Source organism: Paraburkholderia sp. (genome assembly GCF_024281035.1).
Lineage (GTDB): Bacteria > Pseudomonadota > Gammaproteobacteria > Burkholderiales > Burkholderiaceae > Paraburkholderia.
In genome coordinates this window covers 1-57,671 of sequence record NZ_JAMXLH010000049.1, presented here as the reverse complement: position 1 = coordinate 57,671, position 57,671 = coordinate 1, and the positions used below count along the sequence as shown (strand labels likewise).

The 57,671-nt window shown below is 65.2% G+C and carries 46 protein-coding genes and 4 pseudogenes; 18 read left to right on the top strand and 32 right to left on the bottom strand.

The window, feature by feature from the left end:
- Nucleotides 1-365: 365 nt before the first annotated feature.
- From Q0L30_RS15905 to Q0L30_RS15890, 4 genes are all read left to right on the top strand, one after another.
- Nucleotides 366-1,211: an IclR family transcriptional regulator gene (locus tag Q0L30_RS15905; protein WP_296658158.1), complete on the top strand. Its 846-nt coding sequence runs from the start codon at nt 366-368 to the stop codon at nt 1,209-1,211.
- A 333-nt stretch (nt 1,212-1,544) separates the two neighbouring features.
- Nucleotides 1,545-2,930 (top strand): MdtA/MuxA family multidrug efflux RND transporter periplasmic adaptor subunit, encoded by a 1,386-nt coding sequence (locus Q0L30_RS15900; protein ID WP_296658155.1) that lies wholly within the window; start codon nt 1,545-1,547, stop codon nt 2,928-2,930.
- A gap of 6 nt (nt 2,931-2,936) precedes the next feature.
- A complete protein-coding gene (locus tag Q0L30_RS15895) occupies nt 2,937-6,065 on the top strand; it encodes an MdtB/MuxB family multidrug efflux RND transporter permease subunit (RefSeq protein ID WP_296658152.1) in 3,129 nt (1,042 codons plus the stop codon).
- Nucleotides 6,066-6,069: 4 nt separating this feature from the next.
- Nucleotides 6,070-9,381 (top strand): efflux RND transporter permease subunit, encoded by a 3,312-nt coding sequence (locus Q0L30_RS15890; protein WP_296658150.1) that lies wholly within the window; start codon nt 6,070-6,072, stop codon nt 9,379-9,381.
- A 67-nt stretch (nt 9,382-9,448) separates the two neighbouring features.
- Here Q0L30_RS15890 and Q0L30_RS15885 read toward each other — a convergent pair whose 3' ends face one another.
- The 3 genes from Q0L30_RS15885 to Q0L30_RS15875 form a co-directional block, all read right to left on the bottom strand.
- Nucleotides 9,449-9,913, bottom strand: a complete 465-nt coding sequence (locus tag Q0L30_RS15885; RefSeq protein WP_296658147.1) for a hypothetical protein — start codon at nt 9,911-9,913, stop codon at nt 9,449-9,451.
- Between the two features lie 104 nt (nt 9,914-10,017).
- Nucleotides 10,018-10,581 (bottom strand): peroxiredoxin, encoded by a 564-nt coding sequence (locus Q0L30_RS15880; protein WP_296658145.1) that lies wholly within the window; start codon nt 10,579-10,581, stop codon nt 10,018-10,020.
- A 67-nt stretch (nt 10,582-10,648) separates the two neighbouring features.
- Nucleotides 10,649-10,822, bottom strand: coding sequence for a hypothetical protein (locus Q0L30_RS15875; RefSeq protein ID WP_296658142.1), 174 nt, complete (start codon nt 10,820-10,822; stop codon nt 10,649-10,651).
- Between the two features lie 269 nt (nt 10,823-11,091).
- Between Q0L30_RS15875 and Q0L30_RS15870 the strand changes: the two genes are divergently transcribed.
- Together Q0L30_RS15870 and Q0L30_RS15865 are read left to right on the top strand one after the other, a co-directional pair.
- Nucleotides 11,092-12,984 carry a bifunctional diguanylate cyclase/phosphodiesterase gene (locus Q0L30_RS15870; protein ID WP_296658140.1) on the top strand — a complete coding sequence of 631 codons (1,893 nt, stop codon included), beginning with the start codon at nt 11,092-11,094 and terminating at the stop codon, nt 12,982-12,984.
- A 48-nt stretch (nt 12,985-13,032) separates the two neighbouring features.
- Nucleotides 13,033-14,478 (top strand): HDOD domain-containing protein, encoded by a 1,446-nt coding sequence (locus Q0L30_RS15865; RefSeq protein ID WP_296658336.1) that lies wholly within the window; start codon nt 13,033-13,035, stop codon nt 14,476-14,478.
- Nucleotides 14,479-14,592: 114 nt separating this feature from the next.
- On the opposite strand, the gene Q0L30_RS15860 is transcribed toward Q0L30_RS15865, so the two are convergent.
- From Q0L30_RS15860 to hpnI, 15 genes and pseudogenes are all read right to left on the bottom strand, one after another.
- Nucleotides 14,593-15,882, bottom strand: coding sequence for an EAL domain-containing protein (locus Q0L30_RS15860; RefSeq protein WP_296658334.1), 1,290 nt, complete (start codon nt 15,880-15,882; stop codon nt 14,593-14,595).
- A gap of 670 nt (nt 15,883-16,552) precedes the next feature.
- Complete coding sequence (astE, locus tag Q0L30_RS15855) at nt 16,553-17,617, bottom strand: succinylglutamate desuccinylase (RefSeq protein WP_296658136.1); 1,065 nt, start codon at nt 17,615-17,617, stop codon at nt 16,553-16,555.
- On the bottom strand, nt 17,601-18,941 hold the full coding sequence (astB, locus tag Q0L30_RS15850) for an N-succinylarginine dihydrolase (RefSeq protein ID WP_296658133.1): 1,341 nt from the start codon (nt 18,939-18,941) through the stop codon (nt 17,601-17,603). Before astB ends, astE begins: the two co-directional genes overlap by 17 nt.
- A 9-nt stretch (nt 18,942-18,950) precedes the next feature.
- Entirely contained in the window at nt 18,951-20,414 is a 1,464-nt protein-coding gene (gene astD, locus Q0L30_RS15845; RefSeq protein WP_296658130.1) for a succinylglutamate-semialdehyde dehydrogenase, read from the bottom strand.
- Between the two features lie 71 nt (nt 20,415-20,485).
- Nucleotides 20,486-21,514, bottom strand: a complete 1,029-nt coding sequence (gene astA, locus Q0L30_RS15840) for an arginine N-succinyltransferase (RefSeq protein WP_296658127.1) — start codon at nt 21,512-21,514, stop codon at nt 20,486-20,488.
- Nucleotides 21,511-22,647 (bottom strand): arginine/ornithine succinyltransferase subunit alpha, encoded by a 1,137-nt coding sequence (aruF, locus tag Q0L30_RS15835; RefSeq protein WP_296658125.1) that lies wholly within the window; start codon nt 22,645-22,647, stop codon nt 21,511-21,513. The genes astA and aruF overlap by 4 nt, the downstream gene beginning before the upstream one ends.
- A gap of 33 nt (nt 22,648-22,680) precedes the next feature.
- On the bottom strand, nt 22,681-23,910 hold the full coding sequence (locus Q0L30_RS15830; protein ID WP_296658123.1) for an aspartate aminotransferase family protein: 1,230 nt from the start codon (nt 23,908-23,910) through the stop codon (nt 22,681-22,683).
- A gap of 224 nt (nt 23,911-24,134) precedes the next feature.
- Entirely contained in the window at nt 24,135-25,250 is a 1,116-nt protein-coding gene (locus tag Q0L30_RS15825; RefSeq protein WP_296658121.1) for a GlxA family transcriptional regulator, read from the bottom strand.
- A gap of 37 nt (nt 25,251-25,287) precedes the next feature.
- Nucleotides 25,288-25,494 (bottom strand): annotated as a pseudogene (locus Q0L30_RS15820) (histidine/lysine/arginine/ornithine ABC transporter ATP-binding protein); the annotation flags it as partial.
- A 117-nt stretch (nt 25,495-25,611) separates the two neighbouring features.
- Entirely contained in the window at nt 25,612-26,637 is a 1,026-nt protein-coding gene (locus Q0L30_RS15815; RefSeq protein ID WP_296658118.1) for a patatin-like phospholipase family protein, read from the bottom strand.
- A 24-nt stretch (nt 26,638-26,661) separates the two neighbouring features.
- Complete coding sequence (gene bamE / locus Q0L30_RS15810) at nt 26,662-27,231, bottom strand: outer membrane protein assembly factor BamE (protein ID WP_296658116.1); 570 nt, start codon at nt 27,229-27,231, stop codon at nt 26,662-26,664.
- Nucleotides 27,232-27,318: 87 nt separating this feature from the next.
- Nucleotides 27,319-28,398, bottom strand: coding sequence for a lysylphosphatidylglycerol synthase domain-containing protein (locus Q0L30_RS15805; protein WP_296658113.1), 1,080 nt, complete (start codon nt 28,396-28,398; stop codon nt 27,319-27,321).
- Nucleotides 28,395-29,282 carry a hopanoid biosynthesis-associated protein HpnK gene (gene hpnK / locus Q0L30_RS15800; RefSeq protein WP_296658111.1) on the bottom strand — a complete coding sequence of 296 codons (888 nt, stop codon included), beginning with the start codon at nt 29,280-29,282 and terminating at the stop codon, nt 28,395-28,397. The genes Q0L30_RS15805 and hpnK overlap by 4 nt, the downstream gene beginning before the upstream one ends.
- On the bottom strand, nt 29,282-30,703 hold the full coding sequence (gene hpnJ / locus Q0L30_RS15795; RefSeq protein ID WP_296658108.1) for a hopanoid biosynthesis associated radical SAM protein HpnJ: 1,422 nt from the start codon (nt 30,701-30,703) through the stop codon (nt 29,282-29,284). The genes hpnK and hpnJ overlap by 1 nt, the downstream gene beginning before the upstream one ends.
- A 107-nt stretch (nt 30,704-30,810) precedes the next feature.
- Nucleotides 30,811-32,082, bottom strand: coding sequence for a bacteriohopanetetrol glucosamine biosynthesis glycosyltransferase HpnI (hpnI, locus tag Q0L30_RS15790; RefSeq protein ID WP_296658105.1), 1,272 nt, complete (start codon nt 32,080-32,082; stop codon nt 30,811-30,813).
- Between the two features lie 727 nt (nt 32,083-32,809).
- On the opposite strand from hpnI, the gene Q0L30_RS15785 reads away from it, so the two are divergent.
- Complete coding sequence (locus Q0L30_RS15785; RefSeq protein ID WP_296658103.1) at nt 32,810-33,805, top strand: LLM class flavin-dependent oxidoreductase; 996 nt, start codon at nt 32,810-32,812, stop codon at nt 33,803-33,805.
- Here Q0L30_RS15785 and Q0L30_RS15780 read toward each other — a convergent pair.
- Nucleotides 33,765-33,968, bottom strand: a pseudogene (locus tag Q0L30_RS15780) (hypothetical protein); the annotation flags it as partial. The gene Q0L30_RS15785 and the pseudogene Q0L30_RS15780 sit on opposite strands and share 41 nt — an antisense overlap.
- 364 nt (nt 33,969-34,332) lie before the next feature.
- On the opposite strand from Q0L30_RS15780, the gene Q0L30_RS15775 reads away from it, so the two are divergent.
- Complete coding sequence (locus Q0L30_RS15775) at nt 34,333-34,821, top strand: hypothetical protein (RefSeq protein ID WP_296658101.1); 489 nt, start codon at nt 34,333-34,335, stop codon at nt 34,819-34,821.
- A gap of 442 nt (nt 34,822-35,263) precedes the next feature.
- On the opposite strand, the gene Q0L30_RS15770 is transcribed toward Q0L30_RS15775, so the two are convergent.
- From Q0L30_RS15770 to Q0L30_RS15755, 4 genes are all read right to left on the bottom strand, one after another.
- On the bottom strand, nt 35,264-35,458 hold the full coding sequence (locus Q0L30_RS15770; RefSeq protein ID WP_296658100.1) for a hypothetical protein: 195 nt from the start codon (nt 35,456-35,458) through the stop codon (nt 35,264-35,266).
- Nucleotides 35,459-35,928: 470 nt separating this feature from the next.
- Complete coding sequence (locus Q0L30_RS15765) at nt 35,929-36,651, bottom strand: SDR family NAD(P)-dependent oxidoreductase (RefSeq protein ID WP_296658098.1); 723 nt, start codon at nt 36,649-36,651, stop codon at nt 35,929-35,931.
- 149 nt (nt 36,652-36,800) lie between these two features.
- A complete protein-coding gene (locus Q0L30_RS15760) occupies nt 36,801-37,145 on the bottom strand; it encodes a hypothetical protein (protein ID WP_296658096.1) in 345 nt (114 codons plus the stop codon).
- 90 nt (nt 37,146-37,235) lie between these two features.
- On the bottom strand, nt 37,236-38,720 hold the full coding sequence (locus tag Q0L30_RS15755) for an HD domain-containing phosphohydrolase (RefSeq protein WP_296658095.1): 1,485 nt from the start codon (nt 38,718-38,720) through the stop codon (nt 37,236-37,238).
- A 262-nt stretch (nt 38,721-38,982) separates the two neighbouring features.
- Between Q0L30_RS15755 and Q0L30_RS15750 the strand changes: the two genes are divergently transcribed.
- Entirely contained in the window at nt 38,983-39,474 is a 492-nt protein-coding gene (locus tag Q0L30_RS15750) for a hypothetical protein (RefSeq protein WP_296658093.1), read from the top strand.
- On the opposite strand, the pseudogene Q0L30_RS15745 reads toward Q0L30_RS15750, so the two are convergent.
- Nucleotides 39,452-39,694, bottom strand: a pseudogene (locus tag Q0L30_RS15745) (short-chain dehydrogenase/reductase); the annotation flags it as partial. The gene Q0L30_RS15750 and the pseudogene Q0L30_RS15745 sit on opposite strands and share 23 nt — an antisense overlap.
- On the opposite strand from Q0L30_RS15745, the pseudogene Q0L30_RS15740 reads away from it, so the two are divergent.
- Nucleotides 39,679-40,236, top strand: a pseudogene (locus Q0L30_RS15740) (helix-turn-helix domain-containing protein); the annotation flags it as partial. The pseudogenes Q0L30_RS15745 and Q0L30_RS15740 sit on opposite strands and share 16 nt — an antisense overlap.
- 142 nt (nt 40,237-40,378) lie before the next feature.
- On the opposite strand, the gene Q0L30_RS15735 reads toward Q0L30_RS15740, so the two are convergent.
- The gene (locus tag Q0L30_RS15735; RefSeq protein WP_296658091.1) at nt 40,379-41,383 is read right to left on the bottom strand and encodes an aldo/keto reductase; all 1,005 of its coding nucleotides are present in this window, start codon (nt 41,381-41,383) and stop codon (nt 40,379-40,381) included.
- A 103-nt stretch (nt 41,384-41,486) separates the two neighbouring features.
- Between Q0L30_RS15735 and Q0L30_RS15730 the strand changes: the two genes are divergently transcribed.
- Nucleotides 41,487-42,407, top strand: coding sequence for a LysR family transcriptional regulator (locus Q0L30_RS15730; RefSeq protein WP_296658090.1), 921 nt, complete (start codon nt 41,487-41,489; stop codon nt 42,405-42,407).
- Nucleotides 42,408-42,826: 419 nt separating this feature from the next.
- Here Q0L30_RS15730 and Q0L30_RS15725 read toward each other — a convergent pair whose 3' ends face one another.
- Nucleotides 42,827-43,255 carry an SRPBCC family protein gene (locus Q0L30_RS15725; RefSeq protein WP_296658088.1) on the bottom strand — a complete coding sequence of 143 codons (429 nt, stop codon included), beginning with the start codon at nt 43,253-43,255 and terminating at the stop codon, nt 42,827-42,829.
- Between the two features lie 10 nt (nt 43,256-43,265).
- Nucleotides 43,266-44,285, bottom strand: a complete 1,020-nt coding sequence (locus tag Q0L30_RS15720; RefSeq protein WP_296658087.1) for an aldo/keto reductase — start codon at nt 44,283-44,285, stop codon at nt 43,266-43,268.
- A 100-nt stretch (nt 44,286-44,385) separates the two neighbouring features.
- Between Q0L30_RS15720 and Q0L30_RS15715 the strand changes: the two genes are divergently transcribed.
- The 3 genes from Q0L30_RS15715 to Q0L30_RS15705 all read left to right on the top strand — a co-directional run bounded on the left by Q0L30_RS15715 (nt 44,386) and on the right by Q0L30_RS15705 (nt 46,621).
- Nucleotides 44,386-45,291: a LysR substrate-binding domain-containing protein gene (locus Q0L30_RS15715; RefSeq protein ID WP_296658085.1), complete on the top strand. Its 906-nt coding sequence runs from the start codon at nt 44,386-44,388 to the stop codon at nt 45,289-45,291.
- A gap of 201 nt (nt 45,292-45,492) precedes the next feature.
- A complete protein-coding gene (locus tag Q0L30_RS15710; protein WP_296658084.1) occupies nt 45,493-45,996 on the top strand; it encodes a hypothetical protein in 504 nt (167 codons plus the stop codon).
- 268 nt (nt 45,997-46,264) lie between these two features.
- Nucleotides 46,265-46,621, top strand: coding sequence for a hypothetical protein (locus tag Q0L30_RS15705; RefSeq protein WP_296658077.1), 357 nt, complete (start codon nt 46,265-46,267; stop codon nt 46,619-46,621).
- 71 nt (nt 46,622-46,692) lie between these two features.
- Here Q0L30_RS15705 and Q0L30_RS15700 read toward each other — a convergent pair whose 3' ends face one another.
- The gene (locus Q0L30_RS15700) at nt 46,693-47,721 is read right to left on the bottom strand and encodes an alpha/beta hydrolase (RefSeq protein WP_296658075.1); all 1,029 of its coding nucleotides are present in this window, start codon (nt 47,719-47,721) and stop codon (nt 46,693-46,695) included.
- Between the two features lie 399 nt (nt 47,722-48,120).
- Between Q0L30_RS15700 and glgC the strand changes: the two genes are divergently transcribed.
- From glgC to Q0L30_RS15680, 4 genes are all read left to right on the top strand, one after another.
- The gene (gene glgC, locus Q0L30_RS15695; RefSeq protein WP_296658073.1) at nt 48,121-49,392 is read left to right on the top strand and encodes a glucose-1-phosphate adenylyltransferase; all 1,272 of its coding nucleotides are present in this window, start codon (nt 48,121-48,123) and stop codon (nt 49,390-49,392) included.
- Between the two features lie 180 nt (nt 49,393-49,572).
- Nucleotides 49,573-51,045 (top strand): glycogen synthase GlgA, encoded by a 1,473-nt coding sequence (gene glgA / locus Q0L30_RS15690; RefSeq protein ID WP_296658072.1) that lies wholly within the window; start codon nt 49,573-49,575, stop codon nt 51,043-51,045.
- Nucleotides 51,046-51,301: 256 nt separating this feature from the next.
- Nucleotides 51,302-52,165 carry a pyridoxal kinase PdxY gene (pdxY, locus tag Q0L30_RS15685; RefSeq protein WP_296658069.1) on the top strand — a complete coding sequence of 288 codons (864 nt, stop codon included), beginning with the start codon at nt 51,302-51,304 and terminating at the stop codon, nt 52,163-52,165.
- 184 nt (nt 52,166-52,349) lie between these two features.
- Complete coding sequence (locus tag Q0L30_RS15680; RefSeq protein ID WP_296658068.1) at nt 52,350-52,808, top strand: hypothetical protein; 459 nt, start codon at nt 52,350-52,352, stop codon at nt 52,806-52,808.
- A gap of 17 nt (nt 52,809-52,825) precedes the next feature.
- Here the strand turns inward: Q0L30_RS15680 and Q0L30_RS15675 are convergent, their stop codons facing one another.
- The 4 genes from Q0L30_RS15675 to hutC form a co-directional block, all read right to left on the bottom strand.
- A complete protein-coding gene (locus Q0L30_RS15675) occupies nt 52,826-54,781 on the bottom strand; it encodes a DUF3857 domain-containing transglutaminase family protein (protein ID WP_296658066.1) in 1,956 nt (651 codons plus the stop codon).
- Nucleotides 54,768-55,763, bottom strand: coding sequence for a helix-turn-helix transcriptional regulator (locus Q0L30_RS15670; RefSeq protein ID WP_296658064.1), 996 nt, complete (start codon nt 55,761-55,763; stop codon nt 54,768-54,770). The genes Q0L30_RS15675 and Q0L30_RS15670 overlap by 14 nt, the downstream gene beginning before the upstream one ends.
- A gap of 109 nt (nt 55,764-55,872) precedes the next feature.
- Nucleotides 55,873-56,529 carry a hypothetical protein gene (locus tag Q0L30_RS15665; protein ID WP_296658062.1) on the bottom strand — a complete coding sequence of 219 codons (657 nt, stop codon included), beginning with the start codon at nt 56,527-56,529 and terminating at the stop codon, nt 55,873-55,875.
- Between the two features lie 282 nt (nt 56,530-56,811).
- Nucleotides 56,812-57,507, bottom strand: a complete 696-nt coding sequence (gene hutC, locus Q0L30_RS15660; RefSeq protein ID WP_296658059.1) for a histidine utilization repressor — start codon at nt 57,505-57,507, stop codon at nt 56,812-56,814.
- Nucleotides 57,508-57,671 lie beyond the last annotated feature (164 nt).

Genomic DNA, 57,671 nt, shown 5'->3' with positions numbered 1-57,671 from the left:
AGGGCCGTGCTAGAACCTGAGAGACGATATTCGGCACCCTCCAGGCCATGCTTCGCTCGATGCACTCGTTCGACCCCGGCTCAATCGATGCGAAATGCATACTCTGCGGCCCATTAAAACCCCGCGTGTTGCGGGGCTTCGCCGAAATAATATTCCATTTTTTACTGATCGACTGACCAAGTCAAGCGGATTCTCACCTGATTGCACGATCTATGAAGCGCGATGAGCCCGTTACAATTACCTGACGAAATACCTCACAATATGACCCGCTTTTCATCGGCGCCCGCTGCCTCGCCCGCAGGCCCGACCGGGCAGCGAGATTGCAAATCGAAATGCCGTTTCAAAAAAACGCAGATTCACCTGGAATGACTTCCCATATCGACCCGCAAGCGCGCACCGAAACGATGCGCGACAAAGACAGTGCAGCCGACGAAGTCACAGCGCTTGCGCGCGGCCTCGCCGTAATGCGCTGCATCGCCGCCGCCGACGCACCGCTCAGCAACCGCGAGCTGACCGAGCTGACCGGCATCCCCAAACCCACGCTCTCGCGCCTCACCGGCACGCTGGTGAGCACCGGCTTTCTCGCGCGGCTGCCCGACAGCGAGCGCTTCGTGCTCGCCGCCGCCGTGCTTGAGCTGAGCAACGGTTTCCTGCGCAATTCCGACATCCGCAGCCGCGTGCGACCGTTCCTCACTCAATTCGCCGAACGCACCGCGCTATCCGTGCACCTCACCGTGCGCGACCGGCTCGACATGGTCGTCATCGACGCGGTCCGGCCGCGTTCCGCCGTGCTCGTCTCGCGGCTCGAAGTCGGCTCGCGCATCGACATGAGCCGCACCGCCGTTGGCCGCGCGTACCTCGCGTCGCTCGCCCCCCGCGAGCGCGACGGCCTGATCGCCGCGCTGCAGGCCGCAGCCGGCAACGACTGGGGATTCTTCGGCAGCCGTCTCGACGCGGCCGTCGCCGAAACGGCCGCACAGGGCTACAGCATCGCCATCGGCGAGTGGTACGAGGGCCTGAGCGCAATCGCGGGCACGTTCACGGGGCCGGACGGCGAGCGCTACGCGGTCAATTGCGTCGGCGCCTCGCAGCAGTGCCCGCGCGAGTGGCTCGTCACCCACGCCGTACCGGCGATGCAGGAGTGCATCGCACGCATCGTCGCCGAAATCGGCGGCTCGGCCTCCCCGGCATCCATCGAGGATCGAGCCTGACAAACCTCCCCTTACACCGCGGCTACAACGGGTGTAACCGCCGTAACGTCTTGAAAGATAGGCGACTGGACGCTGAAGGAGGCGCCGACTAGCATCATGCTTTTACAGCGCGGCCATCCGGGCCCGCACACCGCCCGCCCCCACCGCGGTTGCCCTTCGTCCGCCACGCGAGGCGCGCGCATCAATTGCGCTTCAAGCGCACGTCATCGCCGTCGTGCCTGACATTAACCTTGCGCGCATTTCGCGTAGCATCGGCACACTGCAGCGGCGCACGCACGTGCGGCGCCGCATAACACAACCGCTCAACCCGTCTGCACCGTACCGACCTGCCCGATGGATCACCAAGACAAGCACCCGGAACCGCCCCGTCGAGAAACGCCGTCCCCGTCAACTGCCGCCTCTCCCGCCCCCCGCAGCCGTCGCGGCAAGCTCATCGTGATCGCCGCCGCACTCGTCGTCGCCGCAATCGTGCTGGTGCGCTGGCAGCCGTGGAACAAGGCGCCCTCCGGCGCGGGCGGCCCGGGTGCGGCCAGCAGCGCGCGCACGCGCCACGGCGGACCGGGCGCGATGGCCAACATGGCGCAGCCCGTGAGCGTGGCGAGCGCCGCGAACGGCGATATGCCGATCGTCATCACGGCGCTCGGCACGGTCACGCCGCTCGCCGGCGTCACCGTGCGCACGCAGCTTTCCGGCACGCTGCAAGCCGTGAACTTCCAGGAAGGCCAGATGGTGAAACAGGGCGACGTGCTCGCCCAGATCGACCCGCGCCCGTATCAGATCTCGCTCGCGAACGCCGAAGGCCAGCTCGCGCGCGACCAGGCGCTGCTCGCCACCGCGCGCCTCGACCTGAAGCGCTATCAGACCCTGCTCGCGCAGGACTCGATCGCGAGCCAGCAGGTCGATACCCAGGCGTCGCTCGTGAAGCAGTACGAAGGCACCGTCAAGTCCGATCAGGCGAACATCGACACTTTCAAGCTCGATCTCACCTACGCGCGCATCACCGCGCCGACGTCGGGCCGCGTCGGTCTGCGTCAGGTCGATGCCGGCAACTATGTGACGCCCGGCGACGCGAACGGCCTCGTCGTTCTCACGCAGTTGCAGCCGATCAGCGTGATCTTCACGACCTCGGAAGACAACTTGCCGGCCATCCTCAAGCAGCTCCACGCGGGCAAGAAGATGCCGGTCACCGCCTACGACCGCAGCAACACGACGCAGCTCGAAAACGGCTATCTGCAAACCATCGACAACCAGATCGACACCACCACGGGCACGGTCAAGCTGCGCGCGAATTTCCAGAACCCGGACCAGATGCTGTTTCCGAACCAGTTCGTGAACGCGCGACTGCTCGTCGACACGATCCACAACGCGGTGATCGTGCCGACCTCGGCGGTGCTCAACGGCTCGCAGGGGCGCTACGTGTTCGTCGTGAAGCCCGATAACACCGTGACCGTGCGCGTCGTGAAGGTCGGCCCGGTCGACGGCGAGCGCACCAGCATCGCGTCGGGGCTCGCGGCGGGCGAGCGCGTCGTGACGGACGGCTCGGACCGCCTGCGCGAAGGCTCGAAGATCACGATCCCCGCCGAGCATCCGAAGCATGCCAGCGGTGCAACGGGCGCCAAGGGCACACCCGGCGCGTCCGGAGCAGCCGGAGCGGCCGCCGCCTCGGGCGCTCACCGTGGCTCCGGCGGCCACCACGCATCGCAGGCACAGGCGCAGTAAGCAAGCATGAATCCTTCCCGCGCCTTTATCCTGCGCCCGGTCGGCACCGCCCTCCTGATGGCGGCGATCATGCTGGTCGGCCTCGTCGCGCTGCGTTTTCTGCCGCTGTCCGCCCTGCCCGAAGTCGACTATCCGACGATCCAGGTGCAGACCTTCTACCCGGGCGCGAGTCCGGAAGTGATGACCTCGTCGGTGACCGCGCCGCTCGAGCGGCAATTCGGGCAGATGCCGTCGCTCAACCAGATGTCGTCGCAGAGTTCGGCGGGCTCGTCGGTGATCACGCTGCAGTTCAGCCTCGATCTGCCGCTCGACATCGCCGAGCAGGAAGTGCAGGCCGCCATCAACGCGGCCGGCAACCTGCTGCCCTCCGACCTGCCCGCGCCGCCGATCTACGCGAAAGTGAATCCCGCCGACGCGCCGATCCTCACGCTCGCGATCACCTCGAAAACGCTGCCGCTGACCGACATCCAGGATCTCGCCGATACGCGCCTCGCGCAGAAGATCTCGCAGGTGGCGGGCGTGGGTCTCGTGAGCCTCTCGGGCGGCCAGCGCCCGGCCGTGCGCATCCAGGCGAATCCGCGCGCGCTCGCGGCCTACGGCCTGAATCTCGACGATCTGCGCACGTCCGTCTCAAACCTGAACGTCAACACGCCGAAGGGCAACTTCGACGGTCCGACGCGCGCCTACACGATCAACGCGAACGACCAGCTCAGCGACGCCAACGCCTACCAGAACGCCGTCATCGCCTACCGCAACGGCCGCCCGGTCATGCTCACAGATGTGGCGAAGATCGTGCCGGGCGCGGAAAACACGAAGCTCGGCGCCTGGGTGAACAGCACGCCCGCGATCATCCTGAACGTGCAGCGTCAGCCGGGCGCGAACGTGATCCAGGTCGTGGACAACATCAAGGCGATCCTGCCGCAATTGCAGGAATCGCTGCCCTCGGCGCTCGACGTGCAGATCGTCACCGACCGCACGACGACCATTCGCGCCTCCGTGCGCGACGTACAGTTCGAGCTGCTGATGTCCGTCGTGCTGGTCGTGCTCGTGATGTACCTGTTCCTCGCGAACATTTACGCCACCGTGATTCCGAGCCTCTCGGTGCCGCTCTCGCTGATCGGCACGCTCGCCGTGATGTATCTGTTCGGCTTCTCGCTCGATAACCTGTCGCTGATGGCGCTCACCATCGCGACCGGCTTTGTCGTCGACGACGCAATCGTCATGATCGAGAACATCGCGCGCTACGTGGAGGAAGGCGACAGTCCGCTCGAAGCGGCGCTGAAGGGTTCGAAGCAGATCGGCTTCACGATCATCTCGCTGACGGTTTCGCTGATCGCGGTGCTGATCCCGCTGCTCTTCATGGGCGACGTCGTGGGCCGCCTCTTCCACGAATTCGCGATCACGCTCGCGGTGACCATCGTGATTTCGGCCATCGTGTCGCTCACGCTCGTGCCGATGATGTGCGCGAAGATGCTGCGCCACACGCCGCCTGGCGAAACCCGCCGCTTCGAAGCGGGCGTGCACCGTTTCTTCGACTACGTGATCGGCCGCTACGGCGTCGCGCTTCAATGGGTGCTGAACCACCAGCGCATGACGCTCGTGGTCGCCGTGTTCACGCTCGTGCTCACGGCGCTGCTCTACGTCGCCGTGCCAAAGGGCTTTTTCCCCGTGCAGGACACCGGCGTGATCCAGGCGATCACGCAGGCGCCGCAGTCGGTCTCGTACGCGTCGATGGCCGAGCGCCAGCAGGCGCTCGCCGCCGAGATCCTCAAAGACGACAACGTGGAGAGCCTCACCTCGTTCATCGGCGTGGACGGCACGAACATCACGCTCAACGGCGGACGCATGCTGATCAACCTGAAGCCGCGCGACGACCGCAGCGAGACGGCCAGCGAAATCATCCGCACGCTGCAGGCGCGCGTGGCGCACATTCCGGGCGCGACGCTCTACATGCAGCCGGTGCAGGACCTCACGATCGACTCGACGGTGAGCCCGACGCAGTATCAGTTCATGCTCACCACGCCGAATATCGGCGACTTCACGACGTGGGTGCCGAAGCTCGTGCGCCGCCTCCAGCAGGTGCCCGAACTCGCCGACGTCGCAACCGACCTGCAGGACCGGGGCCAGTCGGTATTCATCGAGATCGACCGGGCGAGCGCGGCGCGCTACGGCATTACGCCCGCCACCGTCGACAACGCGCTCTACGACGCGTTCGGCCAGCGCATCATTTCGACGATCTTCACGCAGTCGAACCAGTACCGCGTGATTCTCGAAGCCGATCCGCAATTGCAGCATTACACCGACGCGCTCAACGCGATCTATCTGCCGTCCTCGACGTCGACGACGGGCCAGGTGCCGCTCTCCGCCATCGCGAAGTTCCACGAGCGTTCCGCGCCGCTGCTCGTCACGCACCTCTCGCAGTTCCCGGCCACGACGATCTCGTTCAACCTCGCGCCCGGCGCTTCGCTCGGCGCCGCCGTGAAGGCGATCCAGCAGGCCGAGCAGGACATCGGCCTGCCGGCCTCGTTCCAGACGCGCTTCCAGGGCGCGGCGCTCGCCTTCCAGGCATCGCTGTCGAACGAACTGTTCCTGATTCTCGCGGCCATCGTGACGATGTACATCGTGCTCGGCGTGCTGTACGAGAGCTTCATCCATCCGATCACGATTCTCTCGACGCTGCCCTCGGCCGGCATCGGCGCGCTGCTCGCGCTGATCCTCACGGGTCACGATCTCGACATCATCGGGATCATCGGCATCGTGCTGCTGATCGGCATCGTGAAGAAGAACGCGATCATGATGATCGACTTCGCACTCGAAGCCGAACGCCAGGAAGGCAAGCCGCCGCGCGAGGCGATCTATCAGGCGTGTCTGTTGCGTTTTCGCCCGATCATGATGACGACGATGGCGGCGCTCCTCGGCGCGCTGCCGCTCATTGTCGGCAGCGGCGCGGGCTCGGAGCTGCGCCGGCCGCTCGGCATCGCCATCGCGGGCGGCCTGATCGTGAGCCAGGCGCTCACGCTCTTCACGACGCCCGTGATCTATCTCGCGTTCGACTCGATCGCGCGGCGCCTGAGGAACCGCTTCGGCGGATCGCCCGGTTCACCCTCAGCGCCTTCGTCGCCCGCGGAGCAATGACGCGATGAACCTGTCCCGCCCGTTCATCGCCCGCCCCGTCGCGACGACGCTGCTCGCGCTCGGCATCGCGCTCGCCGGCATCTTCGCGTTCACGAAGCTGCCGGTCGCGCCGTTGCCGCAGGTGGACTTCCCGACCATCTCCGTGCAGGCCGCGCTGCCTGGCGCGAGTCCCGAGACCGTGGCGACGAGCGTGGCGAGCCCGCTCGAGCGCCACCTCGGCAGCATCGCCGACGTCAGCGAAATGACCTCACAGAGTTCGGTCGGCACCACCCGCATCACGTTGCAGTTCGGCCTGAACCGCGACATCGACGGCGCCGCGCGCGACGTGCAGGCCGCCATCAACGCGGCGCGCGCGGACCTGCCCACGAGCCTGCGGCAGAACCCGACCTACCACAAGGTCAATCCCGCCGACGCGCCGATCCTGATCCTCGCGCTCACCTCGCCCACGCTCTCCGCGGGCCAGCTCTACGATTCGGCGGCGACAGTGCTGCAGCAGTCGCTCTCGCAGGTCGACGGCGTGGGCGAAGTCGACGTGAGCGGCTCGGCGAATCCGGCCGTGCGCGTCGAGCTGGAGCCGCACGCGCTGTTTCACTACGGCATCGGCCTCGAAGACGTGCGCGCGGCGCTCGCCTCGGCCAACGCGAACAGCCCGAAGGGCGACATCGAATTCGGCCCGCAGCGCTTCCAGCTTTATACGAACGATCAGGCGAGCAAGGCGGACCAGTACAAGGATCTCGTGATCGCCTATCGCAACGGCGCGGGCGTCAAGCTCGCGGACGTGGGCGAAGTGGTCGACTCCGTGGAAGACCTGCGCAACATCGGCCTCGCCAACGGCAAGCGCTCCGTGCTCGTGATCCTGTACCGCCAGCCCGGCGCGAACATCATCCAGACGGTGGACCGCGTGATCGCGCTGCTGCCGCGGCTGAAGGCGTCGCTGCCCGCCGATGTCGACGTGACGCCCACCTCGGACCGTTCGGTGACGATCCGCGCCTCGCTCAAGGACACGGAGCGCACGCTGATCATCGCGGTGGTGCTCGTCGTCATGGTCGTGTTCCTGTTCCTGCGCAACTGGCGCGCGACGCTCATTCCGAGCGTGGCCGTGCCGATCTCGATCATCGGCACCTTCGCGGCGATGTACCTCATGGGGTTCTCGCTCGACAACCTCTCGCTGATGGCGCTCACCATCGCGACCGGCTTCGTGGTCGACGACGCGATCGTTGTCCTCGAAAACATCTCGCGCCACATCGAGAACGGCGTGCCGCGCATGCAGGCCGCCCTGCTCGGCGCACGCGAAGTGGGCTTCACGGTGCTGTCGATCAGCGTTTCGCTCGTCGCCGTGTTCCTGCCGATTCTGCTCATGGGCGGTATCGTCGGGCGGCTCTTCCGGGAATTCGCGCTCACGCTGTCGCTCGCCATCGCCGTCTCGCTCGCGGTCTCGCTCACGCTCACGCCGATGATGTGCTCGCGCCTGCTCGAGCAGCCGCACGAAAGGCAGGCCGAAGGGCGCTTCGCGCAGTGGCTCGACCGCGGCTTCACGCGCATGCAGCGCGGGTACGAGCGCACGCTCGGCTGGGCGCTCGCGCATCCGTTCGTGATCCTGCTCACGCTGATCGCGACCATCGCGCTGAACGTCGCGCTCTACGTGATCGTGCCGAAGGGCTTTTTCCCGCAACAGGACACGGGGCGTCTGATTGGCGGCATCCAGGCCGATCAGTCCACGTCGTTCCAGGCGATGAAGGTGAAGTTCGCGGAAATGATGCGCATCGTGCAGGCCAATCCGGCCGTCGATGCGGTGGCGGGTTTTTCCGGCGGACGCGCCACCAACTCCGGCTTCATGTTCGTTTCGCTCAAGCCGAAGAGCGAGCGCAAGCTTTCCGCCGACCAGGTGATCGCACAACTACGCGTCCCGCTCTCGCACGTGGCCGGCGCGCGCACGTTCTTGCAGGCGGTGCAGGACATCCGCGTGGGCGGCCGGGCCTCGAACGCGCAATACCAGTTCACGCTGCTCTCCGACAATACGGCGGACCTCTACAAGTGGGGGCCGAAGCTCACCGAGGCGCTGCAGGCGCGCCCCGAACTCGCCGACGTCAATTCGGACCAGCAGCAAGGCGGCCTCGAATCGCAGGTGAACATCGACCGCGCGAGCGCCGCGCGCCTGAAGATTACGCCCTCGCAGATCGACAACACGCTCTACGACGCGTTCGGCCAGCGCCAGGTCTCGACGATCTACAACCCGCTCAACCAGTACCACGTCGTGATGGAAGTCGCGCCGAAGTACTGGCAGAGCCCGGACATGCTCAACGACATCTGGATCAGCACGGCGGGCGGCTCGGCGAGCGGCGCGCAGAGCACCAACGCGACGGCGGGCACGGTGAGCGGTCCGGTCACGAGCGCGCGCAGCGGCGGCACGGCGGCCACGACAGGAACAAGCGCAGCGGCGAGCGCGGCCAGCATCGCCGCCGATTCCGCGCGCAATCTCGCGATCAATTCGATCGCGGCGAGCGGCAAGTCGAGCGCGTCGTCGGGCTCGGCCGTCTCGACCGCGAAGGAAACGATGGTCCCGCTTTCGGCGATTGCCTCGTTCGGGCCCGGCACGACGCCGCTCTCCGTGAATCACCAGAGCCAGTTCGTCGCCTCGACGATCTCGTTCAACCTGCCGCCCGGCAAATCGCTCTCGGACGCAACCAAGGTCGTCTACGACACGATGGCCCAGATCGGTGTGCCGCCAACCATCCACGGCAGCTTCCAGGGCACCGCGCAGGCGTTCCAGCAGTCGCTCAATAACCAGCCGCTGCTGATCCTTGCCGCGCTCGCCGCCGTGTATATCGTGCTCGGCATCCTCTACGAGAGTTACATCCATCCGCTCACGATCCTCTCGACGCTGCCCTCGGCGGGCGTGGGCGCCCTGCTCGCGCTGCTGCTCTTCAATACCGAGTTCAGCATCATCGCGCTGATCGGCGTGATTCTGCTGATCGGCATCGTCAAGAAGAACGCGATCATGATGGTCGACTTCGCCATCGAGGCGTCGCGCCAGGGCCTCAACTCGCGCGACGCGATCTATCAGGCCTGCTCGCTGCGCTTTCGCCCGATCATGATGACGACCTGCGCCGCGCTGCTCGGCGCGCTGCCGCTCGCGTTCGGGCGCGGCGAAGGCGCGGAGCTGCGCGCACCGCTCGGCATCTCGATCGTCGGCGGGCTGATCGTGAGCCAGATGCTCACGCTCTATACGACGCCGGTCGTCTATCTGTATATGGACCGGCTGCGTGTCTGGTGGGATCAGAAGCGCGGACGGCCCGCGCCCGCAGTGGCGAAATAAGCTTCTGTGTCCATCTGCTTCATGTGACAAGGGCGGCCCGCGGGCCGCCCTTCTTCATTCAGAGACCTCAGAGACGCTGAGCCATGGCGAGCGTAAAGATGCGCGCCCAACGTTTTGCCTCGCGCTCGCCCGGCATCGGCACCTGCCATTCGGGCCGCGCCTGATCGGCGACCCGCAGCACGACCGACCACCGGTTCGCGTCCTGCTGGGCGTGCGCATCGCGCAGGTCCGCGAAGATGTACGCGCCACGCGCGCCGTCGAGCGCGAGCTCGCACAGCCGCTTGCCGGCTGCGAGCCGCACCGCGCCCCACTCGCCCGAGACGCCGTGGGTCCAGTCGCCATCGCGCAGATTCGGCGCCACGGCTCGGCGGCGTTGCCAGATCCGCGCGATGAACGCGGCCAGCGCGACAGCCGCAAGCAGCGCCGCCGCGACCGCCACGGCGAGACCGAACTCCGCGGCGAGCGCATGAAACGACCACACCGCACCGTAGACGAGTGCGGCGAACACCAGCAGAAGAACCAGAAGCGGCATGCGGGAAATCCGGACGGCGAAGCTAAAACGAAAACGGCGCGCGAATCATCGCGCGCCGCGAACGAACCAGGAAGCCAGAAAGCGGCGTGTATTTGCCGCCAGACTTACTGCTGCGAATGTTGCGCGCTCCACTCCTTCAAGGCGCGCAGGGTGTTCGCCACGTGCTGGTCGGGCGCGAGGCTCGTGTATTCATAGATGATCTTGCCGTCCGGCGCGATCACATACGACACGCGGTTGGCCATGGCTGCGTGCATCGGCATCGAGGCGTCGTACGACTTGATGATCTTCGAGTCTTCGTCGGCGGCCACCGGGAACTTGCTGCGGCACTCGCTCACCGAGAACTTCGTCAGCGTCCCGATGTCGTCGTGCGACACGCCAATCACCGTCGCGCCGTACTTCTTGTATTCGTCGACGGCTTCTGCGAATTCGTGTGCTTCGATCGTGCAACCCTTTGTAAAGGCCGCCGGATAGAAGTACAGCACCACCGGTCCTTTTTTCAATTCCGACGCGAGCGAATACGTGTAAGTCTTACCGCCTAGCGAAGCCTGGGCCGTGAAGTCCGGCGCCGGGTCGCCAGGCTTCAGCGTGGCCTCGGCGCTGAGCGCATACAACCCGGCCCCTGCGCTCATGAGCACTGCTGCACCTATCGCGATGAATCTGGATTTCATGTCGGTCATCCTTTCCATGTGTCGTCAACTTCGCGCATGGCGCATGCCCGCGCAGCCGACGATGACGTCATTGGATCACACAATGATCGAACTCGCAGAAGGGCGCCACGCCGTCGCGCCGCGCACCGGCGTCGCCCGCATCGATGAAAATGTCGGCGACCCAATGCCGCACCCGGGTGACACCCGAGTCTCGCCCGAGCACCGCCTGCGCCCGCACGCCGCAGCCGTGCTCATCGCGCATTGCACGCCACGTCGGCCCGCCGCGCGGCGCGCAGCCTGACGCAGCGCCGCCCGGCGCGAATCCGCATGAGCGTGCGCCGCACGCCACGCCCGAACGGCACGTCAGTGTTTTTCCAGCCATGCGCTAAAGATTTTCATTTCGTGGTCGATAACTCGTTCTGATATGCGGTTTCAGCCAGATGTAAAATGCGCCGCCAGGTTCCTGGGGCGCCCGGCGAGCGACGCACGCGACAGACAGGCTGCATGGAATAAGGGTTGTCAGCGACAGACATGGAAGCAAACAGGATTACGGCATCCCGTCCGGGCCGGATGCGCACGGTCGTCGATCGGCTTCGCGCACTGGCCCGTCGCTCTGCCAGCGACCCGCTTGCACCCGTAGCCACCATCGCCCCGCCGCCCGTGCACGAGCCGGCGAACCCGCAGGCGCCCGCGTATCCGGATGCCGCCTCGCGCGCGTTCGAGGACACCGCAAGCGCGGTCGATTTCCTCGTTCACCTGGACCGCAACCTCCGCTTCCTCTACGTCTCCGATTCGAGCCTGCGCTTCGCCGGGTATCACCGCGAATATCTGCTCGGCGCCACCCTGCACGACATCGTCGCACCGGAGCACCAGTTGCGCCTCGACGCGCTGTTCGACCGCGCGACCATGACGGGCGCCATCGAAAAAGACACGGTGCATCTCGTGAAGGCGCTCACCTATCCGCTCGCGGTCGAGTTGCGCGTACAACGAGCGTCGTACGCGGACAAGGACGGTTTCGCGGTTGCGGGTTTCGACGTGTCGACCTGGCAACGGGCCGAGCAGCGCCTCACGCATGCGCTGCACCACGATCTGCTGACCGGCCTGCCGAACCAGACGGCGCTCGGGCCGATACTCGAGCGCCTGCAAACCGAAGCCGACCTGCATGGCGCGCCGGTGGCGCTGCTCTTGCTCGACATCGACGATTATCAGCGCGTGAACCGCGCGCTCGGCTACGAAGCGGGCGACGAACTGCTGCGCGAAACGGCCCGGCGGCTCGGCCACCTCGCGCTACAGGGCGAGTTGATCGCGCGCACGGGCAGCGACGAATTCGCGATCGTGATCGCGCCGCAGCCGCATACGGACCCGAGCGACGCGCGCGCCGATGCCGAAACGCTCGCACGGCGGCTGCTCACCTCGATCCTGCAGCCGTACACGTTCCGCACCCAGCCGGTGCACTTGTCGGCCAGCATCGGCATTGCGTTCCATCCGGCCCTGCGCACGGTCGGCGACGACGCCGCGCAAACCGACAACACGCCGTTGATCCGGCGCGCGGACCAGGCGCTGCAGCAGGCCAAAGCCGCGGGCGGCAACACGCTGATGCTGCACGTTCCCGACAACGATCCCACCGACGCCCAGCGCCTGAAGCTCGAATCCGATCTCTATGACGGCGTGCGCAACGGCGAGTTCTCGCTGCACTTCCAGCCCATCACGAGCAGCATGACCCTCGGCGTCGTGGGCGTGGAGGCGCTGATCCGCTGGCAGCATCCGTTGCACGGGCTCGTGCCGCCTTCGAAATTTATTCCCCTTGCCGAATCGGTCGGTCTGATTAATTATCTCGGCAACTGGGTGCTCAAGGCGGCCTGCATGCAATTGAAGCAATGGGACACGCAGGGCATTTCATTGCAGTACGTGGCGGTCAACGTGTCGCCGCAGCAGTTCCGCAACCCGAGATTCAAGGAAAGCGTGCAAGAGGCAATCGAGCTGTCCGGGATCGAGCCGGACCGGCTCGTGTTCGAGATCACCGAAAGCCTGCTCATGCACGATCCCCTGCGCGCCAAGGCGCTGCTCGAAGAAATCACGGCGCTCGGCATCCGGTTCGCCGTCGACGATTTCGGCACCGGGTATTCGAGTCTTGCGTATCTGCAGCGCTTCCCGTTGTCGAAACTGAAAATCGATCGCAGCTTCGTCGAGAACCTGCTCACCTCGCGCAACGATCAGGCGATCGTCAACGCCGTGGTGGGCCTCGCGCGCACGCTCAATCTCGAACTCGTCGCCGAGGGCGTCGAAACCGAGGCGCAGCGCGATCTGCTCATGAAGATGGGCTGCGATCACATTCAGGGATGGCTTGTGTGCAAGGCGCTCCCCTCCGAGGAACTGGCGAAGCGCTTCGAAATGCGTACGCTCCATGTCCACGAGGTGCATTGATGGCAGTACACAACAAGACTGGGCTTTAGCGGAATTGACATGGTTCAGATGGTAAAGGCAGTCCTGCTCGACCGACTGTGGACGCGCATGAATGAGCGTGGTGACTTCCCCATGCTTTCGCAGTCGCTACGCACCACAGTCGCCGCAATGTCCAACGACGACTTCGACTTCAATGCGCTCGTGGGCGTCGTGCTGTCCGACTTCGCACTGACGCAAAAGGTGCTGCGCCTCGCGAATTCAGCCATGTACATGGCGTTCGGCGGCAACATCACGACGATCACGCGCGCACTGATGGTGCTCGGCATGGACGCGGTCGGGCACCTCGTGGTGGGCCTGAAAATCGTCGACCACTTCCATCACAGCGCGCCGCGCCGCATCGACGCGAAGCTCGAACTGAACCGCACCATGCTCTCGGGCTGCGTGGCGCGCAAGCTCACGGAAAACGGCGACATGCGCGCCGGCGAAGAAGCCGTGGTCTGCACGCTGATGCGCCAGGTCGGAAAGCTGCTCGTCGTGTTCTACCTCGAAGCCGAGTGGGACCAGATTCGCCGCCAGTGCGACGAAGGCGCAGCCGAGGACGACGCGTGCCTCGCGGTGCTCGGCGTCACGTTCGACGAACTCGGCCGCGAGGCCGCGACGCGCTGGCGCCTGCCCGAAATGATCCGCGAAGGCATGGGCGACTACGATCCCCAGGAAAACGAATCGCGCCAGGTGCAGTGGCTGCGCGCGATCACGAACTATTCGAGCGAGGTTGCGCGCGTGCTCACCACCGCGAAACTCACCGAAGAAGAGCGCGAATCGCACATTAACGACCTCGCGCAGGTTTACGGCCGCGCCCTGTCCACCGATGCCGACTTGCTCGCGCAGATGAGCCTCGCACTCGCGAAGGAAGAGGCCAACGGCGGCGTCATGCACGAAATCAACGAATTGCATGCGAACGCCGATGCCATCGCGCGCGAATCGCTCAACGTCGAAGCGCGCATTGCGGCAGGCGTGGTCGACTTGCGCGCGTTGCCGCCCGACAGCCCGTTCAGCACGGCGCTCACGCTCGCGAACGAGACGGTGCTGGCCGGACTCGGTTTTGCGCGCACGGTCGTGTTCGTGCGCCAGGGTGCAGACGTATTTGCGGCGCAACGCGGCTTCGGCCCCGGCATCGAGAGCATGCTGCCGAAACTGCGCTTCAACGCCGCGTTCCAGCCCGACGTGTTCCATCTGGCGATCGCGAATTCGGTCGGTATCTTCATCGAAAACGCGCATGCGCCGAAGATGATCTCGCGGCTGCCCGGCTGGTATCGCTCGACGTTCGACGATGCTCGCGCATTCGTCCTGCTGCCGGTCGGCGCGCCGGACGAACGGCCGGTGGCCCTCCTCTACGGCGACTGGCTCGACACGCAGGAACCTCGGCGGATTTCACAGACGGAAATGAACGCGCTCAATGAACTCGCGTACGAGCTCGCACGCTTTCTCGCACGCAGTTCGGCCGACACGGCCTGAGCCGTTCAATCGTTACGAGGCGGGCGCGAACACGCGTCCGCCTGCCGAAAAAAAAGCGGCGCCATGCGCCGCCTTTCCTGTTGCCGCTGCTGCCGTGTCCACGGCCTTCCAGCCTCAATCCTCGATGCGTTCGAGTCCCTGGGATTCGGCGTCGCGGTCGGCCATGCCTGCCCACTCCGCTGCCGTGAGTGCGATTGCCGCCGCCTCGCCGGGCGTGAACGGCGCGAGCGGTGCGCACACTTCATCGAGACGCGCCCAGTCGCCGCGCTCGAGCGCCTCCATCACGTTCAGCAACTGACCGAGCGAGCCCTCCCGGTTCACGATGGCCGAGCGAATCGGACGCGCAATCGAAAGCAGATCGATGGTTTCGCCGATCGGACCGCCGAACACGGCATCGACGCACGAGAACACACCCGCGAGAAAAGCCGCTTCCTGCTCGGCAATCCGCGCTTTCGGCAAGCGCATCGCCGCGATTTCCAGGAACCGCGCACGCGTGGCCGCGAGTTGCAGCAGCGGATCGTCTTCGAGCGACACCTTGCGGCCATCGGCATAGAGCAGCAACTGCGTCCAGCGTTGGAGGCGGTCCGTGCCCGTCGCGTTGATTGCCTCCCGCAGCGTGGTCACCTTATGTCCGATGCCGAAGCTCGTTGAGTTCGCGAGCCGCATGATGTGCATCACGAGGACCGGATTGAGCTTCAACTCGGTTTCGAGTTGCGCGACGGTCGGATCGGACCCGAGCAGTTGCAGCAGATTCAGGAGCGCGTGGCGCGGCGCGCTCACGCGGCGTGCGCCTGCGTGCGATTGCGCAAAGAAATAGCCCTGGAAGCGGTCGAAGCCGAGCGCGTGCGCCCGATCGAAGTCCTCCTGGCTTTCCACGCCCATCGCGACGAGCAGCTTGCCCGCCGCCTTCATCACGCCCGCCAGCTTCGGCAGCATGTCCGGCGCGATCCCGTGCAGATCGATCTTGACCGCCTCGACGTACGGCAGCAGCTTCGCGAACGAGTCGTCCGGCTCCGTGACGTGATCGAGCAGAAAACGGAAGCGGCGCCCGTGCAGCTGCACGAGGCGCGCGATGAGCGCCGGATCGCATTCGAGATCGCACGGCAGCTCGAACATCACGCGATCGGGACGCAAAAGCAGCAGCCCATCGTCGAAAAGAATTTCGCGCGTGACGTCCAGCCAGCCGCGATGCCCGGTCAACGCCGCGCGCACGGGCTGCGCCGCAAACGCCTTGGCCAGCGCCGCGCCCGGACGGCCCGGTTTGTCCTGGTTTTCGCGCAGGTCAATCACGCGCGGCACCATTTCGAAGGCGCACAAAATGCCGTCGCGATCCAGCACGGGTTGACGGCCGAAATAGACTTCGTACTGCGGTGCCGGCGGCTTTTCTCCCGCAGCGCCTGGCATGGGCGGCCGATCTGCGTCGTTGTAGCTCATGGGGTCCCCTGCGTCACGCCGCACATTTGCCGGCGCATGGTTCTCAAATTCGTTTGCACCGCGCCCACGCTTCATGCGCGCCGGCGGACACTCATCGTGTGGATTCTATCCTGGCGCATTGTACGGGCATAGGCGGATTAAGGCAGGAGGATGTCAGTTCTGGACAACTATCAGGCAAGTGCGTTTGCGCAAATTGTGGCGTAAAAGCCAGGCCGATTTGTGGGCCGCTGCACACGCGATAGTGAGAAATCCGACCCGTTTGATTCGACATCCGAATCAAGCACTCAGAAAATCGGCAGACAGCCTGCCGAGGAACCGCACAACACCGGGGCGTGAGCCGCACAGAGCAGGAATCGCACCCCGGTCGGTTCCGGACCGAAAGGAAGGCGTGGTGAGTGGGGTCCAGGAAAACGCAAGGGCGCGCAGGCTCGGGATCGCCGCGCGGATAGCGCGGATAGCGCGGATCGAACCGTCGCCCATGGACCGATGCGGCGCAACGGCAGTAAGGCCGCATGCGTGCCGCGCTGCGCAAAACACCCGAAAACCCCCGCGCGCAACGCACAAAAGCGGTGCGCGACGATGTCACGGCATGCTGAATGTGCATCGGCACGGCGCGCCGCGACAGCGCGCCGCAGTTGCGTCAGGCGAGTGCGGCCAGCGTCGCGTCGCTCGTTTCGACAACGAGCAGGCCCGCGCGCAATCCGGGCTTCACGGTGGGATTGGGAAACACGATGCGCTCTTCGTCGTGTCCGACGACGTAGCGATAGTCGCCGTCATTCGCGAGCACGGTGCCGCGTGCGAACGGCGTGAAATTCGGCACGTCGGCGGCGACGTGCAATTCGAACGCATCGCTGCGCTTCGTGATCTGGCCGATTACCGTGAAGACGCGCGGCATGGGCGCGCGCGCGTCGGGCGCGACACCCGCGACGAGACGGCGGACCGCGGCGTCCGCAGCCGCGAAGCGCGCGAGGTCGTTCTGGCCGAACGGCTGGACCTTGCCGAGTTCGAGCGTGCACGACGTGGCGCCGCACCGGTCGGCCGTCAACGATGAATACGTCGGGCCCTGTTCGGTGTGGATCAGCACGCAGGGGATGCGCGCGTCGGCCAGCCATGCGAACAACGCGCGCGACGGCCGCTCGCCCGTGTGCGGCACGAGCGCGAACTGCTCGAACGCCGAGGCGCGGATGGCCGTGTGCAAGTCGAGATGCCAACGCGCGTGCGGCTCCTTCGACGCTGCCGCGAAAAAGCGCTGCGCGTGCGCCTCGAGCGCGGCGGCTCGCTGCCCTTCCCGGCTGCCGCCCGCGTTCGCATGGCGGCCGCCGAACAGGCGGTTCAGATCGTCGTCGAGATAACGCCGCGCCGCGCGCATCGAGTCCACGTTGCCGAGCACGACGAGCAGGCGGCAAGCGAGCGCCGCGCGTCCCGCCGCGAGATCGGCGACATGTTGCGACAGCAGTTCGATCGGCGCCGTTTCGTCGCCGTGGATGCCCGCCGAGAGCAGCACGCTGCGCGTCCCGGCATCCACATGCGCGGGCTCGATCAGCAGCACGCCGTCATCGATCCATTGCCAGCGTAAGACGCTAATGCACGTACCCTCGCACGTGCCCTCGCACCTGCCGTGTGCGGCGTCCACGCTGGCAGGCTGCGAGCCCGCCAGCGTGTAGCCGAGAAAATCCGCGAGTAACGTTTCAGCGCTGGAAGTCATAGAGCGAGCCGAGACCGAGAATTTGCGTGAGTTCGTCGAGCGCCGTGCGCGACTCGACAAGCAGCATCGGGTCGGTCAGATCCTGCGGCGCAAGACGGTCGCGATAGTGCTTTTCGACCCACGCGTCGAGGCGTGTGAAAAGCGCGTCGTTGATCCATACGCCGGGCAGCACGGCTGCACGCTCGGCATCGTTGAGCACGACGCGCAGACGCAGGCACGCGGGCCCGCCGCCGTTTTTCATGCTCTCGCGCAGATCGAACACCAGCACTTCATCAATCGGTCCGCGCTTCGCAGCCAGCTCGTCGAGGTAAGCCGCCACGCGCGGATTTTCGCGGCATTCGCCCGGCACGACCAGAATCTGCGAGCCATCCGCGCGGCTCAGCAACTGGCTGTTGAACAGATACGAAGTCACCGCATCCGCCACGCTCACCTGCGCGTCGGGCACCTCGATCACGTCCAGCTGCGCGCCGTGCTTTGCCAGCTTCGCGTGCAGTTCGTCATACACGCTTTTCTGCTCGACGAACGCGCGCTCGTGGCAGAACAGCGTGCTGCGATTGCCCACCGCGATCACATCGTTATGGAACACGCCCGCGTCGATCACGTCCGGACTCTGCCGCGCGAACACCATCGCGTTCTCGGCGAGGCCGTGACGCTGCGCCACCGCGCGGCTCGCCTCGAATGTCTGTCGCGCGGGGAAGCGCTTCGGCTCCGGCCCACGACGATACTCGCTACGTCCGTAGACGAAGAATTCCACGCCGCGCTCGCCGTACTGCGCACAAAAACGCGTGTGATTCGCCGCGCCCTCGTCGCCGAGCGCAGGCGTGCCCGGCAGCGCATCGTGCACCGCGAAATGCGCGGGATCCGCGAAGATCGCGCCCAGCGTGCGGTGGGTCGCCTCGTGCTCGATCGCGCGATGCAGCTTGCTGCACAGGTTCGCGGGCGTGAAGTGGACACGGTGATCGGGCGTGTCGGCCGACGGACTCACGGTTGCCGCGTTCGCGGTCCACATCGCCGATGCCGAACTCGCTGCGGCGAGCAATTCGGGCGCCTCTTTCGCGGCCTTCGCGATGGCGTCGGCATCCTTGCCGCCAAAGCCAAGCTCGCGCAGGAGCCGCATCGACGGGCGCTCCTGCGGCGGCAGCACGCCCTGGGCGAAGCCGAGGTCGGCGAGCCGCTTCATCTTCAGCAGTCCCTGGCGCGCCGCCGCTTTCGGATTCGCGACGGAGCGCTCGTTGTTCTGCGACGCCACGTTGCCGAACGAAAGACCGGCGTAGTTATGCGTCGGGCCGACGAGTCCGTCGAAGTTCGCTTCAAGGGTTTGCATCGTCGATCCTCAGAAGTGAAGGCCCGGCGAAACGCTCGCGGGCATCTGCAGTTGTGCGCTCTCCACCGACGCCATCGGGTACGCGCAATAGTCGGCGGCGTAATACGCGCTCGGACGGTGATTGCCGGAGCGGCCCGTGCCGCCGAACGGCGCACCGCTCGACGCGCCATTGGTCGGACGGTTCCAGTTCACGATGCCCGCCCGGATCTCGCGCGTAAAGCGCTTCCAGAGCGCTTCGTCGTCGGCGAGCAGACCCGCCGAGAGACCGTATGCCGTGTCGTTGGCTTGCGCGATTGCGTCGCCAAAGCCTGCGTAGCGGATCACCTGTGCGAGCGGCCCGAAGTGCTCTTCGTCGGGCCGGTCGGCCACGCCGGTTACATCGAGAATCGCGGGGCTCACGAAGCCGAGCAATGGGTCGCGCTGCGTCATCGGCAGCAGCGCGCGCGCGCCGCGTTCGAGCAGCAGCGACTGCGCCGTGGCGAGCTTCGCCGCCGCACGCGACGAAATCACGGCGCCCATGAACGGCTGCGGATCGGCGTCGTATTCGCCCACGGCAATGCGCGCGCTGACCTCGACGAAGCGTTCGAGAAAGCGGTCGCCGAACGGGCCGGTCGGCACGAGGATGCGGCGCGCGCAGGTACAGCGCTGCCCCGCCGAAAGAAACGCCGACTGGATCGTGTGATGCACGGCGGCATCGATATCCTCGACTTCGGCGACGACGAGCGGATTATTGCCGCCCATCTCGAGTGCGAGCACGATCTCGGGACGCCCGCCGAACTGGCGATGCAGCAACGTGCCGGTGTCCGAGCTGCCCGTGAAAAACAGGCCGTCGATCTGGCGGTGGTTCGCGAGCGCAATGCCGGTGTCGCGCTCGCCTTGCACGAGGTTCAGCACCCCGGCGGGCAAACCGGCTTCGCGCCAGATCTCGACGGTTACGCGCGCAACGTCCGGCGCGAGTTCGGATGGCTTGAACACGACTGTGTTACCGGCAATCAGCGCGGGCACGATGTGCCCGTTCGGCAGATGCCCCGGAAAGTTGTACGGCCCGAACACGGCGACGACGCCATGCGGACGATGGCGCAGCACGGCGACGCCGTCCGCCATCGGCGTGCGCTTTTCGCCCGTGCGCTCGCCATACGCGGCGATGGAGATGCCGACCTTCGCGGCCATCGACGCCGCTTCAGTGCGCGCTTCCCAGAGCGGCTTGCCGGTTTCGCGGCCGATAGCCTGCGCGAGCCGCTCCTTGCGTTCGGTCACGAGCGACGCAAAGCGGCGAACGATTTCGCAGCGCGTCTCGAACGGCGTCTGCGACCATTCGCCGAACGCGCGGCGCGCGGCCTCTACCGCGCGCTCGACATCGCCCGCCGACGCGGCGTTGCCGCTCCACACTTGCGCGCCCGTGCCGGGATTGCGCGAGGCAAACGCGGGACCCGTGGCGGCGCACCACTGCCCGTCGATAAAAAGCTCGTTCATGGTCATCCTTGTCGATCCACGGTGCGCGCGCAGTGCCCACTTCAGCGCCTGCTGCGCTCACCTATCGGTTGCTATTGAGATTTGTGTGCGGCGCCGAGCACGCGCACGGGCTCGCCCGCCGCGACATTCAGGGCCGCCGCTTCCTGGGCGTTCAGCACGAACACGCCGTCATGCACGACGCCCGCCGCGGAACCCACACGGAAGTCGCCGAGCGACGTGTTCGAAACGAGTGAGCGCACACCCGACGCCGTATCGTGTGCGCCGATCTCCACCGGCACGACGACGCTTTCGCGCACGGTGCGCAAATCGGCGATGTGGCATTCGAGCACCGGGCCCGCGTCGAAGATGTCGACATGATTCTCATAGCGCAGGCCTTCCGCTTCGAGCATCCGCCGCGCGGGAATCGTGTCGGCGTGCGTGAGGCCCACACAGGCCTGCGCCTCCTCGGGCAGCAGCTCCACGTACACCGGATGGCGCGGCATCAGTTCCGCGAGAAACGCCTTGCGGCCATGCGAGCTCAGATAATCGGCGGCGTTGAAGTCGATTTGATAGAAATGCGAACCGACCGCACGCCAGAACGGCGAGGTGCCTTCCGCGTCGAAATGACCGCGCAGCTCCGCGCAGAGGCGCTCGGGAAAGTGATCGCGAAACTGCGCGATAAACATGAAGCGCGAGCGCGACAGCAATCCGCCCACGCCTGACGTGCGATGGCGCGGCGAAAGGAACAGCGAGCACACCTCCGCGTAACCCGTGAGATCGTGCGAGATGTTCAGCGCGCGCATGCGCGTCCAGATGCCGAGATCCTGGCTCGCGTGGACCACCGTGCTCACGCGATAGTTGTAGAACGGCTGCTGCAGGCCCACCGCTGTCTCGATGCCGCACACGCCCGCCACGTCGCCCGTCGCGGTGTCTTCCATCACGAACAGATAGCCCGCCTCATGCGGCGCGGCCTCGCCCGCGAGCGTGCGCCGCGTTCGCGCGATGCGCGCCATCAGCGCGTCGCGGTCCGGCTTGAACGTGGTGAGGCCGGGACCGGTTTCCTGGGCGAGCGCGACTAGCGCGTCCACATCGCCCGTCTGCACGACGCGAACCACGATCATTGCGTTTCTCCCATCGACTGATCTTCTGTTTCCGGCGTCTCACGACGCAGCGGCGCGCAGCGCACGACGTCGCCGTCCTGTACGTCGAGCGCCGCACGCGCGGCGCTATCGAGCGGCGCCACGCCGCGCGCGGCGTGGTGAGGCGTGCCGGGGTGATGGCCGTCAGGCAGCGGCGGCAACGTCGTGAGCACGCAGCGGAATTCGCCGCCGCGCTGGCTCGCCACCATGTACGACGCGCCTGCCGCAGTGTTCGCAGCGGTGCCCGCCGAAGTGCCCACAGCGGCGCCCACGGCCTCGCGCACCACGCGGCTCTCGTTGGCCGCCACCGAGGTCGTGCGATCGACCTGCGCGGTCAGCACGGGACCCGCATCGAAGATATCGACATAACGGTCCGGCTCGAAGCCCTCTTCCAGATGGATATCGTAGGCAAGCAGCGCACTGGTGTCCGGCTCCCCCAGCACGCGCTGCGCGGATTCGGGCAAGAGCGGCACGTAGATCGGATACGCGGGCATCACTTCGGCGATGAACGTGCGGCTGCGCCCGCCCGAAGCCATTTCGATGTCCTTGAAATCGCGCCCGAAGAACTTGCGCCCCACCGCTTCCCAGAATGGCGACACGCCCGCGTCGTCGGTGACGCCGAGCAACAGCGAAAACACGTCGGGCGTGAAGCGCCGCCGGTTCATCGCCACGTACATCATGCGGGCGCGCGAGACGAGGTGCGCGGCGGCGTCGCCGCGCAACGACGGGTCGATATAGAAGCCCGCGAGACGGCTCTTGCCGGTCAGTTCGTGCGACATCTGCAATGCGTGAATCTTGCGGTTCACGTGCAGCTCGCGCGACGCGTGAATCAGTGCGTCGTTGCGAAACGCGTAGAACGGCTCGGCGTAGCCCGCCGCCGCGATAAGGCTCGATGTGCCGACGAGCCGTCCCGTCGCCGCGTCTTCGAGCACGAAGAGATAGAACTCTTCGCCCGGAAAATCGACTTCGGCGCGAAACGAGTCCTCGGAGAGCGCGATGCGCGCTTCCAGCGCCGCGCGGTCGTGCGGGAGCGAATGCAGCACGGGCTGCGCGGTGCGCGCCATGTGCGCGATCGCGTCGAGATCGGCCAGCCTGGCCGGGCGAACGAATAGCATCGTCGATCCTCGATCTTGAGCTGTCGTGGACAATTAAGCGCGCGCGGCCGCGGCGCCGATCACGTCCTCGAACGCCTGTTCGAGGCGCGCGAAACCCTCGGCCAGATCGGCTTCGGGGATGATGAGCGAAGGCGCGAAACGCAGCACGTCCGGGCCCGCGATCAGCATCATCACGCCGCGGTTCGCCGCAGCCGAGAGAAAGTCCTTCGCGCGGCCTGCAAAGCGTGGCGTCAGTTCCGCGCCGATCAGAAGACCTTTGCCGCGCACGTCGCTGAACACGTCGAAGCGTTCGTGCAGCTTCGCGAGCTTCGTGCGGATAAATTCGCCGCGCGCGCGCACGCCCGCCAACACCGCCGGATCGCTCACGAGGTCGACCACCTTGCCCGCAATCGCCGCGCCGAGCGGATTGCCGCCGTACGTCGTGCCGTGCACGCCGACCTTGAAGTGCGCGGCGATGGGTTCGGTCGTGAGCATCACGCCAATCGGAAAGCCGTTTCCGAGCGCCTTCGCGGAGGTCAGGATATCGGGCGTCACGCCCGTGTCCTGGTACGCGTAGAAGTGGCCCGTGCGGCCCACGCCGGTTTGCACTTCGTCGAAAATCAGCAGCGCGCCGTGCGCATCGCACGCTTCGCGCAGCGCACGCAGGAACGCCGGATCGGCGGGGATCACGCCGCCCTCGCCCTGCACCGGCTCGACGATCACCGCGCAGGTTTGCGCGCCGATCGCGGCGCGCGCAGCCTCGATATCGTTGTACGGCAGATGGCGGATGCCGCCCGGCACCGGACCGAAGCCTTCCGAATACTTCGGCTGGCCGCCCACGCTCACCGTGAACAACGTGCGGCCGTGGAACGACTGCGCAAAGGAAATGATTTCATACTTCTGCTCGCCGAACCGCTCGACGGCGGCGCGGCGCGCGAGCTTGAGCGCGGCCTCGTTGGCCTCGGCACCGGAGTTCGCGAAGAATGCGCGGTCGGCGAACGTCAGCGCTTCGAGCTTCTTCGCGAGGCGCAACACCGGCTCGTTCGTGTAGCCGTTGCCGATGTGCCAGAGCTGGCTGCCCTGCTCATTGAGCACCCGCAAGAGTTCCGGATGGGCGTGGCCAAGCGCCGTCACGGCGATGCCGCCCGCGAAGTCGATGTAGTCGCGGCCTTCGGTGTCCCACACGCGCGAGCCGAGGCCGCGGGACGGCACGAACGGCGCTGGTGAGAAACACGGCACCATCACTTCGTCGAAAGTCTGGCGGGTCACACTCTGCTCGTTCATGACGGATCCTCTCTGGCTCGGAATTTGGACGGTGCGCGCACGGGCGAGCGCCCGGCGCGTGGATGACAGGTGCAGTGTAGGCAACTGCGCGGCAAACGTCTTGCGTGTGCGCGACGCGTTCTTTCGCCGTCTGCACCCGTTGCGGGCGCAGATTGCGCAAATCCGGCGGGTTGGGTGAATCCGGCGAGTTTCGTTAACCGGCGCTCACTCGCGCCGCTTCAGGCTCACTCGCACTCCGGCGGCTGCGCAGGTCCATCCGCGCGCGGCCCGCAAGCCGCGCCGCCGTGCTGGCGCTCGATCCAGTTGCGGCGGTCCTCGCGCGGCGTCACGCCGAAGCGCTCGCGATACGCGTTCGAAAAGTGCGCCGCGGATGCAAACCCGCAGGCAAGGCTGATCTGTACGACGGACTTGCTCGTACGCTGCAGTTGCGAGCGCGCTTTGGCAAGGCGCAGGCCGAGGTAGTACTTCGACGGCATCGCGCCGAGATACTGGCGAAACAGCCGTTCGAGTTGCCGCCGCGAGACGCCGACAAGGCCCGCGATTTCATCGGAGGTAAGCGGGTCCTCGATGTTCGCTTCCATGAGCAACAACGCGTCGTTCAGGCGCGGGTTGCGCTCGCCCGGCGCGGTCACGAACGGAATGCGCTGGCGCTCGTCGCCGCTTCTGAGCGTGCTGGCGCCAAGCGCGTCGGCAATGCGCTCGGCGAGTTCCGGGCCGTGCTCGCGGCCGATCATCGCGAGCATGAAATCGAGCGTCGCCTGGCCGCCCGCGCAGGTCGCGCGATCGCGATCGATTTCGTAGATGTGTTGCGTGACGATCGTGCGTTCGAACTGCTCGGCGAACTGTTGATAGGTCTCCCAGTTCGCGGCCACGCGATAGCCGTGCAGCAAGCCCGCCATCGCGAGCCACCAGATGCCGTGATGGATGCCGGTGACGAGCGGCGTGCGCCGGCCGACGTGCGCGAGGGTTGCGAGAAAGAGGCGGGAATCGTCGAAGGGCTGAAAGCGCTCCGTGACGACGATCAGCCAGTCGCACGCGAGCGTGTCGTCGAATGCGCTTTCGGCGGGCCATTGCGCGCCGCCTGAAAGCGGCACCGGGCGCGCGTTCCACGACACCATGCGCCAGCGGTAGAGTGCGCGGCCATCGATCTCGTTGGCGAGATTGAGCGCGTCGACAATCGGCCCCACGCCCGACATCGAAACCGGCGACAGCGCCACAATCGCGACTTCGGCGGTGCGCTCCGCGCGTGCAGGAGCATCGGAAGCGGCGGCAGAAGCAGCAGCAGAAGCGGCGGCACGCGCGGCGTTTGCGGACGCACTGGAACGAGTGTGACGTGTCATCGGCGGCGAAAGGGCCTCGGGCGCAGCGGCGGCGCGCTTATTTGAGGTTGCCCGAGAGGAACTGCCGCAGCCGCTCGCTCTTCGGATTGCCCTGCACGTCGGCGGGCGCGCCCGCTTCCTCGACGCGCCCCTGATGCAGAAACATCACATGATTCGACACGTTGCGCGCGAAACCCATCTCGTGCGTCACGGCGATCATCGTGCGGCCTTCGTCGGCGAACTTCTGCATCACCTTGAGCACTTCGTTGTCGCCGTAGCGCTTGTGGAGGTCGCGCGCCACCAGTTTGCTCGCGTTGTTTTGCGTCGCATTTTGCGTCGCAGCCTGGCTTGCGGCTTGAGTCGTGTGAGGCACGTTGTTCTCCTACTCGATGCCGAGTTGGGCGCGAATCGCGGGCAGCATGTACTGCACGGCCGCGCGCCCTTCCGCGATGGCGGGCTCCGCACGGTGGAAATCGAATAACCCCATGCCGCCGAGGCGCGGCTGAATCAACACGTCGGCAGGCTCGCCCGCAAGGCGGCTGCGCGTGATGCGCACCTGCATGATGTCGATGCTCTGCGCGATCGAACTGAGCATCGACGGCACGCGCGCGCTCGGCGGCGGCGCCACGCGCACGTCGGCGCTCGCCTGCCCTGCGGGCTGGAGCCAGCGCGGAAAGCGCTTGCCATTGCGGCGCAGCAGCGGCTGAGGTTCGTCAGGTGTGGAAGGTGCCGCGGATTCGGGGGATTCCGAGGGTTGGCCGGGCGCGGAGAGCGAGGAGAACGATGCGCCTTCGGGCGCCTCGCGCAACACGGTGTCGATGGCGCCGCCCAGGTCGCGGCCATTCAGGATGTCGTGATTGAGGTCGACTGCGATCACGCAATCGGCGCGCATCGCCCGCGCGGCGGAAACCGGCACCGGGTTGCTGAGGCCGCCATCCACGAGCCACACGCCGTCGTGCCAGATCGGCGTAAACAACCCCGGAATCGCAATCGACGCGCGCACCGCGTCCACCACGCCGCCTTCGCTGAGCCAGATTTCGCGGCCCGTATCGAGCTCGGTGGCGACCGCCGTGAACGGCAGTTGCAGCTCGTTGATGCCGCGTCCGTTGAACTGGTTCGCGAACACATCGATCACCTTGCGCCCGCCGAGCAATCCGCCCGAGAGACGCACGTCGAGCAGCCGCACGACAGTCTGCCAGGTGAGGTGGCCGACCCATTCTTCGAGCCAGTCGAGGTCGCCGTTTGCATAGACGGCCCCAACGAGCGCGCCAATCGACGTGCCGCATACGACGTCGGGTTTGATCCCGGCCTCTTCGAGCGCGCGGATCGCGCCGATGTGCGCCCAGCCGCGCGCCGCACCGCCGCCGAGCACGAGACCGATGCGCCGGTTACGCCGCCGGTTCATCATGCGCGCCTCCCGCTTGTCTGTGAGTCAGTGACCGCGCATCACGTCCGAGCGGGAAGTCGTGGTGACCCGCCCGTCCGGGCCGAAATGCACGTTGAAATACGCTTCCTGTTCGACGCCGCCTTCGCGCCACTTCCAGCTCCACACCGTTTCCTTCTTGAGCCGGAAGGCGGCCACTTCGCCCGGCTTGCCGAGCAGTTGCCGCACTTCGTCCTGACTCATGCCGATGGTGATCTTCGCGAAGTTCTCGGCGGTGAGGACCTGGGTGATCGCGACGAGCCGGCCGTTCGGGCCGATATCCACCATGTAGGTGTTGAGGCCCGCCGGGCCGCGCGGATATTCGAGGCGGCGCGAGCCGTCGTCGAAGATGCGCTCGGTCTCGGGCTTGCCCATCTGCCTGCGCACGTCGTCGAGCGTCGAAATGCCGGGCTTCATGCCCTTGAACAGGAGCACGTCGGGTTTGACGGAATCGAAGAAAGCCTTGAGGGTCTGCCACATGGAATCGATCTGTCGGTCGTCGCAGCCGGAAAGCGCGAACGCCGCAAGCGTTGCCGCGACGGCCGCGAAAACCCGCGCCTTGTGCAATTTGAGCTTCATGGTCCGAACCGCAATCACCGTGAATCGCCTGGGCTCATGCCGGGGATGGGGCGTTTGCCCCGCCTGTATCCCTCAATGTACCCGCTATTACACGTTCTCGTGATGGTCGGACCGTGCGGTATCGCGCTCATGGGCGATTCTCACCGGCGCGGGCACGGGCACCGGTGCGGGCGCAAGCGCCTTGCCTGCGCGGATGGACAAACGCGTGCGTGCAATTTCCGCGCCTTGCCAGGAAACCAGCGAGACACAGCCGAACACGACCTCGCGCATCCGTTTGACGAGCGCGAGCGACAGCGCAACTTCGTGCCCCACGCCGAACAGCTGCGCGAGCAGCACCACGGTCGCCTCCTGGATGCCGAGGCCCGCGGGCACCATGAAGGCCGCGTGGCGCACGGCCTGGGTCAGCGCCTCGATGGCGAGCGCGCCCTCGATCGAAACCGGGAATCCAAGCAGGCGCAGCGCCCACCAGGTCTCGAACGCGCCGACCATGTACCCCGCCAGTTGCCAGCAGAAGGCGCGGAACATGAGCCCGGTGCGCGACATCAGCGCGTTGAGATCGCGGTCGAGCTGGTGGCCGTCGATGCCGAGCACGATCGGATTGTTCGCGCCGAACATGCGCGCGGCCCAGCGCTCGATGGTGTGAAAAAAGCCGCCGCGCCGCAGCAGCACGACCGTCACGATCGGTATCGGCAGCGAGAGAACGAGTGCGAGCCCGATTGTCGTGATCGTGCGCAGCGAACTGCCGTCGCCGGTCGCCGCGACGATCAGCACGAGGCCGAGCGCCGAGAACGCGTACTGGACAGCCATCGTGACGAGCACTTCGACGATCACCGATGCGGTGACGAAGCTGCCGTCGCGCAGTCGCCAGCGCGCGAGGCGGATGCCGACGATTTCCCCGCCCACGCCCATCACGGGCAGGAGCCGGCCGACGCCCTCGCGCACGGCGGCGACCCATAACAGGAAGCCGAGCGGCAGGCGTTTCGCGAGCAACAGGCGCCAGGCGTAGGCATCGAGCAGCAGCGGCAGCGCATGGAACGGCACGAGCCAGAGCAGCACGGGACCCGCCGTGCCGATGATGTGCATGACGTCATGCGCGCCGTCGCGGATGACGAGCGCGATCAGGATGGCGATCCCGACCGGCAGGCCCAGCCATTGCAGCCACTTCATGAAGGTCGAACCTCGCTTGCCAGCGCGTTCGCGCCGGGCCGGGCCGGACCGCCGAAAAACACGTCGGCGAAACCGCCGTGGCGCACGCGCGCCGCCGCAAGTGCCGCTGCGACGCGCGGCGAGACGAGCGCATCGAGTTCGTCGGTGTGGCGATAGGCCTGCATCGACGGCGTGATGGCCTCGACGCCCGCCTCGGCCGGATGGCAGTAGATCTCGCCGACGCCGCGCGCCGGCAGATTCGCGATGGCGTCGAGCAGCACGGCCTCGTCCATCGCGCCCGTGTTGGCGATGCCCACCACGAAGTCGTTGTGCGCGATGCCCGCGCGCGCGAGCCGCGCGCGCACGAGATGAAGCCAGGGCTTGAGGGCGAGCGGCGCACCCGCTTCGAGCGGCAGACGCATTGCGCGCAGCCCGTACTCACGGCCGATCTCGATGATCAGCGAAAGCACCGTGGGATGAAGATGGAAATGCTTGTGCGTATTGACGTGATCGAGTTCGAGCCCGGTTGCGGCGAACGCCTCGAACTGCGCGCGAATCTCCTTTGCGAGCTGCGCGCGCACGTGCGGCAAAAAAAAGAAACGTACGCCGTCGCGCACCATGTTGTCGCCGAAGCGGCCCTGCGCGTCGACAAGTGCGGGAATCTGCGCGCGCGGCAGCATCGACGCGCCGTCGGCCAGCACAAGGTGCAGGCCGACGCGCAAACCCGGCAGGCGCCGGGCGCGCGCTACGGCATCGGCAGCCGCGTCCGCGGCCACCATCAGACTTGCAGCATTGAGCACACCCTCGCGGTGCGCGCGCTCGACCGCCGCGTTGACTCGCTCGTGCAGGCCAAAGTCGTCGGCGGTGAAAATCAGCGCGCGCGTTTCGCGAGACTGCCGTTCCATCATGCCTCGTGGGCGCGCAGGAAGCGGAAGAACTCCACGCCTTCGCGCAGACGGCGCTTCATCATGTCCCAGCTCGTGAGCATCTCGCGCAGGATTTCCCAGATCTTCGAAGGCCGGAAATAGAACTCGCGATAGAACTTCTCGAGGTTGTGATAGATCTCTTCGCGCGAGAGGTGCGGATAGCCGATCGCGGCAAGCTGCACGCCTTCCTTGGAGACGAGGTTCACCACCTTGTTCTCTTCGAGCCAGCCGTTGTCGACGGCCTGCTTGTAGAGCGCCGTGCCCGGATACGGCGCGGCGAGCGACACCTGGATCGTGTGCGGATTGATTTCCTTCGCGTACTCGATCGTCTTCTTGATGGTTTCCTGCGTCTCGCCCGGCAGGCCGAGGATGAAGGTGCCGTGGATCTTGATGCCGAGCTTGCGGCAATCCTCGTTGAAGCGGCGCGCGATATCGGTGCGCAGACCCTTCTTGATGTTCAGCAGGATCTGGTCGTCGCCGGACTCATAGCCCACGAGCAACAGGCGCAGACCGTTTTCCTTCATGATCTTGAGCGTCGAATACGGCACGTTCGCCTTCGCGTTGCACGACCACGTCACGCCGAGCTTGCCGAGACCGCGTGCGATCTCTTCGACGCGCGGCTTGAAGTCGGTGAAGGTGTCGTCGTCGAACATGATCTCCTTGACTTCGGGCATGTTGTCCTGAATCCACTTCACTTCTTCGAGCACGTTCTCGACCGAACGCGTGCGGTAGCGGTGCCCGCCCACCGTCTGCGGCCACAGGCAGAACGTGCACTTCGAACGGCAGCCGCGGCCCGTGTAGATCGAGACGTACGGATAGTTCAGATAGCCGATGAAGTAGTTGTCGATCTTCAGATCGCGCTTGTAGACCGGCGCCACGAACGGCAGCTCGTCCATGTTCTCGATCATCGGGCGCGCTTCGTTGTGCTCGATCGAGCCGTCCTTCGCGCGGTAGCTGAGGCCCTTGATGTCGGCGAACGGCATGCCATCGGCTACGTCCTTGCAGGTGTAGTCGAATTCCTCGCGGCAGACGAAGTCGATTGCCGGCGTTGCGGTGAGCGAATTGTGCGGATCGACCGCGACCTTCGCGCCCACCATGCCGATCAGAACCGACGGCTTGCGCTTTTTCAGGTCCTGCGCGAAGAGCGCATCGGTCGGGAACGACGGCGTGCTCGTGTGGATGATGACGAGATCGTAGTCGTCGGCGATCTTGAGCGTGTCTTCGACAGAAAGGCCATCGGCGGGTGCGTCGAGCACGCGGCTGCCGGGCACGAGCGCCGCGGGTTGCGCGAGCCATGTCGGATACCAGAACGAGCGGATCTCGCGCTTCGCCTGATAACGCGAACCGGCGCCACCGTCAAAGCCGTCATAGGACGGGGCCTGCAAAAACAGCGTTTTCATGAGATGAGTGCTCCGGCAACCCGGGTGATAACGGGCAAAAAATTGGAATGACAAAAATTAAACGTAGCGCGCGCCGCCCATGCGGCACGCGCGATTAAATCTGCGGATTAACGGCCGTCGGACACCTCGACCGCTGCACGCCGCGCCGGCGCGGTAACGCCCGCGTCCGCCGTCTCGGGGTTCGCCACCGGCACGCGCACGCCGCGCCATACGACATGCGAGCCGAATACGGCCGAAAGCCATTGCAGCGCGAGCAGTGTGTCGCGCAGCGGCACGAGCGGCAAATCGTGCCAGAAGGTGCGCCAGTTGGCGCTGCTGCGTGCATGCAGCACCCCACGCGCGATGATACCGCCAGCGGTGCTCGCGCCGAGCGCGAACAACGCCGCCGACGTGGTGCCGCTGCCGGCAAGCGCCGTGGCGATGCCCGCGTTGCCCGCGATGAGCAGGAGGCTGAGCAGCGCGCCGAGCACGATCCACGGCGACGTGAACGTGATGAAGAGCGAGGCGAAGCCCCCCGGATTCACCGAGCGGATCGTGCGCAGCCAGCGCGTCTCGCGCAGCCACAACGAGCGGAAGGTCGGCTCGATGACGTCGGTCGCGACGACGACCGGCGCGAGCACGGTCGCAAGCCCGTGATCGCGCGCGAAACGCGCGAGCAGATAGTCGTCTGCGAGGCAGTCCTTGAGCGACGTGAAGCCGCCGATGCGTTCCAGCGTCGTGCGCGACAGCGCGAGCGTGGCGCCGAATCCGAATGCGCGCGAGCCCGTGCTGTGCGCGACGCGCACCGAGGGCGCGAACCATTCGTTGATGAAGAGCGCGCCGACGCGCGGCCAGAAACCGCCGACGCTGCGCGCATAGTAAAGGCAGGTCACGACGCCCACCGACGAATCGGCGAGCGGCGCGGTGACGATGTCCAGGTAGTCGGGTTCGACGGCGATGTCGCTATCGGCGACGACGAGCGCGTCGTAGCGCGCGTGCGCCGCGAGATTGATCAGGTTGCTGACCTTGAGGTTGCTGCCGTAGACGCGCTTGTCGATGACGAGCTCGATGTCGTGATCGGGATAGGCGGCCTGCAACTGGCGCACGACGGCAATGGCCGGATCGGACGGCGAGGACACGCCGAACAGCAACTGGAAACGCGGATGGAGCTGCTCGCAGAAGGTTGCGAGATTTTCGTAGAGACGCGGCTCGGCGCCGCACAGCGGCTTGAGCACGCTCACCGGAATGGCGCGTCGCGCACGGGCGCGCCGGGCGGCCTCGCGCACCTGCGCGGCCGAGCCGAGGCGCGGCATCGTCAGCGCGGCGAAGATCGCGTAGAACGCTGCCACACAGCATCCCGCGATTACCAGCCACCAGGCCGATGGCAACTGCACCGTCATGCCAACACTCCCGGCCGCCCGATCTGCACGGACCGGCCCTGCTGGAGCGCAGGACCGATATCCATACCGGTCAGATCAAGCGAATCGCTTCGTACCATTTGCACAACCCTGAAATCCGGAAAAAAAGCCCAACGCGCATCCTGGCCACAACGCATGTTCCTTGCAGGAAACCGGCCGCTAGATGGAGGCGTTTTAGCTGATGCAACGTGAATTAATGAACGACTTAAGGCCGCAATAAGGGAAATCCGCGCTATCGCGAACTGCTCGCGCCCCGATTCGACGCCGAAAATTGTAGCAGTAACCACCCGGTCCCGCTTCAGCACTGGCAGCAAAACTGCTTCCCGCCGTTGCAATTTCGATGAATTTTTCAGCCTGCGGACGATTCGCCTTCAACGTTCACAGGCTTTTGGCGCACAAGAAAGGCATTTGAAACCCTTATTCCTGGCAAGGGCGATAGTCACCGCGCCGGATGGATTAACCCCACGCGCAGATATAAACGATTCTCGATTCTGTTTGCGCTCCTGTGCACTCGGTTTCGCTCGTGTGCGCTCCTTTGCGCTCCTTTGAGTTCCTTTGCGCTCATTTGCATATTGGCTCGCCGTCAGCAAGCACCGGAGCACTCCTGCACAATGGCCATGCCTCGCGTCCGCTTTGGCGGGCCGCGCCTCACGAAATACGAAACACCAAGCACCAAGCACGAAACACCAAGCGCAAAACACCGAAAGCCATGATCCCCTTCTCCGTCCTCGATCTCTCGCCGATTCCCGCTGGCTCGAACGCCGGCGCCGCCCTGCGCAATACGCTCGATCTCGCGCAGCACGCCGAACGCTGGGGCTACCATCGCTACTGGCTCGCCGAGCACCACAACATGACCGGCATCGCCAGCGCCGCGACGTCGGTTGTGATCGGCTACGTCGCGGGCGGCACGCGCACGATCCGCGTCGGCGCGGGCGGCATCATGCTGCCGAACCACGCGCCGCTCGTGATCGCCGAGCAGTTCGGCACGCTCGAATCGCTTTACCCCGGCCGTATCGATCTCGGACTCGGCCGCGCGCCCGGCACCGACCAGACGACGGCGCGCGCGCTGCGTCGCGATTTGCAGTCGAGCGCCGATGCGTTCCCCGACGACGTCGCCGAACTCCAGCGCTATTTCGCCCCGCCCGTCGAGGGACAGCGCGTGCGCGCCGTGCCGGGCGCGGGGTTGTCCGTGCCGCTCTATATCCTCGGATCGAGCCTCTTCGGCGCGCAGATGGCAGCCGCCATGGGTCTGCCGTTCGCATTCGCTTCGCATTTCGCGCCGGATCACCTGTTGACGGCGCTGCGAATCTATCGCTCGCAGTTCCGGCCGTCTGCCGCGCTGGCGAAACCTCATGCAATCGTGGGCGTCAATGTCTTCGCCGCTGGCTCCGACGACGAAGCACGCTTTCTCTTCACTTCGTTGCAGCAGCAATTTCTGAATCTGCGGCGCGGCACGCCCGGCCAGTTGCCGCCGCCCGTTGAAAAGCCCGATGCGGACGCGTTCGAACTCGCGGGTGTGGAGAATGCGCTCGCCTGTTCGGTGGTCGGCGCGCGCGAAACTGTGCGTGCTGGGCTTGCGTCGGTGATCGAGCAGACCGGCGCCGACGAGCTGATCGTCACCGCGCAGATCTACGATCATGCCGCGCGGCTACGCTCGTTCGAGATTACTGCTGAAGTGCGCGAGAAGTTGGCCGCCGGGAAATAAGCGCGGCGGCGTGGGATTCGCGGCGCGCCCCATTCAAGGTTGCATGGGCCCGCGCCGCATGAAACGCCTGCGGAATCTGAATCTGCGGCGTATGGCCGAACTCGGGAAACTCGATGAGCGTCGCGTGCGGAATCGCCCGCTGCGCGGCCTTCGCGAGATAAGGGTTCGGGGGAAATACGGGTGTGCCGGAGGCAGCCAAAATGGGGGTTCGCAAATTCACGGGAAAGCTGCTTAGCGATCCACTCCGGTCAGACAACTTTCTCCAAACCGGTCAGTCAGCCAAATCCAGATTTTGCGGACTGGAGTGCCACTAAGCTGCCGTTGGCGACCTCACCCAATCGGCCAACATGCGCCACTCGTTGCCCGGCGCGGAGCGACATTCAATCGGCATAAGCTGCTCCAAAGCGGCCGTCCATCCGATCTCTAAATATTCCCGGGCCGTAGCCGTATACATGGAGTGGGCATCGGTCTCTATTTCTTGCGCGGAAAAATCTGCCCACGTACCGCGCACTCCATCGAACAACAACATGAAGCCAACCCGAATATTTAGTCTATTGATGTGCACGCTTGCGATTGCCGGGTGCGCGACCGGATACCAGGAGCCCAGCCAGACGGATGCTGCAACGCTCACGTTCCGCACCGCTGGTGACTTCACGGCGCAAGCGGCCATTTACGGCGGAGCAGCGGAGTGTACTGATCGACATCTTCTGCCGGTGATGGACGGGAAGCAGGATCTCTCGCGCAAGATTATTCCGGGGAAGCCGTTGTCATTCTCCATGACTTATTCGAAGAACCTGGTATTGGTTGAACGTTTCTGCGTCGACACGCTGACGTTCACGCCTGCCGCCGATCATCGCTATACGGCATCTCTCTCCGTAACAGACGGCGAGTGCCACATCAATCTAACGGACATCGGTACAGCTAATGCTCCCGTGAATCCTCCCAAGGTAGTAGAGAGTCTGCAGCACAAATGGAAGCGCGCAATGATGGAGAGCGGCCCCTTCTGTGGTTCGTAGACCTTAGCCATTCAATGAGAAGAACGCGGGCCGGTATTCAGGAAATCCGGCTCGGTTGCCTGCATTCGGCCGAGGCTGTGTAAAAACTCGAAATTGCCTGGTTTTCAGGTGTCGCTTCACCCTTCCCGAAGTGCCACGGAGCCAATACAGAGCATTCTGGTGGGTCGATCTTCGAACCCGATGTCAAAGTCGCACGTTTTTACACACCCTCGGCCACAAGCGGTCGCTCGACGGAATCTGCTAAATCACTGACAATCGAAACCAGAACACTACATAAACCGGGGGCATTCGATATGGAAAGTGGTTATCCTCAATCGGGCAATAGTGGTTCGCATGAGTACCGGCTGACTGGGCGCTTCTGGCTCCTCGCGACTGCGATAGCAATCTGCGTTGCCGGTTCGCTAGGTTTTCGTTATTCAACCGACACGGAGTGGATCGAGTACTACGGGCGGCTGCGCCTCTGGGGAATACCGAAGGACCAGGTGAACCCTCTCCTATCGGTAATATTTGGCGTCTTGGCCACCTTGCTCTCTATCAGGATGATCCTTGCCCCTTGGATCACAAGGACCGTATTCATTAGTTCGGGAAATTTGACGATCTGCGAGGCGACATTTTCTGGACGATCGAATACCGTCATTCCAGTCTCAGACTTGCATAATGTCAGGCGATTCGTCCGGCCAAGCTACTCAGAAAGATCGCGACGTCTGACCGAAAGGGGACGCCAAACAGTGCAATTCGATTACGAAGGCAAAGTGTTCACATTCTCCAATTCACAGTTCCGCTCTAATCGCGATTTCGAAGACTTCAGCATGAAGGTGGGCGCAGGTACTATGCGCCCATAGTCGGCCGTGAACCAAACAGGCTAGATGATCCGGTTTGCCATGGCCAATGAAGCTGGGGGTGAAGGGCGGCTTTTTGGATTCTCGAACGGCGGTTTTGGGTCGAGTTGCGTCAGCCCGCTCTTCAAATTCATTGCCGGAAGCGGCCAGTTGGCAGTGAGTATTCCCGACCCTCAACCGCCTTTCACACCTGCATAGCGGCAACGGCCGCTTACGGAAGTGCAACGGCCGATCACCTCAGCAAATCGATCACTTGCTCAAGACGCAACTACCACGGGATAGATTCGTTTTCCCATCGCGTAAACTTGCCTGTGGGGCCGTCCGAGCCCAGCAGTGCGACGCGTACTGCGTCGCGAGCGCCTTCCTCCACAGTCTCTGTGCCCGCATAGCCGTTGAGGTTCGTCCTCGTAAAACCAGGGGAGACAGCGTTGACCTTGATGCCCTCCGGCTCCAGTTCGATTGCCATGGCGACCGTCAAAGCATTGAGAGCAGTCTTGGACGCTGGGTAGACCGGGCCGAAGATCGAACGGTGGGGGTAGGCTGGGTCTGCGTTGGCTGTCAGCGACCCAGCACCGCTCGACACGTTGACGATTCGCGCGCCGGGCGTCTTGCGCAGGATCGGCACCATCGCCCGGTAGACGGCGAGTACGCCAAACACATTGGTGTCCCACACCGCGCGCATTTCATCCAGCGACACGGTGCCCGGACAGGTCGTCCTGCTGTACTCCTCGACGGACTGACCGGGCAGCCAGCCAGTATTGGAGATGGCTGCGTTCTGGATGAGCACATTCAGGCGGCCAAACTCGTTGCGCACACGCTCCGCTGCGGCCATGATCGAAACCTGATCCGTCACGTCGAGCTGAAGCGCGTGGGCGTCTGCTCCAACCTCCCTGGCCGCAGCCTCGCCGTGCTCGAAATTGCGCGATCCGACCAGCACGGTAAAGCCGCATGCCGCAAGATTGTAGGGTCTCGAAATAAGTGACTTCCGCACCCTGGATAAATCAAGGGCCGAGACATTATTTTTGACGCGGCCTCGTACCGCTTATGTCAGAAAAGGTGTCCTGAGGCGCGAAAATTCTCGGAAAAATCGTCTTCGCGCTTTCCAATGAGATCAACTCAAAATTGAACGGTGATGGGACGCTACGTCGTCAAGATCACTACGAAACTCATCACTGCAAGGGCATTTCGACAGTAACGTAATTGATGTCTGCATACCGTCCCGATAACGTTGACGTCGAGGATGCGACACCACGAATCGGAAGACACTTCTTCCACAGTGCCCTGCACCAGCATCGCCGCGCAATGCCCGAGGCCGATTAGCTTCGGCGAGCGCGAGTGGATCAGCGCTGTCACCTTGTCCCAGGTATCCGAAGCGTCAACGCCGCCGCACACGTGCGTGTATTGGGGGTTGTCCTTGAGCTCTTGAGCCGATTCAGCCAGGTCGATACCAATGACATAGACCGATGATCGAGTGAGCTTGAGCACCAACGCAGCGCCAAGCCGCCAAACCCAGACTGATCATGACGGCTCGTCTACGTCATTTGAAGCAGTGATGAGTGCGCTCAGGCTCTTCTACTACAACAACCCCAGCGCAGACGCCTTCAACGTTGCGGCAGCGCGCGTTGAGCATTCGAGCTTGCGAAATACGCTTTCCACGTGTGTACGGACGGTGCTCGGACTCAGGTCGAGTTCGCGTGCCGCTTCCTTGTTGCTGGCGCCACGGCTAATCGAACGAAGCACCTCGATCTCCCGCGCAGATAGCCGGACCGCCAATTGCCGGGGGCGATTGCCACGTGGCGGCGCATCCTTCATATCGATCAGTGCATCCACGACGTCGCCATCGAAACGACCTTCGTTCACGTCGCTGCGCAACCGTTGTGCGACGCCGCTCAAAGGCAGCGCATCGCGCCAGGGCCGCTTCTCACCTAGCGCGACAAACTTGACCGCGGCACTCAGCACGCGTGCTTCAAATGACAACGCCTGCCCGCTTACGCCGCGGAAATATCCTGAGCCGTCGAGCCGCTCATACGCGTACGAAGCCAGGTCCGTCGCCTGCGCGAGCGAGCCGGTTTGCTTACCCGCGCGAGCAGTCCAGTAGGGTATGAGCCGCACTTTTTCCCAGTCGGCGGCGGAGAGGCGCCCCGCGCATTTCCAGATCGTGTTCGGCACGGTAGCGCGGCCAATTCCGTGGATCAGACCTGCCGCGTAGAGGCGCGACTCGCTAGCGTCACCAGCACCGAGACGGGCGCTGCAAGCGGACGCCGCGCGAGCCACCGCGCGCGCGTTACCAGTCATCCAGGGCAGCTTGAGGTCGATCACGTCACCGATCAGCTCGATCGACGTGGTTGCCTGCGTCTGTGGTGTCTGGATGGATTCGTCAAATCCGACGGGCTCCCCAGTCGCCAGCACCTCCAGCCAATGCACCGCCCGATCAGCCACTAGTGCAGCCAGGTCGGCCGGATAGCGTGTCCCGGCCCGAGCGGCGATCAAGGTGAGCGCGTGAGTCAGGCCGTACACGCGGCTGAAAATTTCCAGATCGCCTGCGAGCGACACCACGTACACCGCACGCGGCACCGCCGTACCGGCGAGACCATCCGGCATCCCGGTGCCATCCCAAACTTCGAAGATATGGCGCAGCGCCACTTCAGTGTCAGTTGCGAGGTTCAGGATGCGTGCGATTTCGCCCGAGACCTCGCAGTGAATCTGCGCAAGCGGCCGGATTGCCCCTTTGACATCCTGCAATTCGAATGGCTTCGTCCAGTCCTGTCGCTGCGCCAGCATGGCCTCGCGCCCTGCTACGTCATCGCCGAGCATATCGGCGAACCCGGATGCATTGGCCGTGCAGCCCGACCACCTTAGCAGCGACGTTTGCAAGGCTGTCGCGACGAGCAAATCTCCCTCGCCAGTTGCCTGGGCCAATTGGACGGCCAGCCAGGCCGTCCGCAGCGAATGGTCAGTTGGCTGTCCCATGCTGAGGTCGCCGACGAATGCGAGCGCCCTGATGGCATCGTACACGCGGACCTGTGCAGGTTCATCCGGCACTTTGTCGTTCCCGTTCACGGATCTACCAACACACTGTCAGAGTTCATTGCGCCCGACTATAGCGTATTCGGCCCGGGTCGGTCGTTTGACCGATACCAGTGCAGCAGCACCTCGGCGATCCTTCTATCCATGCCGATGCCCCTGGGCAAGCAGCATGAACAAGTACCTGAGCAGGTGGCAGGAATACGACGCGTCCCCGATGTAAATCAGCAGCCGAGCAGGTGCCACGTGATCCGCCGCGGCACCCGCGTCTCTTATGTCTTTCTTGAAGAGGTAGCCCATGACTCACCCCATCTCGCCTACAGGCGCTGTCCATACCGTTATCAGCCTGGTTTCCATCGTTGCAGGCATCTACAGCTTTGTCCGCTATCGTAAGATCGACGAGACGTCGCGTTCCGGCAAGGTCTATCTCATAGGTTTGGTGCTGTCGGTCATCACGTCCTTCGGCGTGTCAAGTACCGGTGGCCTGAACGCCGGTCATGCGTTTGGCATCGCGGTACTGCTTGTAGCCTTCAGCGGCGTGTTCGCGACCAGACTGACCTTCCTGGGAGGACTTCAACCGTATCTGTCGGTATTTGGGCTCTCGTTCAGTTTTCTTTTATCTCTGGTTCCTGGCACCAACGAAACGCTGACCCGGCTGCCGCTCTCGCACCCCTTGGCCGGTGCCCCTCTAGCTCCAGTGGTATTGCACACATTGCTGGTCTGGTTCGGACTTTTCGTCGTGGGATTTGCCGCGCAATGCTGGCAGGTCAGCCGTCCGTCGACACGCTAGTCGCCTCCCACGCACCGATCTCAACGCTCAACGCCGACAATTTGTCTCGCACGAGCCCGACTGCATCGCTGCCGAGCACGAGGTGCGCAGGCGGTTGATCCGCAGCAATGACCGCCAGCATTGCGCGCGCCGCTTTCCTTGGATCTCCCAATTGCTTGCCGCTTTTTGCCTCGCGGGCTGCGCGGATGGGATTAAAGATATCGTCGTAGTCTGCAATCGACGCCGATGGACGATGCGATGCAAGCGTCCGTGCTGCGCTTCCTCGAAGCCATGCATCGGCCGCTCGAAGCGGCCGTATTGGGTACCGGGCTGCTGCGCGAACTCTATTTCCGGGTCCTCACCGGGGCCCAGGGAGGCTCGATGCGCGAGGCTCTGACGATGCGGGGGCAGTTCGGCCGAATCGGTCGATCACTCCGCTTGATTCATACACGCCATGCACAGCCCCTCGACGTAAAGCAGCTGGCCGACGAAGCCGGCATGAGCGTTCAGAGTTTCCACAGCCATTTCAGGGCCGTTACGCAGGTGTCGCCGATGCAGTACGTGAAGTCGACGCGTCTGCATCAGGCTCGCCTGTTAATGGTGCGCAAGGACCTGACCGCGGCGGCAGCAGGACACGCCGTGGGTTACACGAGCCCGTCCCAGTTCAGCAGGGAATTCAAGCGGCTGTTTGGCTTGACGCCGGCCGCGGAAGCGAAGCGCATGCGCGAGAGCTTCGCGATTCCTGCAGGATTAGCCGATGCGGCTTATGTCTCGTCTCACTGAGCTTGGTGCGGTTCGATTTGATGATTGTCCCGGACACAAGAACTGCATGATGCTTTAAATCCAGGCTGCGATCGACTGCAGCCTGAGGCCGGCAAGGAAGCAAAGGGCCGCGTGCCTAAGGCAGAACACGGCCCAACGCGCTTTAGTCCTTCTCACTATCCAAATGCGCCATCATCGCGGTGGCATATCGATCTCCCGCCGCTGCGCCCTTCGGCACCGCCGCCTCGATCGCCGCACGGTCTTCAGCACTCAACGCAACGTGCAGGGCCCCGAGCGATTCCGTCAGCCGATCGCGCCGCCGCGCCCCGATCACCGGAATGATGTCGTCGCCCTGCGCGAGCACCCACGCAATTGCGATCTGCGCAACGCTCACGCCCTTCTGTTGCGCGATCTTCGCGATCGCATCGACGAGCGCAAGGTTCTGCTCGACATTGCCCGCTTGAAAGCGGGGACTCATCGCGCGAAAATCGCCCGGTTGCGCAGCGTCCTTTTTCCAGTGGCCGCTAATCAAGCCACGCGACAGCACGCCATAAGCGGTAATCGCGATGCCAAGCTCGCGGCACGCTGGCAGAATCGCCTCCTCGATACCTCGCGAAATCAGTGAGTACTCGATCTGCACATCGCACACCGGATGCACCGCAGCAGCGCGGCGGATCGTCGATGCGCCCACTTCCGACAGCCCGACGTGGCGCACGTATCCTGCCTTGACGAGGTCGGCGATCGCGCCCACTGTGTCTTCGATCGGCACATTTGCATCGAGCCGCGCAGGCCGGTAGATGTCGACGTGATCGACGCCCAGTCGTTGCAAGGTGTACGCGAGCGCACTCTTCACCGCATTCGGCCGTCCGTCGAAACCGACAAACTGACCTGCCGGATCGCGCAGCGCGCCGAATTTCACGCTGAGGATGGCCGAATCGCGGCGCGACGGCGGTGCGCTCCGCAAGGCCTCGGCGATCAGCAATTCGTTGTGGCCCATGCCGTAGAAATCGCCGGTATCGAGCAGCGTAATGCCCGTCTCCAGCGCCGCGTGAATCGTCGCGATGCTCTCGGCGCGGTTCGATGGTCCGTACATACCGGACATGCCCATGCAGCCCAGTCCGATCGCGGCGGTCTGCGGACCGATCTTGCCTAATCGACGTTGTTCCATGTTCGTTCTCCTTCAAAAGAGGGGCGTTGAGACGAATCATGCGAGCGAATGGCGCGTGCGACAATCCACCTTAATCCGAATGGGCTGTTCGACGAGGCAAACAATGAGCGAACCCGATCTATCCGATCTCCACGCGTTTCTGGCCGTCGCTCGCGCGCGCGGCTTCAGGCAGGCGGCGCTGTTGCGCGGCGTATCAGCCTCTTCGCTGAGCGATGCCATCCGTCGACTGGAGGCGCGGCTTGGCGTGCGGCTGCTGAACCGCACAACACGCAGCGTCACGCCGACCGAAGCGGGACAAGGGCTGATCGAGCGGCTCGGCCCCGCGTTCGCGGAGATCGCGGGCGCGCTTGATGCCGTCAACGGCTTTCGCGACAGTCCCACGGGCACGCTGCGGTTGAACGTGCCGCGCATCGCCGCACGCGAGATTTTGCCGTCGATCGTGCCGCGCTTCCTGGCCGCGCATCCCGGTATCACGCTCGAAATCAGCGCGACCGATCACTTTATCGATGTGTTTGCGGCCGGGTTCGATGCCGGTATCCGCTACGACGAAAGCATCGAGCGCGACATGATCGTGATGCCGATCGGGCCGCGCGTGCAACGCTTCGTCGCCGCTGCCGGGCCCGCGTATCTCGAAGCGCATGGCGAGCCGAAGCATCCGCGGGAATTGGTCGATCACGCGTGTATCGCGCACCGCTTCGAGAGCGGCAGGCTGGCGGCGTGGGAGTTCACGCGCGGGGGAAAAATCGTGCGGATTGCGCCACGCGGGCCGCTGGTGACAACGTCGATCGAACTGAGCCTGAGCGCCGCGGTGGCGGGACTCGGTCTGACCTACACCTTCGAGGAATTCTTGAGCGATGCAATCGAAAAGGGTGTGCTGGTGCCGGTGCTGAAACCGTGGTGGCAGAGCTTTCCGGGACCGTCGCTGTATTACCCGAGCCGCGCGCATATGCCCGGTCCGCTGCGCGCCCTGGTTGATTTCATTCGCGCTGAGGACAGTGGCAAGAAGAAAGGCATATCGCGCTAGCTTTGGATCGACCTTAAAGAATTCAGACCGTTGACCTCAGCGTAGCAGTCACTCGGACGGCGATGTGCCGGGGTCGGCGCGACTCTTGATGGCCGGGTTGAGGCAGTGCCACCGGCAATTTGCTCGCCGGAAACGGGCCATTGAGCGGGGCGGACGAAACCCTGGCTATTCAAATTGGATGGCGACGTCGACCGGCGGCTCATCGCCACACCCCGCCCTGTACCTGGCCTCGTGCGCGGCCGCGACAGATGGGTCTGCGCCAGAGGCATAAAACGACCACGTCCGCCCTTTACGGCAACGTCAAAAGAATGACAGGCCTCAGTCATTGACCGGTCATTCGCAAAACGGCCGCACGGCTCTCGCCCGGCAAGCACCCGACCGGCCCCGATCCAGGGCCAGCCGGTTCCGGACGTCCGGGTTCAGGCCCGGGCCTTTCCGGCGAGCAAGGTCGCCAGCGCCTGCAGTCCGTCGCGGTAGATCCCTTCAAAGAGGCGCGACGCTTCTTCATCGTCGACACCGTCGGGCGTGAACTCGCCGGACCAGTCGACCTGCGATGCGCGGCCACCTCCTACCTCCTTCACGTGCAACGTCGAGCAGTACCCCGTGACCGGAAAAGGCGCTTCGAGAATCGAATAGGTATAGCTGCGCGCGCGGTTATCGAATGCTTCCAGACGCTCGACGATCGTTTCGCCATTCGGGTTGGCGAGGCGTCGCACGCGGCCGCCCTCGCTCGATTCGCTGGACGGGATGTATGGAAGCCAGTCCGGCAGCGAGTTGAAGCCGCCGATCAGTTGCCACACGATATCGGGCGAAACGGGAATCTCGATGGATGCACTGGCCTGAGCCATTTCTCTCTCCTCAGGCGTTGGCCGGCAGCGGCGCGTTCGCCGCCACGAGACCTTGCTCGCGCAACTCGCGCCAGAAGTCCGCGGGAATGACTTCCTTGACGGCCGCGTGGTCTTCCGCGATGCGGGCCGGCTTGCTTGCGCCCGGAATCGCCGCCGCGACGACCGGGTTGGCCAGCACGAACTGCAGCGCCGCAGCCTTGACGCTCACCTTGTGGCGAGCGGCGACGGCCCTGATGCGTTCGACCTTCGCGAGAATCTCCGGCGACGCCTTCTGATATTCGAAGTTCGCGCCGCCCGCCAGCACGCCGGAACTGTACGGACCGCCGGCGACGATCTCGACGTTCTGCGCGGCGGCAGCCGGTATCAGGCGCTGCAACGCACGCTCGTGATCGAGCAGCGAGTAACGGCCGGCGAGCAGGAAGCCGTCCGGCTTCGACTCGGAGAGGTCGAGCAGCAGTTCGCACGGTTCGACGCGGTTCACGCCAAGTCCCCAGGCCTTGATGACGCCTTCGTCACGCAGTCGCGTCAGCGCACGGAAAGCACCCGTACGCGCCGATTCGAAGACCGCGAGCCATTCGTCGCCGTAGAAGTCCTGCGCGACGTCATGCACCCAGACGATATCCAGGCGGTCGGTATTCAGGCGCTTCAGGCTGTCTTCGACCGAGCGCAACGTGGCGTCGGCCGAATAGTCGTTGACGATCTTGTTAGGAAGGCCAAATTCGAACACGCCGCCTTTCTCGCCCAGATCGCGCGCGCTTGCATCCTCGATTTCATCGAGAATCACACGGCCGACTTTCGTGCTCAGCACGTATTCGTCGCGCCGATAGCCGGCAAGTGCTTTCCCGAGGCGGATTTCGGACAGGCCCGCGCCGTACAGGGGGGCCGTGTCGAAATAACGGACGCCCTGATCCCAGGCAGCCTTGACGGTCGCCAGTGCTTCGTCTTCCGGAATGTTCCGGAACATGTTGCCGAGCGGGGCTGTGCCAAAACCGAGCCGCGTACCTGCCGGCAACTTATCCTTGATACTCATCGATCTGCTCCTTGTGTTGAGTCGGTAGCGAGAGTCTAGGTTGCCAGACCAAGTCCGTCCAAGACATAATTAGACAGACTTGAGTCCCATGAGGTCTTATATGCTGGACATCCGCCAGTTGCATTATTTCGTGGCCGTCGCCGAAGAAGAGCACGTCGGCCGGGCTGCAGAACGGTTGCATATTTCGCAGTCGCCGCTCAGCCGCCAGATCGCCCAGCTCGAGGAACACCTCGGCTTGACACTGTTCGAGCGCTCGCAGCAGCGCATTCGTCTGACGACCGATGGACGGACATTTCTCGCCGAAACGCAGGCGTTTCTCACCCACGCGAAGCGCCTCGAAGCGCTCGCGCGGCGGCTGGGGCGCGGCGACGAAGGCGGTCTGTGTATCGGCTATCTGGAGAACGCGATGCACTCCGGCGTCCTGCCCAACGCGCTGCGGCAACTCCGCGAGGACAAGCCCGATGTGCACATCGCGCTCTACAACTACCAGTCGACCGAACAGCTCACGGGCCTGCGCCAGCGCAGCCTCGACATTGCACTCGTCTGCGATCCGCCACCGTCCGACGACCCGGATCTCGAAGCCGCACAGGTGCTTGACGACCCCATGCTGCTCGCGATTCCGGAGGGCCATCCGCTCGCCGACGCAAAACGCGTCACCCCTGAAGACCTGGCGGCGCAGAAGTGGATTGGCGTGATGCACACGGAAGGCGCGCTGCGGCACGACAACTTCATTGCAGCATGCGCGAAGGCGGGCTTCACGCCCGATATCGCGATGGAAGCGACCGAGCCGCTGGCTGCGCTCGGGCTCGTCGCCGCCGGCCTCGGGCTCACCATGATCCAGCAAAGCCTGCGCCATCAGGCGCCGGCCGGTGTTGTGCTGCGTGAGCTGTCGTGGTTCAGCTACCGCACGGCGCTTTGGGCCGCATGGCACAGGGTCAACCTGAGACCGCTTGTCGAACGCTTCCGCATAACACTGCTGCACTCCAGCGGCACGTTGCGGACATGAGCGGACAGTTCATAACGGCACCGGACATTCAAGCGCCGTGTCGAACCGGAGTCGCCCCCTGGATGGGGCAAAGTGCGGGTCATGCGCTCGCCCTGTTTTGCTGACGGAGGTCAAGAAATTGCGATACCTGGCGAGTGCCCGGCGCTTCGCCATGGCCGGACATGACATACTCGCTTTCTTACAGATGTAAGGTAATTCGCAATGAAAGCACTCACAACGAGGATTTTGACCGTCCTGGCCGCGGCAGCGATTGCAGCAACGACGTCTGGATGGGCAAGCGCGGCATCGCTTCATTCAGAGCACGACGGGGAGGTCGCGACCGCGCACAAGCTGGCGTTGAACCACGGGCGCAAGTGGGCGACCGACGAGACCCTGCGCAACGGCATGGCCCGTATTCGGGATTCCCTGGCGTCACAGCTCGCGGCAGCGCACGGAGGGGGGCTCGACGCTGCGAGCTATGGCAAGGTGTCCGGGAGCATCGAGGCTGAAATCAGCACCATCGTGGCCAACTGCACACTCGAACCCAAGGCCGATGCGATGCTGCACGGCGTGCTCGCCGATCTCATCGCGGCCAGTGACGTAATGGCCGGTAAAGTCGCGGCGCACTCGCCGGAACAAGGGCTGCGCCAGGCCGTCCTGGCTCTCAACGAATACGGTCGCTATTTCGACGATCCGGGCTTTCGTCCGCTGCGAAACGTCCACTGAGATACGGGGGGCGTTGCCTTTCCCGACTTCGTGGTCGCTCGCGTGACGCTAATGCGTCGAGACTGACTATCACTGGGATTGGCGCTTCCGGTGCCAATACACCGCTTCCAGGCCGAGGAGCGGTGATTCGAGTCCGTCCTGCCGCGCCGGAAACCATCCGTTTGGCACAAGGTTTACCGGGGCCCGTGCTACGCTTGGCATCGATCCGACACCCTTCGACGGAGAATGCGCGATGCAGACGATGCGAACCCGAACCACGCTTCATCTGATGGCCGCCGTGCTGCTTTCCACTAGCGTGTGCACGGCGCATGCGGCAAATCTCGGCTTTTTGCGCGACACGCCGGTCGCGGCGATGTCGCAACAGGACAACGCCGCGCTCATGAAGGTGCTGCGCGAATCGCTGGACCAGAAGGCGGACGGAGAATCGACGCAGTGGTCGTCCCAGGGGGTGAGTGGCGGCATTCGGGTCGACGCGACGGTCACGCCGGACCGCACCACTCATGACGGATCCCGTACCTGTCGCGAAACCAGCGTCGTTCTGCAATCCCGGGGCCAGTCGATGACATTGCACCCGCGTTTCTGTCGCGAGGGCGGCGGCGAATGGGTTTTTCAACGGACGCATTGAGCGAACCGTCGGTTTTGCCTGGCCGCCAGTAACACTGGAATACGTGACCGGACAGAAAGCCGCTTGATCGCTCAGTAGTTTTCCGGCGCCGCCGCCAGCCAGGCCAGCAGCGCCTTATGAAACGCCTGCGGATCCTGAATCTGCGGTGCATGACCCAGCTCGGGAAACTCGATGAGCGTCGCGTGCGGAATCGCCCGCTGCGCGGCTTTCGCGAGTTCCGGGTAGTGGCCGAGCTTCGCGCGCACTTCGGGCGGCGCGGCATCCTTGCCGATCGCTGTCGTGTCCTTGTCGCCGATCAGCAGCAGCGTCGGCATCTGCAACTGGCCGAACTCATAAACAACGGGCTGCGTGTAGATCATGTCGTAGAGCAGCGCCGAATCCCACGCCACCTGTTTCTTGCCGGGCCCGCGATACATCCCCGCCAGCATCTGCACCCACGGCTCGTATGAAGGCCGCCACTGCCCCGCGTAATACGTGGCCTGCTCGTAGCGGCGAATGCCGTCCGCGCTCGTTTTCAGCTCACGCGCATACCAGTCGTCGACGGATAGCGACGGCACGCCCAATGCCTTCCAGTCTTCGAGGCCGATCGGGTCCACGAGCACGAGTTGCTCCGTGTCCTTCGGATACATCAGCGCATAGCGAACGGCAAGCATGCCGCCCGTCGAATGGCCGATCATCGTCGCCCGCCCGACGCCGAGCGACGCAAGCAGCGCGTGTGTGTTGCGCGCGAGTTGCTGGAAGCTGAACTGATAAGCGGCGGGCTTGCTCGACTTGCAAAAGCCGATCTGGTCCGGCGCGATCACGCGGTAGCCCGCCGATGCCAGTTCGCCGATCGTCTGCTCCCAGGTCGCGGCGCAGAAGTTCTTGCCGTGCAGCAGGACGACCGTGCGGCCGTTGGGCTTCGTCGGCTGGACATCCATGTACGCCATGCGCAGCGACTGCCCCTGCGACGTGAACGTAAAGTCGTGAACCGTGTGCGGATAGCTGAAGCCTTCGAGTTCGGGACCGTAGGCGGGGCCATCGTCGGCCACGGCGGCGTGACTGAACGCAGCGGCGCAGCACACGGCAGCGAGGGCGGAAAGTTTGCGGATCAAGGTCATGAGCGGGGAAGCGTGTTGTTCGTCCGGTTCGTCGCCGGGTTGGTCGCCAAATGCGCCTATCGGGTGCGGCGAAGTACGCAGCACGCACCGCCAGCGATTCTAGCGGCGCGGCGCAGCGCCTGCGCCCAGACGCACAGAACCGCTCTGGCCTGAACATGCGGCAAGCGCTTCGCCGCGGGCCGATACGTCCCCGCAAGAGGCCGTCGCGACACACCACCGCAGTACGCGATTTCAATGCGTACCGCCAATTCGCATGACGCGCCATTCGGTGCTAGAACAATCTATACAGGCCAGGAAAAAACAATAGCGAGCATCGGCGGCGCGCAGACAAAACGCACACAAAACGCAGTCAAACGCGCCGGTCAATCCGGGGGCACAACAAGGAGACAGGAGACATCCATGGAAGCTCCGGCAAGCCTCAACGATCTGCAACGCACGACGCTCGCGATCGTGCTCGCGGGCGGGCGCGGCACGCGGCTCGGCCCGCTCACCGACAAGCGCGTCAAACCCGCCGTCTACTTCGGCGGCAAGTTCCGCATCATCGACTTCGCGCTGTCGAACTGCCTGAATTCGGGCATCCGCCGCATCGCCGTCGTCACGCAGTACAAGGCGCATTCGCTGTTGCGCCATCTGCAACGCGGCTGGGGTTTCCTGCGCGGCGAATTCAACGAGTTCCTCGACCTGTGGCCCGCACAGCAGCGCGTCGAAGGCGCGCACTGGTATCGCGGCACCGCAGACGCCGTCTACCAGAATCTCGACATCATCCGCTCCATCGCCCCGAAGTATGTGGTCGTGCTGGCAGGCGATCACGTCTACAAGATGGATTACACGCGCATGGTCGGCGACCACGCCGCAAGCGGCGCGGACTGCACCGTGGGCTGCATCGAGGTGCCGCGGCTCGAAGCGCGCGCATTCGGCGTCATGGCCGTCGACGAGTCGCGCCGCGTGACGGGCTTCGTCGAAAAGCCCGACGACCCGCCCGCCATGCCCGGCCGCCCCGACTCGGCGCTCGCGAGCATGGGCATCTACGTGTTCAACACGGACTACCTCATCAAGCTGCTCGAAGAGAACATCGCGATGTCGGCAACCGATCACGACTTCGGCAAGGACATCATTCCGCGCGTCGTCACCGAAGGCCATGCGATCGCGCATCCGTTCAGCCTATCGTGCGTCAGCTCGGACCCGAGCGCCGAGCCGTACTGGCGCGACGTCGGCACCATCGACGCCTACTGGTCCGCGAATCTCGACCTCGCCTCGACGATCCCGGCCCTCGATCTCTACGACCGCACCTGGCCGATCTGGACCTACCAGGAGCAGTTGCCGCCCGCGAAATTCGTCCGCGACCTGAACGGCCTGCAAGGCTCGGGCACGAACCTCATCGTCTGCGGCGGCTGTGTGATCTCGGGATCGCAGATTTCGCGCTCGGTGCTCTCGTCGAATGTCGTCGTGAAGTCGTTTTGCAACATTGCCGAGGCAGTCTTGTTACCGCAGGTCACGGTGGGCGCGAGCAGCCGGCTGCGCAAGGTCGTCGTCGACCGCGGCTGCACGATCCCGGACGGCACCGTGATCGGCGAAGACCCGGTGCGCGATGCGGAACGGTTCTATCGCACCGAAAGCGGCGTCGTGCTGGTCACGCAGGACGCGCTCACACGCGCACAGGGTGGAACATAGCGGCGAGGCGTGCCTGCGCGCCGTGCGAGCCCTGAGCACGCCGTGCGAACGTTGAACGCACCATGCGAGCCCTTGCACCCGCCGTGCAGCAACGAGCCCGCAGTGAGTCCGCGTTGAGCCCGCAGTGAACCTGAAACCGCCCCGAATGGCGTAGCAGAGCACCGAGAGGACACCCGCCCGATGACTATCCGCGTCCTGCACGTAGCCAGCGAACTCTATCCGCTTCTGAAGACCGGCGGACTGGCCGACGTTACCGCCGCCCTGCCCGCCGCGCTGATCGAACAGGGTGCGGACGCCCGCCTGCTACTGCCCGGCTTCGCGGGCATCGCCGACGGTCTTGCCGATCTGCGCCCCATCGCGCGGCTCGAACGAAGCTTCGGCGCGCGCGAGGCATCGCTCGAACTCGGCCGCGTGCCGGGCAGCGATCTACCGGTCTACATGATTCGCGCGGACGGCCTTTACGCGCGCCCGGGCAACCCCTATCTCGACGCCGCGCACGTACCCTATGGCGACAACGCCCAGCGCTTCGCGCTGCTCGGCTGGACGGCGGCGCAGCTCGCGCAGCACATCGATTCCGCGTGGGCGCCGCAGATCGTGCAGGCGCACGACTGGCACGCGGGCCTCGCGCCCGCCTACCTGCGCGCGGCGGCGCGCGAGCACGGTCTGCCGCCCGGACACGCGCACGCGCGCTCGGTCTTCACGATCCACAACCTCGCCTACCAGGGCATCTTCCCCGCGCAGCAGTTCGGCACCCTCGGCCTGCCCGCCGATTTTTTCGACATGCACGGCGTCGAGTTTTACGGCCAGCTTTCGTTTCTGAAAGCCGGTCTTTACTTCGCCGACAAGATCACGACCGTGAGCCCGACCTACGCGCACGAAATCCAGACCGTCGCCCAGGGCGGCGGACTCGAAGCGCTGCTGCGGGGACGCACGCACGATCTCATCGGGATTCTCAACGGCGTCGACTACGGCGTGTGGAACCCGGCCACCGACGAAACGATCGCCGCGCGCTATAGCGCCGATCACATGAGCGGCAAGCTGCGCTGCAAAACCGAGCTTCAGGCGCGCCTGAAGCTCGCGCAGAAGCACGATGCACCCTTGTTCGGCGTGGTGAGCCGCCTCACGGAACAAAAAGGCCTCGACCTGCTGCTCGCCGCGCTGCCCGAGATCGTCTCGCGCGGCGGCCAGTGCGTCGTGCTCGGCACCGGCGACGCGAGCCTCGAACAGGGCTTCGCGCGCGCGGCGCGCCAGCATCCCGAATCGGTTGCGGTCGAACTCGGTTTCGACGAGGCGCTCGCTCACGCGATCGTCGCGGGCGCCGACGTGATCGCCGTGCCCTCGCGCTTCGAGCCCTGCGGGCTCACGCAGATGTACGCGCTCGCGTACGGCGCGCTGCCGCTCGTGCATCGCGTGGGCGGCCTCGCGGACACCGTCGTAGACGCATCCCTCGAAAATCTCGCCGACGCGCTCGCCACCGGCTTCGTCTTCGAGCGCTTCGAACCCGACGCGCTCACAGCCGCCATTCGCCGCGCCTTCGCGCTCTACGCGCGCAGCCGCGACTGGCGCGATACGCGCGAGCGCGCGATGCGCAAGGATTTCGGCTGGGCCGTGTCGGCGCAGCGCTACATGGCGCTCTATCGCGAGCTCGTCTGACGCACGCGCACATCGCCCGCACATCACCTCTTTGACCGCTTCGGCGCAACAGCGTCCACACAAGCCGGTCGACTGCTTGTGCCCAATTCGGTTATCGTTGCTGCAATGCACTCTGCGTGCGATGCGCACGACCCGCTTGCTGCCGTCGTTGCTCGCCGCCGCAATAGCGCTGCAAACTCGCTGCCATGTTGCTGAAATAGCGCTGCCATGTTGGTGAAATAGCGCTACCAGCGGGCCCGAATCCAACGGATCCACCATGAACAATGTCCTGAGCATCCAGTCCCACGTCGTATTCGGCCACGCGGGCAACAGCGCCGCCGTGTTCCCGATGCGGCGACTCGGCGTCAACGTCTGGCCGCTCAACACCGTGCAGTTCTCCAATCACACGCAATACGGCCACTGGACCGGCAGCGCGATCGACGCGGACCAGTTGGCCAGCCTCGTCGACGGCATCGGCGCAATCGGCGTGCTGCCGCGTTGCGACGCCGTGCTCTCGGGCTACCTCGGCGCGCCCGACCAGGCGCAGGCCGTGATCGACATCGTGCGCGCGGTGAAAGCGGCCAACCCCCATGCGCAGTACTTCTGCGACCCGGTGATGGGCACGGCGACCGGCTGCAAGGTACAGCCCGGCATCGAGGAATTTCTCGTCTCGCACATGCCCGAAGTCGCCGACGCATTGATGCCGAACCACAGCGAACTGCAGCGCCTCGTGGGCCGCGAGATCGAGACCGCCGAGGAAGCCGTGGCCGCATGCCGCGAACTGCTGCGGCGCGGCCCGAAAGTGATCCTCGTGAAGCAGCTCCTCGACCGCAATAGTCCCGCCAACCGTTTCAACATGCTCGTCGTGACCGAGCGCGAAGCGTGGCTCGCGCAGCGTCCGTTCTATCCGTTCGCGCGCCAGCCGGTTGGCGTCGGCGATGTGACGAGCGCCGTGTTCGTGGCCCGGCTCATGCTCGGCGACGCGCTGCGCCCGGCGTTCGAGCATACGGTCGCGGCCGTGAACGCCGTGGTCAAGGCGACGTGGGACGCGGGCCGCTACGAGCTGGAGATCGTCGCCGCGCAGGACCAGATCGCACGGCCGCGCGAGTGGTTCGACGCGTGGGCCGCCGATGCGGCGTGAAGTCGCGTGACCTGCGCGCGTGACCTGCGCGTGTGACCTGCGCGTGTGACCTGCGCGTGTGACATGCACGTGTGACCTGCACGCGGGATCGTGTGACGACGCGTTGCATGGCGTGGCAGCGCGCGGCCTATAATGCGGGCCGCGCACGGTGCGCACCTTGATTGAAGATTGAAGAGATTGACCGATGTCCGACCCGATCCGCAGCGAACAGGAAGAGTATTTCGAGCAGCTTTGCCTTGCCGTCGACGCAGGCGAAACCCACGAACAGGAAGCGATCGAATACTTCGAGACGCAAAGCCACGAGCACGACTTCGACGCCGCGCAATGGCTCGATATCGCGCTGTATCACGCGCCTGAAGTGGCGCGCGGCGTCATCGACTTCGTCGACGAGCGCGACCGTGCGCGCAGCGCGATTGCGCAGACGATCGCGGACAACCTCGACATCGCGTACGGCGACGACGACTGCGAGCGTTTTGCCGAGACGCTGCGCTTCGCACTCGCCAACGGCGTGCCGGTCGATCTCGACGTGGTGCTCGACGGCTGCAACCGCGCGCTCGACGATCTCGAAGACTGGGCCAACGAAGACACGAAGGCGCCGCTCGTGCAGCTTCGCGAAGCCGTGCTGGAGATGCAGGCGGGCTAATCAGTCGAGCCAGCCGGTCACCCGCCCTGCGCGCGCACGACGATCTGCGCGTGTGTATCGCGCTGGATGCGCACGAGCGCGTCGCGCATCTGCGCGAATTCCGCCGCCGAACACATCTGATGGCCGAAGTGCGCCTTCAGGTGGCGCACGATCTGCACCGTGCGCGAGAGCGGATCGAACAGGTAATGCGCCGCGTACGCGAGCGCGCCGCCTGCCTTACCCTCCTCTTCGTCCCCGCCCTGAACGCTCACATCGTGCGGCACGTCGGTCACCCGCACGTTCGCAGGCAACTGCATTTGCGCGGACTCGTCGTAATCGCCGCTCACGCAGGCCCACGGCTGCGTGCGGTGCGGCTGCGCGAGCCACGCGTCGATCCGCGTGGCGATGCCGCCCGCCAGGCTCGATAGCGCCGGTAGCGCAGTAGTGCCCTCGGGCCAGACGAAATGATCGAGCGTCCCCTCGGTCGTCGTCGAGAACGGGCCGGACGTCGCGTCGGGTGCGCTCGTCGCGATCTGCGCCTCGCCCGTGAGGCCGGTGAGCCGCAGACGCAGCATCGCAACCTGCTGCGCCTCCTTGGGCGTCGCGCGGCGAAACGTGTTGCGCTCGGGCTCCGCGCCCGCGCCGTCGTCCTCCACGTGATAGCGGTACACCGATTCGCCCTCGCGTCCCACATCGATGGCGAGCCACGCGCTGCGCGCATGCGGCTGTGTCGCGGGCGTGCGGACCAGCACGCCGTCGTCGACGAGCAGCGCCGGTCGATCCATCACACTCGCCGGTAGATAGCCGAAGGCGACGCTGCCCGACGACGTGTCCGCGAACACACCGAGATCGGGCAGCCACGCGATCACGTGATTGATTGCGTCCGCACCGTAGCCGGGCACGTCGGGCAGCGTATAGACGGGGCCGAGGTGCACCAGCGCCGCCTCGGCACGGATGCCCGCCGCCGCGAGCAGCGCGGTGAAGAGCGCCACATGGTCCTTGCAGTCGCCGTAGCGGTTGCGCAGGACATCGACGGCGCGATGCGGCACCGCCTGGGTTTCGCCGAGGAACAGCGCCACATAGCGGATGTTCAGGCGCATCCAGTCGTAGATGCGGGCCGCCGCTTCGCGCGGGTCGCGCGCACCGGCCGTGAGCGCCTGTGCCAGCGCGGCAATCGAAGGATCGGTCGCACTCGGATCGGCGGCCGCCTCGCGGTAGAGCGCGGCGAAAGCTGCGAAGCTCGGCACCGTCGTCACCATCAGGCGGTCGCCCCAGTTCGCGTAGGCCACCGCGCCCGGTTCGAGCAGCGCATACGGACCATGGCTGTAATCGAAGGTGTAGCGCGTGCGTCCGTTCACAGTGACCGGTGCGAGCGCAACGTAGCCGCGCGCATCGACGTGCAGCGGCAGATCGGCGGGAAGATCGAAGATGAGCCGCTGAAATTCGACGGGCTCGCCCGACGGTTCGACGAAATACGAAAACGCGCCTGCCTGCAGCGGTTTCGCGCGGCGCTTGCCGAACGTGAGACGCACCTGCGAGCCTGGCCGCACGCCCGGGTAGACGACCGTGCGCAGCACGCCGTCCTGGAAGGTCGGCGCGCCCGCCGAGCGCGGTTCCTGCACGTCGCGGATCCCCTGTGCGCCGACCGGATGAACCGTGCCCTCGGGGTCGATGGTCTGCGCCGATAGTGACGTGATCGCTTCGACATCCTTATTGAACCAGACGTAGCGCTGCGCCACCTCATCGACGCCCGCTCGCGTGTTGGCGCGCATCACGTTGTCGTCGTGTTCGGCGATGGAGCCGTCTTCCTGCACGACGAACAGATGCACGTCGCGCACAATCGTGGCCGGTGCGGCGTCTGCCGAATTCGCCTGATCCTGCGCTTGATCCCCCGCGCCCTGCGCCTGTGCGACGCTCGCGGCCAGTACCGTACCCAACACTGCGCCCAGCATGCACGCAAGCCGCGCCGCAAACGCGCATCTACGTCCGGCCATATTGCGCGCGCGTATGCGCCGCGCCGGGCCACGAGGTTGCCGCGAGCCGCCGCGCGCGTTCTTCTGCACGCCAGGCGCGGGGACTCGCACCGAACTCGGCGCGAAACGCGGCATTGAAGTTCGACACGTCGTTAAAGCCGCTCGCAAACGCGATATCGACGATCTTCGTGTCTTCGCTGGCAAGCCGCAGTGCCGCGCCACGCAAGCGCGCGCGCAGCAGATACTGATGCGGCGTCACGCCCGCCACCGCCGAGAAGGTCCGCAGGAAGTAGAACTCGCTCACACCCGCCGCCGCGGCAAGGCTGGCGAGCGAGTGATCAGCGTCGGGCGTCTCGTCGATCAGGCGCAACGCCGCCACGACGCGCGCGCGAGCCGATGCTGGCTGTGCCACCGTGGCCGCGCCGTGCGCATCCTTGCCGCTCGCGGCAACCTGCAGCGTCGCGACCGCGAGTCCCAGCGCAAGTTCGTCCCACGCATCCCACGCTTCAAGCGCGGCGGCCGCTTCGGCCTGCACGTTCGCACAGGCACGCGCAACAAGGGGCGCGAGCGCGCGCAGCGGCGGCACGCGCGGGGCCGTCCAGCTACGCGCACCGTGCGCGAGACCCGCCGCGGCAGCCTGCTCGTCAAGCCAGTCGGGATCGTAGTGGAAGGAGATGCAGCGGTCGCCCGCCGCGTGGCGGTGGCCGCACTCGAAGCATTCGCCCGTGCGGCCGAGCATCAAGGCGCCGGGTGTCAGCAGCGCAGCGCCGCTGCTGCTGCTGCGATAGTCGAACGCGCCCGCTGCGACGATGGCGAGACACGCGCTCGTATGGCGCTCTTCAAAGGGCCGGTCGCGCGGCCCGAGCGTACAGACGACATCTTCGACCGACCATTGCGCACCTGTGGCAAGCGCGACACCAATGGGCGGCCTGTTGGTACCCTCGGTACCGTCGCGCTCGCGCTGAACGAGCGCGCGTTTCAGTGGAGCAGCGAGAGCATGCACGGCGACCTCGCGAGACGATGGCTACGATTTTTGTTGTAGCACATCGACGCGCGCGGCGTAGCGCGCACAAACGTCAGTCGCGCCAGTCACGCGCTTGAGCGCCCGGCAGTCACTCTTCTCCGAGGCGCGCGAGCAGCGCGTGGAGCCTGGTCACGTGACGCAGCAGCAATTCACGATGCTTCTCGATCTGTTCGAGCCGGCCCGCGAGATCGGCGCACACGCGTTCGTCGGGTTCGGCCGCCGCGATCACGTCCTCGACGCGTGCGCGCATGACGCCGGGATCGACGGGCGGCACGCTCAGGTAGCGTTCGAGCTTGCGCACGTCCTGCACGGCCAGATCGCGCATCTTGCGCACGCCCGCCATGCGGCGGTGCGAGTCCGTGCCTGCGGCAGCGTCGTCGCGCCTGGCCGGGGCCGTCTGCCCGAAGATCGGCTCCGCGCGCAGCACCGGCGGTTTGCGCACCGGGTGCGCCGTGCCGCGAAAGCGTGCCCGGGGCCGCTCGTTGTCGATCGACGCGCGTGCCGCAGGCGGCACCTCGTCCGCGCTGTGCGGCACGTCCAACCAGCCCTCGGGCAAGCCCGTCACCGCTTCGACGCCGCGTACGAATTCACCGCTGAAGGCCCGCTGCCCCGAGAGAAGCAGCTTCATGTAGCTTTCGGAGAACGTCATCATGCGCGCGAGCCGTGTGGCCGCGCCCACTTGCCGGGTCAGGAGCGCAAGATTCGCGCGCCACACGGGCATGAGCGTTGCGCCGGTATCGTCCATTGCTCGGATCCTCCCTGGTTCGTGCGCACGCGCCATGCGCCCCATCCGGAAACCATGGAAACGGCAGGGCTCGCGTGCGCCGGGCCGGTGACTGAAGGTTAGTCGTTTCGTGCGATCGCGCGCAATCTACGTAACAGGTGCTTACCAGGTGCGTACGAGGCGCGCTCGCCAGTCAGGGAGCGAGAAAGAGAAAGAGAAAAAGAGGAACGGATGCGCGGCCGAGGGGCAGGATGGCGGCCGGAAAAGCAGGTATTTGAGCCAGACGGACGCGGCTCGAACAGGCTAGAAATGCCCGGTGAACCGATACCGGCTGCCCGGGTGCCAGAGATTGGCCACCGACGCGACAATCCCGCGCGACCAGGTGCGCCGGTGCAGGACGAGGCACGGCTCGGCCTCGCCCATCGCGAGGTGCGCGCGCGTGTCGCCTTCCGGCGCGAGCGCCTCGATCCGGTACTCCACGCGCTGTAACGGCGCAACGCGCACGAGATACTGGTTCGGCGTAATGTGCGCGAAATCCTGCTCCGCGTAGCCGGGCGCGGCCGATGGATTGACCCAGCGCTCTTCGAGCTGCACAGGCTCGTCGTTCTCGAAGTGCAGCACGCGCGAGTGGAACACGGTGTCGGTCGCGCCGATCTGCATTTCACCGGCAAGCCACCCGTTCGCGCGCAGCGCACCGACCTCGATCACATCCGCGCGGTAGCGGTGGCCGCGTGCAACGATTTCGTCGGAGATGCTGCGGATCGCCACCAGCGTCGATTCGTATTTCGGCCGCGCGACGAAGGTGCCCGCGCCCTGCACGCGCGTGAGCACCTGCTCGGCGCTCAACTCGCGCAGCGCGCGGTTCACGGTCATGCGGGCGACCTTGAATTCGCGCGCCAACTCGTTCTCCGACGGCACCTGATCGCCCTCGCACCACTCGCCCGAATCGATGCGCGTGAGGATGAAGTCCTTGATGCCCTGGTAAGCGGGGGCGGTCATCGCGCGGCCAGGCGCCCGTTATGCAGCAGCTTCGGAATCGAACGCAAGCGGGCTGTGCGCCGCAATCGCGCCGCCCTGCACCAGCCGCGTGACCGCCGCGATATCCGGCGCGAAATAGCGGTCGAGATCGTAATGCGGCACCTCGCTGCGCACGGACTCCATCA

Excerpts from the sequence above, each read along its gene's own strand:
- Q0L30_RS15905 (WP_296658158.1), top strand. The coding sequence starts at position 366 with ATGACTTCCCATATCGACCCGCAAGCGCGCACCGAAACGATGCGCGAC.
- Q0L30_RS15900 (WP_296658155.1), top strand. The coding sequence starts at position 1,545 with ATGGATCACCAAGACAAGCACCCGGAACCGCCCCGTCGAGAAACGCCG.
- Q0L30_RS15895 (WP_296658152.1), top strand. The coding sequence starts at position 2,937 with ATGAATCCTTCCCGCGCCTTTATCCTGCGCCCGGTCGGCACCGCCCTC.
- Q0L30_RS15890 (WP_296658150.1), top strand. The coding sequence starts at position 6,070 with ATGAACCTGTCCCGCCCGTTCATCGCCCGCCCCGTCGCGACGACGCTG.
- Q0L30_RS15885 (WP_296658147.1), bottom strand. The coding sequence starts at position 9,913 with ATGCCGCTTCTGGTTCTTCTGCTGGTGTTCGCCGCACTCGTCTACGGT.
- Q0L30_RS15880 (WP_296658145.1), bottom strand. The coding sequence starts at position 10,581 with ATGAAATCCAGATTCATCGCGATAGGTGCAGCAGTGCTCATGAGCGCA.
- Q0L30_RS15875 (WP_296658142.1), bottom strand. The coding sequence starts at position 10,822 with ATGCGCGATGAGCACGGCTGCGGCGTGCGGGCGCAGGCGGTGCTCGGG.
- Q0L30_RS15870 (WP_296658140.1), top strand. The coding sequence starts at position 11,092 with ATGGAAGCAAACAGGATTACGGCATCCCGTCCGGGCCGGATGCGCACG.
- Q0L30_RS15865 (WP_296658336.1), top strand. The coding sequence starts at position 13,033 with ATGGTAAAGGCAGTCCTGCTCGACCGACTGTGGACGCGCATGAATGAG.
- Q0L30_RS15860 (WP_296658334.1), bottom strand. The coding sequence starts at position 15,882 with ATGCCAGGCGCTGCGGGAGAAAAGCCGCCGGCACCGCAGTACGAAGTC.
- astE (WP_296658136.1), bottom strand. The coding sequence starts at position 17,617 with ATGACTTCCAGCGCTGAAACGTTACTCGCGGATTTTCTCGGCTACACG.
- astB (WP_296658133.1), bottom strand. The coding sequence starts at position 18,941 with ATGCAAACCCTTGAAGCGAACTTCGACGGACTCGTCGGCCCGACGCAT.
- astD (WP_296658130.1), bottom strand. The coding sequence starts at position 20,414 with ATGAACGAGCTTTTTATCGACGGGCAGTGGTGCGCCGCCACGGGTCCC.
- astA (WP_296658127.1), bottom strand. The coding sequence starts at position 21,514 with ATGATCGTGGTTCGCGTCGTGCAGACGGGCGATGTGGACGCGCTAGTC.
- aruF (WP_296658125.1), bottom strand. The coding sequence starts at position 22,647 with ATGCTATTCGTTCGCCCGGCCAGGCTGGCCGATCTCGACGCGATCGCG.
- Q0L30_RS15830 (WP_296658123.1), bottom strand. The coding sequence starts at position 23,910 with ATGAACGAGCAGAGTGTGACCCGCCAGACTTTCGACGAAGTGATGGTG.
- Q0L30_RS15825 (WP_296658121.1), bottom strand. The coding sequence starts at position 25,250 with ATGACACGTCACACTCGTTCCAGTGCGTCCGCAAACGCCGCGCGTGCC.
- Q0L30_RS15815 (WP_296658118.1), bottom strand. The coding sequence starts at position 26,637 with ATGATGAACCGGCGGCGTAACCGGCGCATCGGTCTCGTGCTCGGCGGC.
- bamE (WP_296658116.1), bottom strand. The coding sequence starts at position 27,231 with ATGAAGCTCAAATTGCACAAGGCGCGGGTTTTCGCGGCCGTCGCGGCA.
- Q0L30_RS15805 (WP_296658113.1), bottom strand. The coding sequence starts at position 28,398 with ATGAAGTGGCTGCAATGGCTGGGCCTGCCGGTCGGGATCGCCATCCTG.
- hpnK (WP_296658111.1), bottom strand. The coding sequence starts at position 29,282 with ATGGAACGGCAGTCTCGCGAAACGCGCGCGCTGATTTTCACCGCCGAC.
- hpnJ (WP_296658108.1), bottom strand. The coding sequence starts at position 30,703 with ATGAAAACGCTGTTTTTGCAGGCCCCGTCCTATGACGGCTTTGACGGT.
- hpnI (WP_296658105.1), bottom strand. The coding sequence starts at position 32,082 with ATGACGGTGCAGTTGCCATCGGCCTGGTGGCTGGTAATCGCGGGATGC.
- Q0L30_RS15785 (WP_296658103.1), top strand. The coding sequence starts at position 32,810 with ATGATCCCCTTCTCCGTCCTCGATCTCTCGCCGATTCCCGCTGGCTCG.
- Q0L30_RS15775 (WP_296658101.1), top strand. The coding sequence starts at position 34,333 with ATGAAGCCAACCCGAATATTTAGTCTATTGATGTGCACGCTTGCGATT.
- Q0L30_RS15770 (WP_296658100.1), bottom strand. The coding sequence starts at position 35,458 with ATGACGGTATTCGATCGTCCAGAAAATGTCGCCTCGCAGATCGTCAAA.
- Q0L30_RS15750 (WP_296658093.1), top strand. The coding sequence starts at position 38,983 with ATGACTCACCCCATCTCGCCTACAGGCGCTGTCCATACCGTTATCAGC.
- Q0L30_RS15735 (WP_296658091.1), bottom strand. The coding sequence starts at position 41,383 with ATGGAACAACGTCGATTAGGCAAGATCGGTCCGCAGACCGCCGCGATC.
- Q0L30_RS15730 (WP_296658090.1), top strand. The coding sequence starts at position 41,487 with ATGAGCGAACCCGATCTATCCGATCTCCACGCGTTTCTGGCCGTCGCT.
- Q0L30_RS15725 (WP_296658088.1), bottom strand. The coding sequence starts at position 43,255 with ATGGCTCAGGCCAGTGCATCCATCGAGATTCCCGTTTCGCCCGATATC.
- Q0L30_RS15720 (WP_296658087.1), bottom strand. The coding sequence starts at position 44,285 with ATGAGTATCAAGGATAAGTTGCCGGCAGGTACGCGGCTCGGTTTTGGC.
- Q0L30_RS15715 (WP_296658085.1), top strand. The coding sequence starts at position 44,386 with ATGCTGGACATCCGCCAGTTGCATTATTTCGTGGCCGTCGCCGAAGAA.
- Q0L30_RS15710 (WP_296658084.1), top strand. The coding sequence starts at position 45,493 with ATGAAAGCACTCACAACGAGGATTTTGACCGTCCTGGCCGCGGCAGCG.
- Q0L30_RS15705 (WP_296658077.1), top strand. The coding sequence starts at position 46,265 with ATGGCCGCCGTGCTGCTTTCCACTAGCGTGTGCACGGCGCATGCGGCA.
- Q0L30_RS15700 (WP_296658075.1), bottom strand. The coding sequence starts at position 47,721 with ATGACCTTGATCCGCAAACTTTCCGCCCTCGCTGCCGTGTGCTGCGCC.
- glgC (WP_296658073.1), top strand. The coding sequence starts at position 48,121 with ATGGAAGCTCCGGCAAGCCTCAACGATCTGCAACGCACGACGCTCGCG.
- glgA (WP_296658072.1), top strand. The coding sequence starts at position 49,573 with ATGACTATCCGCGTCCTGCACGTAGCCAGCGAACTCTATCCGCTTCTG.
- pdxY (WP_296658069.1), top strand. The coding sequence starts at position 51,302 with ATGAACAATGTCCTGAGCATCCAGTCCCACGTCGTATTCGGCCACGCG.
- Q0L30_RS15680 (WP_296658068.1), top strand. The coding sequence starts at position 52,350 with ATGTCCGACCCGATCCGCAGCGAACAGGAAGAGTATTTCGAGCAGCTT.
- Q0L30_RS15675 (WP_296658066.1), bottom strand. The coding sequence starts at position 54,781 with ATGGCCGGACGTAGATGCGCGTTTGCGGCGCGGCTTGCGTGCATGCTG.
- Q0L30_RS15665 (WP_296658062.1), bottom strand. The coding sequence starts at position 56,529 with ATGGACGATACCGGCGCAACGCTCATGCCCGTGTGGCGCGCGAATCTT.
- hutC (WP_296658059.1), bottom strand. The coding sequence starts at position 57,507 with ATGACCGCCCCCGCTTACCAGGGCATCAAGGACTTCATCCTCACGCGC.